This window comes from Xanthomonas sp. DAR 34887, assembly GCF_041245805.1.
In the GTDB taxonomy this organism is placed as follows: Bacteria; Pseudomonadota; Gammaproteobacteria; order Xanthomonadales; family Xanthomonadaceae; genus Xanthomonas_A; species Xanthomonas_A tesorieronis.
Genome location: NZ_CP162490.1, coordinates 650,344 through 708,014 on the forward strand (window position 1 = coordinate 650,344; position 57,671 = coordinate 708,014).

Annotated in this window: 43 protein-coding genes, 2 tRNA genes and 1 pseudogene (1 of these 46 running past the window's edge); 28 read left to right on the plus strand and 18 right to left on the minus strand. The window is 68.2% G+C overall.

Going from position 1 to position 57,671, the window contains the following annotated elements:
- The 3 genes from AB3X08_RS02910 to sppA all read left to right on the plus strand — a co-directional run.
- Positions 1-1,277, plus strand: the 3' portion of a protein-coding gene (locus AB3X08_RS02910; RefSeq protein ID WP_369936115.1) for a hypothetical protein. The gene continues 163 nt to the left of window position 1, outside the view; only the last 1,277 of its 1,440 coding nucleotides appear in the window; the start codon falls outside the window, past its left edge; it ends in the stop codon at positions 1,275-1,277.
- Positions 1,278-1,438: 161 nt separating this feature from the next.
- Positions 1,439-2,806, plus strand: coding sequence for an MATE family efflux transporter (locus tag AB3X08_RS02915; RefSeq protein ID WP_369936116.1), 1,368 nt, complete (start codon positions 1,439-1,441; stop codon positions 2,804-2,806).
- Positions 2,807-2,889: 83 nt separating this feature from the next.
- The gene (sppA, locus tag AB3X08_RS02920) at positions 2,890-4,788 is read left to right on the plus strand and encodes a signal peptide peptidase SppA (RefSeq protein WP_369936117.1); all 1,899 of its coding nucleotides are present in this window, start codon (positions 2,890-2,892) and stop codon (positions 4,786-4,788) included.
- A gap of 79 nt (positions 4,789-4,867) precedes the next feature.
- Here the strand turns inward: sppA and AB3X08_RS02925 are convergent, their stop codons facing one another.
- Complete coding sequence (locus AB3X08_RS02925; RefSeq protein WP_369936118.1) at positions 4,868-5,095, minus strand: hypothetical protein; 228 nt, start codon at positions 5,093-5,095, stop codon at positions 4,868-4,870.
- A gap of 63 nt (positions 5,096-5,158) precedes the next feature.
- Here AB3X08_RS02925 and AB3X08_RS02930 point away from each other — a divergent pair, with 63 nt between their 5' ends.
- Positions 5,159-5,932 (plus strand): SDR family oxidoreductase, encoded by a 774-nt coding sequence (locus AB3X08_RS02930; protein ID WP_184412717.1) that lies wholly within the window; start codon positions 5,159-5,161, stop codon positions 5,930-5,932.
- Between the two features lie 105 nt (positions 5,933-6,037).
- Here AB3X08_RS02930 and AB3X08_RS02935 read toward each other — a convergent pair whose 3' ends face one another.
- The 9 genes from AB3X08_RS02935 to AB3X08_RS02975 all read right to left on the minus strand — a co-directional run bounded on the left by AB3X08_RS02935 (position 6,038) and on the right by AB3X08_RS02975 (position 15,725).
- The gene (locus AB3X08_RS02935) at positions 6,038-6,691 is read right to left on the minus strand and encodes a DUF4124 domain-containing protein (RefSeq protein WP_369936119.1); all 654 of its coding nucleotides are present in this window, start codon (positions 6,689-6,691) and stop codon (positions 6,038-6,040) included.
- Position 6,692: 1 nt separating this feature from the next.
- Complete coding sequence (locus AB3X08_RS02940) at positions 6,693-7,406, minus strand: DUF4124 domain-containing protein (RefSeq protein ID WP_369936121.1); 714 nt, start codon at positions 7,404-7,406, stop codon at positions 6,693-6,695.
- 64 nt (positions 7,407-7,470) lie between these two features.
- Positions 7,471-8,031, minus strand: coding sequence for a Sua5/YciO/YrdC/YwlC family protein (locus AB3X08_RS02945; RefSeq protein WP_369936122.1), 561 nt, complete (start codon positions 8,029-8,031; stop codon positions 7,471-7,473).
- Between the two features lie 317 nt (positions 8,032-8,348).
- Positions 8,349-10,859 carry a DNA topoisomerase I gene (locus AB3X08_RS02950; protein ID WP_369936123.1) on the minus strand — a complete coding sequence of 837 codons (2,511 nt, stop codon included), beginning with the start codon at positions 10,857-10,859 and terminating at the stop codon, positions 8,349-8,351.
- Positions 10,860-11,112: 253 nt separating this feature from the next.
- Positions 11,113-12,048 carry an RDD family protein gene (locus AB3X08_RS02955; protein WP_369936124.1) on the minus strand — a complete coding sequence of 312 codons (936 nt, stop codon included), beginning with the start codon at positions 12,046-12,048 and terminating at the stop codon, positions 11,113-11,115.
- Positions 12,049-12,089: 41 nt separating this feature from the next.
- A complete protein-coding gene (locus AB3X08_RS02960) occupies positions 12,090-12,809 on the minus strand; it encodes a GYF domain-containing protein (protein WP_369936125.1) in 720 nt (239 codons plus the stop codon).
- A gap of 22 nt (positions 12,810-12,831) precedes the next feature.
- Positions 12,832-13,305: a DUF494 family protein gene (locus tag AB3X08_RS02965; protein WP_184412297.1), complete on the minus strand. Its 474-nt coding sequence runs from the start codon at positions 13,303-13,305 to the stop codon at positions 12,832-12,834.
- 43 nt (positions 13,306-13,348) lie between these two features.
- Positions 13,349-14,506 carry a DNA-processing protein DprA gene (dprA, locus tag AB3X08_RS02970; RefSeq protein ID WP_369936126.1) on the minus strand — a complete coding sequence of 386 codons (1,158 nt, stop codon included), beginning with the start codon at positions 14,504-14,506 and terminating at the stop codon, positions 13,349-13,351.
- A gap of 82 nt (positions 14,507-14,588) precedes the next feature.
- Positions 14,589-15,725, minus strand: a complete 1,137-nt coding sequence (locus tag AB3X08_RS02975) for a LysM peptidoglycan-binding domain-containing protein (protein WP_369936127.1) — start codon at positions 15,723-15,725, stop codon at positions 14,589-14,591.
- Positions 15,726-15,862: 137 nt separating this feature from the next.
- On the opposite strand from AB3X08_RS02975, the gene def reads away from it, so the two are divergent.
- From def to AB3X08_RS03015, 8 genes are all read left to right on the plus strand, one after another.
- The gene (def, locus tag AB3X08_RS02980; RefSeq protein WP_369936128.1) at positions 15,863-16,375 is read left to right on the plus strand and encodes a peptide deformylase; all 513 of its coding nucleotides are present in this window, start codon (positions 15,863-15,865) and stop codon (positions 16,373-16,375) included.
- Between the two features lie 114 nt (positions 16,376-16,489).
- Complete coding sequence (gene fmt / locus AB3X08_RS02985; RefSeq protein WP_369936129.1) at positions 16,490-17,413, plus strand: methionyl-tRNA formyltransferase; 924 nt, start codon at positions 16,490-16,492, stop codon at positions 17,411-17,413.
- Positions 17,414-17,429: 16 nt separating this feature from the next.
- On the plus strand, positions 17,430-18,749 hold the full coding sequence (rsmB, locus tag AB3X08_RS02990) for a 16S rRNA (cytosine(967)-C(5))-methyltransferase RsmB (RefSeq protein ID WP_369936130.1): 1,320 nt from the start codon (positions 17,430-17,432) through the stop codon (positions 18,747-18,749).
- A gap of 25 nt (positions 18,750-18,774) precedes the next feature.
- The gene (locus tag AB3X08_RS02995) at positions 18,775-20,490 is read left to right on the plus strand and encodes an ArnT family glycosyltransferase (RefSeq protein WP_369936132.1); all 1,716 of its coding nucleotides are present in this window, start codon (positions 18,775-18,777) and stop codon (positions 20,488-20,490) included.
- Positions 20,491-20,548: 58 nt separating this feature from the next.
- Positions 20,549-21,586 (plus strand): glycosyltransferase, encoded by a 1,038-nt coding sequence (locus AB3X08_RS03000; RefSeq protein WP_369936133.1) that lies wholly within the window; start codon positions 20,549-20,551, stop codon positions 21,584-21,586.
- A gap of 54 nt (positions 21,587-21,640) precedes the next feature.
- Complete coding sequence (locus AB3X08_RS03005) at positions 21,641-22,945, plus strand: O-antigen ligase family protein (RefSeq protein WP_369936135.1); 1,305 nt, start codon at positions 21,641-21,643, stop codon at positions 22,943-22,945.
- An 83-nt stretch (positions 22,946-23,028) separates the two neighbouring features.
- Positions 23,029-23,862 (plus strand): glycosyltransferase family 2 protein, encoded by an 834-nt coding sequence (locus AB3X08_RS03010; RefSeq protein ID WP_369936136.1) that lies wholly within the window; start codon positions 23,029-23,031, stop codon positions 23,860-23,862.
- On the plus strand, positions 23,862-24,896 hold the full coding sequence (locus AB3X08_RS03015) for a CDP-glycerol glycerophosphotransferase family protein (RefSeq protein ID WP_369936138.1): 1,035 nt from the start codon (positions 23,862-23,864) through the stop codon (positions 24,894-24,896). The genes AB3X08_RS03010 and AB3X08_RS03015 overlap by 1 nt, the downstream gene beginning before the upstream one ends.
- A 34-nt stretch (positions 24,897-24,930) precedes the next feature.
- Here the strand turns inward: AB3X08_RS03015 and AB3X08_RS03020 are convergent, their stop codons facing one another.
- The 3 genes from AB3X08_RS03020 to ribA all read right to left on the minus strand — a co-directional run bounded on the left by AB3X08_RS03020 (position 24,931) and on the right by ribA (position 28,272).
- A complete protein-coding gene (locus AB3X08_RS03020) occupies positions 24,931-26,445 on the minus strand; it encodes a PH domain-containing protein (protein WP_369936140.1) in 1,515 nt (504 codons plus the stop codon).
- Positions 26,442-26,990 (minus strand): PH domain-containing protein, encoded by a 549-nt coding sequence (locus AB3X08_RS03025; RefSeq protein WP_369936141.1) that lies wholly within the window; start codon positions 26,988-26,990, stop codon positions 26,442-26,444. The genes AB3X08_RS03020 and AB3X08_RS03025 overlap by 4 nt, the downstream gene beginning before the upstream one ends.
- Positions 26,991-27,147: 157 nt before the next feature.
- Positions 27,148-28,272, minus strand: coding sequence for a GTP cyclohydrolase II RibA (gene ribA / locus AB3X08_RS03030; protein WP_369936143.1), 1,125 nt, complete (start codon positions 28,270-28,272; stop codon positions 27,148-27,150).
- Positions 28,273-28,584: 312 nt separating this feature from the next.
- Here ribA and AB3X08_RS03035 point away from each other — a divergent pair, with 312 nt between their 5' ends.
- Positions 28,585-29,106: a GNAT family N-acetyltransferase gene (locus tag AB3X08_RS03035; RefSeq protein ID WP_369936145.1), complete on the plus strand. Its 522-nt coding sequence runs from the start codon at positions 28,585-28,587 to the stop codon at positions 29,104-29,106.
- Between the two features lie 26 nt (positions 29,107-29,132).
- Here AB3X08_RS03035 and AB3X08_RS03040 read toward each other — a convergent pair whose 3' ends face one another.
- Positions 29,133-30,047, minus strand: a complete 915-nt coding sequence (locus AB3X08_RS03040; RefSeq protein WP_369936147.1) for a lauroyl acyltransferase — start codon at positions 30,045-30,047, stop codon at positions 29,133-29,135.
- A gap of 203 nt (positions 30,048-30,250) precedes the next feature.
- Between AB3X08_RS03040 and dtd the strand changes: the two genes are divergently transcribed.
- Positions 30,251-30,691, plus strand: coding sequence for a D-aminoacyl-tRNA deacylase (gene dtd, locus AB3X08_RS03045; protein WP_369936148.1), 441 nt, complete (start codon positions 30,251-30,253; stop codon positions 30,689-30,691).
- Positions 30,692-30,802: 111 nt separating this feature from the next.
- Positions 30,803-32,662 (plus strand): RNA polymerase sigma factor RpoD, encoded by a 1,860-nt coding sequence (gene rpoD / locus AB3X08_RS03050; protein WP_184412280.1) that lies wholly within the window; start codon positions 30,803-30,805, stop codon positions 32,660-32,662.
- Between the two features lie 211 nt (positions 32,663-32,873).
- Here the strand turns inward: rpoD and AB3X08_RS03055 are convergent, their stop codons facing one another.
- From AB3X08_RS03055 to AB3X08_RS03065, 3 genes are all read right to left on the minus strand, one after another.
- Positions 32,874-34,160 (minus strand): AGE family epimerase/isomerase, encoded by a 1,287-nt coding sequence (locus tag AB3X08_RS03055; RefSeq protein ID WP_369936150.1) that lies wholly within the window; start codon positions 34,158-34,160, stop codon positions 32,874-32,876.
- A 91-nt stretch (positions 34,161-34,251) separates the two neighbouring features.
- Positions 34,252-35,556, minus strand: coding sequence for a sugar MFS transporter (locus AB3X08_RS03060; RefSeq protein WP_369936152.1), 1,305 nt, complete (start codon positions 35,554-35,556; stop codon positions 34,252-34,254).
- Complete coding sequence (locus AB3X08_RS03065) at positions 35,553-36,602, minus strand: LacI family DNA-binding transcriptional regulator (protein ID WP_369936154.1); 1,050 nt, start codon at positions 36,600-36,602, stop codon at positions 35,553-35,555. The genes AB3X08_RS03060 and AB3X08_RS03065 overlap by 4 nt, the downstream gene beginning before the upstream one ends.
- A gap of 132 nt (positions 36,603-36,734) precedes the next feature.
- On the opposite strand from AB3X08_RS03065, the gene AB3X08_RS03070 reads away from it, so the two are divergent.
- The 7 genes from AB3X08_RS03070 (at position 36,735) to AB3X08_RS03100 (ending at position 51,738) form a co-directional block, all read left to right on the plus strand.
- Positions 36,735-39,092, plus strand: a complete 2,358-nt coding sequence (locus tag AB3X08_RS03070) for a GH92 family glycosyl hydrolase (RefSeq protein ID WP_369936156.1) — start codon at positions 36,735-36,737, stop codon at positions 39,090-39,092.
- Between the two features lie 511 nt (positions 39,093-39,603).
- Positions 39,604-42,738, plus strand: a complete 3,135-nt coding sequence (locus AB3X08_RS03075; protein ID WP_369936157.1) for a maltotransferase domain-containing protein — start codon at positions 39,604-39,606, stop codon at positions 42,736-42,738.
- A complete protein-coding gene (gene treS / locus AB3X08_RS03080; RefSeq protein WP_369936159.1) occupies positions 42,735-46,094 on the plus strand; it encodes a maltose alpha-D-glucosyltransferase in 3,360 nt (1,119 codons plus the stop codon). Before AB3X08_RS03075 ends, treS begins: the two co-directional genes overlap by 4 nt.
- Positions 46,091-48,277 (plus strand): 1,4-alpha-glucan branching protein GlgB, encoded by a 2,187-nt coding sequence (gene glgB / locus AB3X08_RS03085; protein WP_369936161.1) that lies wholly within the window; start codon positions 46,091-46,093, stop codon positions 48,275-48,277. The genes treS and glgB overlap by 4 nt, the downstream gene beginning before the upstream one ends.
- Before the next feature lie 359 nt (positions 48,278-48,636).
- Positions 48,637-48,712, plus strand: a tRNA-Ile gene (locus tag AB3X08_RS03090).
- 1,045 nt (positions 48,713-49,757) lie between these two features.
- On the plus strand, positions 49,758-50,576 hold the full coding sequence (locus AB3X08_RS03095; RefSeq protein WP_369936162.1) for a hypothetical protein: 819 nt from the start codon (positions 49,758-49,760) through the stop codon (positions 50,574-50,576).
- Positions 50,577-51,662: 1,086 nt separating this feature from the next.
- Positions 51,663-51,738 (plus strand) — tRNA-Ile (locus tag AB3X08_RS03100).
- Between the two features lie 98 nt (positions 51,739-51,836).
- Here the strand turns inward: AB3X08_RS03100 and AB3X08_RS03105 are convergent.
- On the minus strand, positions 51,837-52,682 hold the full coding sequence (locus AB3X08_RS03105; protein ID WP_369936163.1) for a DUF3883 domain-containing protein: 846 nt from the start codon (positions 52,680-52,682) through the stop codon (positions 51,837-51,839).
- A gap of 304 nt (positions 52,683-52,986) precedes the next feature.
- Here AB3X08_RS03105 and AB3X08_RS03110 point away from each other — a divergent pair, with 304 nt between their 5' ends.
- From AB3X08_RS03110 to AB3X08_RS03135, 6 genes and pseudogenes are all read left to right on the plus strand, one after another.
- Positions 52,987-53,241, plus strand: a complete 255-nt coding sequence (locus tag AB3X08_RS03110; protein WP_369936165.1) for a type II toxin-antitoxin system Phd/YefM family antitoxin — start codon at positions 52,987-52,989, stop codon at positions 53,239-53,241.
- Positions 53,241-53,666 carry a type II toxin-antitoxin system VapC family toxin gene (locus AB3X08_RS03115; RefSeq protein ID WP_369936166.1) on the plus strand — a complete coding sequence of 142 codons (426 nt, stop codon included), beginning with the start codon at positions 53,241-53,243 and terminating at the stop codon, positions 53,664-53,666. Before AB3X08_RS03110 ends, AB3X08_RS03115 begins: the two co-directional genes overlap by 1 nt.
- 129 nt (positions 53,667-53,795) lie before the next feature.
- Entirely contained in the window at positions 53,796-55,541 is a 1,746-nt protein-coding gene (locus AB3X08_RS03120; protein WP_369936168.1) for an ATP-dependent nuclease, read from the plus strand.
- Between the two features lie 435 nt (positions 55,542-55,976).
- Positions 55,977-56,108, plus strand: a pseudogene (locus AB3X08_RS03125) (hypothetical protein); the annotation flags it as partial.
- A 158-nt stretch (positions 56,109-56,266) separates the two neighbouring features.
- Positions 56,267-56,809, plus strand: coding sequence for a hypothetical protein (locus AB3X08_RS03130; RefSeq protein WP_369938642.1), 543 nt, complete (start codon positions 56,267-56,269; stop codon positions 56,807-56,809).
- A gap of 219 nt (positions 56,810-57,028) precedes the next feature.
- Positions 57,029-57,463, plus strand: coding sequence for a SymE family type I addiction module toxin (locus tag AB3X08_RS03135; protein WP_369936169.1), 435 nt, complete (start codon positions 57,029-57,031; stop codon positions 57,461-57,463).
- The last annotated feature ends 208 nt before the right edge of the window (positions 57,464-57,671 follow it).

Sequence of the window (57,671 nt, forward strand, 5' to 3'; positions counted from 1 at the left end):
ACGCCGCGACCCTGCCGATGGCCGACTGGCCGCTGCGCTTCTGGAAGCTGCTCGCCGCGGTGCCGTCGCTGCGCCAGGTCGCCACCGCCGCCGGCAGCGGCTGGCCCGCGCCACTGGCGCACCTGGGCGAGCTGGGCGCCGCCGATCGCCTGGCGTTGCTGCTGCGGATCGTGGCCGGGCTGGACGAGCCGACCGCCGCGCAGGTCCTGAACCAATCCACGGAGGAGTACCAGCTGGCGCTGGCGCGGGCCTGCCCGCGCGATGCCAGCGGGCGACCGGACGCCGCCGGCTGGCGCGCGCTGGCCGACGCCGCCCAGCAGCATCTGCGCGACCTGCCGCCGCAGCGGCTGCAGGCGCTGGCGCAACTGCGTGATGCGGCCATCGCCGGTGCGGCGCCTGCGTCCGCGGCCACGCCGTCCGCGCCAGCCGCGGCCGGTCCGCGCCGTGCTGGCGGTCGCGGGCGCGGCGGGCTGACCCGGCCACGGCTGGCGGCCGCGGTGGTCGTGCTGGTGGCCCTGGCCCTGCTGGGGACGCTGTGGTGGGGGCGGGCGCCGTCGCGGCCTGCGACGAAGGATCCCGACGCGAGCCTGGCGCTGGGCGACACCGGCCCGGTGCAGGTGGAGGAACTGCCGGCCGAGTCGGATGCGGCCACCGCGCCGCCATTGCCGGCCGCAGCGCCGGCGCCGCTGCCGGAACCGGCGGTCTACGACCTGGACTTCTTCGCGTGGTACGCGGCCGGCGCGCCGCCGGCACGCATCGAGCGCAGCGCGCCCAGCGCGGAGGAGCTCGCCGAAGCCGTCGCCCAGTCCGCTGCCGGCAACGCCGCTCCGGCTACGCCAGCCGCCACCGACCCGCCGCCGGCGCTGACCCCGGCGCAGTTGCGCGAGCGCCAGGCCGCCTGGGACGCGCTGGAGGCCCCGGTACAGGCACGGCTGCGCCAGGTGGCCAGCGCCTTCGCCGGCCTGCCGGTGGAGCAGCAGCACACGCTGCGCGCGCAATTCGCCACACTGGATGCGTTGGAGCGGCACGGCTGGCTGTTGGGGCCGGAACTGGGCAGCGAGTACTGGGCGTTGCAGCCGCTGTTCGGCTATGTGCCCGACGCGCAGCGCACGGCGCTGCTGGGCCTGCTGCGCACGCTGCCGGCCGAGCAGCGCGAGCACCTGGCGCTGTTGTCGCAGCGCACCCCGCCGCAGGAGCGCGCCACGCTGCGCCGCGAGTTGCTGGCGCAGGGCGCGGACACGCGCGCGGCGTGGCTGCGCCAGCGCGCTGCGCGCTAAGCGCAGTCCGCCGGTCTCCGGTTTCCGAATCCCGAATCCCGAATCCCGAATCCCCGACGCCTGCGCCAAACGGTCGGCCAAGGTAAACTGCCGCCCCTCCGCCACCCGGTGCCGGCGCTTTCCTGCGCGGCCGCAGTCGGCGGGATCGCCAGAGTCTTGCAATGTCTTCGTCCTCCACCCCGGCGTCGGTCCGGGGCCGCGAACTGCGCACCACCGCGCAGCTCGCCTTGCCGCTGGTCCTGGGGCATATCTCCGCCGGCCTGATCAGCTTCGTCGACAACGTGATCGCCGGGCACCACGGCACCCGCACGCTGGCCTCGGTGACGGTCGGCACCGCGCTGCTGTGGCTGCCGATGATGATTCCGATCGGCACCCTGATCGCGTTGACCGCGTCGGTGTCGCAGCTCGACGGCGGCAAGCGCCACGCGCAGATCGGGCCGATGTTCCGCCAGGCGCTGTGGCTGTCGCTGGGCCTGGGCGTGCTGATGTTCGCGTTCCTCAGCGTGATGCCGATGGCGCTGCCGCAACTGGGCATCGCTGCGGAAATCGTGCCCGGCGCGCGCGATTTCCTGCACGCGATCCGCTGGGGCGTGCCGGCGATGGTGCTGTACTTCTGCATGCGCTATCTCAGCGAAGGCATGCACTGGACGCTGCCGACGATGCTGCTCGGCTTCGGCGGGCTGCTGGTGCTGGCGCCGCTGGGCTATGTGCTGACCTTCGGCCTGTTCGGGCTGCGCGAGCGCGGCGCCGGCGGGCTGGGCATGGCCTCGGCGATCATGATGTGGCTGCAGGCGCTGTGTTTCGCCATCTATCTGGCGCGCTCTAGGCGCTTCGCGCCGCTGCGCCTGTTCGCGACCTTCGAGGCGCCGGACCTGCGCGCGATCGGCGGCTTGCTGAAGACCGGGCTGCCGATCGGCATCACCATCCTGATGGAAGGCGGACTGTTCATCGTCACCGCGCTGCTGATCGCGCGGCTGGGCGAAGTGCCGGCGGCCGCGCACCAGATCGCGATCAACGTGGCGCAGTTGTGCTTCATGGTGCCGATGGGCGTGGCCGAGGCGACCACGGTGCGGGTCGGGCGCGCGGCGGGCGCCGGCGATGCGGTCGGCGTGCGCGGCGCGGCCTGGGCCGGCTATACGATCGTGCTCGGCACCCAGGCGCTGTCGGCGCTGGTGCTGCTGTTCGGCCACGACGCCATCGTCGGCGTCTACACCCGCGACATCGCGGTGGCCGGGCTGGCGTCCACGCTGTTGCTGTACGCGGCCGCGTTCCAGTTCCCCGACGGGGTGCAGGTGCTGTCGGCCGGCGCGCTGCGCGGGCTCAAGGACACCCGCGTGCCGATGCTGCTGGCGCTGTGTTCCTACTGGGGCCTGGGCATGCCGCTGGGCGCCGGGCTCGGCCTGTGGCTGGGCTGGGGGCCGCAGGGCATGTGGATCGGGCTGATTCTGGGCCTGACCGCGGCGGCGGTGATGATGGCGGCGCGCTTCCGGCTCAGCAGCGGGCGTCTGCTCGCCGCCGCGGCGTCGTGACCCCCTGACTTCAGGCGCATGTGCGGCGCCGGCACAGCCGGTATGCTGCACGCGCGCAAGACGCCTTCCTTCCGGAGTTTTCCATGAACCAACCCGTGCGTCGCAGCCCCATCGCCAGCTTCTTCGTTGGCCTATGGGATGTGATGAACTTTACCCGCCGGCTGATCCTGAACCTGGTGTTCTTCGGCTTCCTGCTGGTGGTCCTGCTGGCGATCGTGTTCGCGATGGCGCGTGGCGATGGCGCCAAGACCCTGCGCGACCGCACCACGCTGCTGATCGCGCCCGAAGGCACTCTGGTCGAGCAGTTCAGCGCCGATCCGGTCAGCCGCGCGCTGGCCAAGGCGATGGGCGACAAGGGCGCCGAGGAGATCCAGCTGCGCGATCTGATCCGCGCGCTGGAAGCGGCCAAGACCGATCCGAAGATCGAGCGCGTGGCGCTGCGCCTGGACAAGTTGCAGCCCAGCGGCTTCGCCTCGATGCGCGAAGTGTCCGCGGCGCTGCAGGACCTGCGCGCCTCCGGCAAGCAGGTGGTGGCCTACAGCGACAGCCTGAGCCAGGCGCAGTACCTGCTGGCCGCGCAGGCCAACGAGGTCTACCTGGACCCGATGGGTTCGGTGGTGCTGGAAGGCCTGGGCCGCTACCGCCAGTACTTCCGCGAAGGCCTGCAGGACAAGCTCGGCGTGGACGTGCACCTGTTCAAGGTCGGCGAGTTCAAGTCCGCGGCCGAGCCGTACGTGCTCGACGCGGCGTCGCCGGCATCGAAGGAAGCCGATCTGTTCTGGATGAACGACGTGTGGCAGCGCTACGTGGCCGACATCGCCAAGGCGCGCAAGCTGGCGCCCGAGCAGATCTCCGCCGGCATCGACACGATGCCCGAAGGCATCGCCGCGGCCGGCGGCGACATGGCCAAGTTCGCGCTGCAGCAGAAGCTGGTGGACGGCCTGAAGACCCGCGAGGAGGTCGAGGAGCTGCTGACCAAGCGCGGCGTCGCCGACGACGATGCCGACACGGGCTTCCGCAACGTCAACCTGGATGCCTACCTGCAGCAGCTGGACCTGCGCCGTTCGCCGGTGGATTCGCGGCCGCAGGTGGCGGTGGTGGTCGCCGCGGGCGAGATCAGCGGCGGCGAGCAGCCGGCCGGACGCATCGGCGGCGAGTCGACGGCGGCGCTGCTGCGCGACGCGCGCGACGACGATGCGGTCAAGGCGGTGGTGCTGCGCGTGGATTCGCCGGGCGGCGAAGTGTTCGCCTCCGAGCAGATCCGCCGCGAGGTGGTGGCGCTGAAGGCGGCCGGCAAGCCGGTGGTGGTGTCGATGGGCGATCTGGCCGCGTCCGGCGGTTACTGGATCAGCATGAACGCCGACCGCATCTACGCCGATCCGTCGACGATCACCGGCTCGATCGGCATCTTCGGCATGATCCCGAACCTGACCCGCAGCCTGGACAAGATCGGCGTGCATACCGACGGCGTCGGCACCACCCGTTTCGCCGGTGCGTTCGACGTCACCCGGCCGATGGATCCGGTGGTCGGGCAGGTGATCCAGTCGGTGATCAACAAGGGCTATGCCGATTTCACCGGCAAGGTCGCGCAGGCGCGCAACAAGCCGGTCGAGGCGGTCGACCAGGTCGCGCGCGGCCGCGTGTGGAGCGGTGCGCAGGCCAAGGAGCGCGGCCTGGTGGACGCGTTCGGCGGCTTCAAGGATGCGGTGGCCGATGCCGCCGCGCGCGCCAAGCTGGGCGATCGCGACAAGTACCGCGTGCGCTACATCGAAAAGCCGGCCACGCCGTTCGCGCAGTTCGTCAGCGGGTTCGCCGGCAGCCGCATTGGCGCGTGGATGCTGGGCGACTCGGCGCTGGCGCACGCGCTGCTGGCGCGCAGCATGCCGGAGCTGGATACCCAGCTGCGCTTCGTGCAGGACGCGACCGACAAGCGCGACGGGACCCCGGTCAAGGCGCTGGCCTACTGCTTCTGCGGTTTCTGACGCGGGCCTGATGCAGGCGCGTCCGCCACGGGCGGGCGCGCTGCAGGCAACGACGAACGCCGGCCGATGCCGGCGTTTTTCATTGCCCGGTGGCGGCGTCGATCGCGGCGTTCTGCGCGGTTGCGGCCTGTTCGGTACCGGCGGCCGCCTGCTTGGCGCGATCCAGCGGCTGGGCGATCGCCGCGCGCAGCGCGCCGGCCTTCGGTTCGGGCGGTTTGTCCGGCGGTTTCGGCGGCGCCGGCTTGCACGCGGCGAGCGCGACCAGCAGCGAGAGTGCCAACGTCATCAAGCGCAGTGAACCCGTCATGGCAGCGACCTCGTGGAGCGTGGGCGTTATCCTACGCCCACCCCGATGCAGACAGGCAAGGCGATGCAGCAACGTTGGCGGCTGGACGGACAGACCGCATTGATCACCGGCGCCAGCGCCGGCATCGGCCTGGCTATCGCGCGCGAGTTGCTCGGCTTCGGCGCCGAGCTGATGCTGGTGGCGCGCGACATCGATGCGCTGGAAGCGGCGCGCGACGAACTGGCCGATGCCTTTCCGGAGCGGCGCATCCTGGCGCTGGCTGCGGACGTGGCCGACGACGAGGACCGGCGCGAGATCCTGGACTGGGTCGAGGACCACGCCGACGGCCTGCACCTGCTGATCAACAATGCCGGCGGCAACGTCAGCAAGGCCGCGGTGGACTACACCGAGGACGAGTGGCGCGGCATCTTCGAGACCAACCTGTTTTCGGCATTCGAACTGTCGCGCTATGCGCATCCGTTGCTGGCGCAGCATGCGTCCGCGGCGATCGTCAACGTCGGCAGCGTGTCCGGGCTGACCCACGTGCGCAGCGGCGCGCCCTACGGCATGACCAAGGCCGCGCTGCACCAGCTGACCCGGAACCTGGCCGCCGAATGGGCCGAGGATGGGATCCGGGTCAATGCGGTGGCGCCGTGGTACATCCGCACCCGCCGCACCTCCGGGCCGTTGTCGGATCCGGACTACTACGAGCAGGTGATCGAGCGCACGCCGATGCGCCGGATCGGCGAGCCGGAGGAAGTGGCCGCCGCGGTGGGCTTCCTGTGCCTGCCGGCGGCCAGCTACATCACCGGCGAATGCATCGCGGTGGACGGCGGGTTTCTGCGGTACGGGTTCTAGGGCGTCTTTTCCCAATGCCGGCAGACGAGCGCCGGCCAAGCCTTTGTAGGAGCGGCTTCAGCCGCGACGCTTTGCTGACAGTGCCTGTCGCGGCTGAAGCCGCTCCTACAGGGGCATTGTCGGCGCGGGCACGCCCTGGTCCGGCGCGTTGCAGCTGCTCGCCTGCAGCAGTTGCTGGCGGCGCAGGAATTCCTGCCGCAGTTGCTCGGCATGGTCGGGTGTGGCGAAACGCCAATGCGTTTCGGCTTCGGCCACGTAGGTTTCCCAGGTGTCGCAGGCGCCGGCCTCGGGCAGCGCCTCGCAGCGGTCGCGCAGCACTTCGCAGGCGCTGCCGCCGGTCCGGTCGGGGCTGCCGTCCAGGCCCGTGGTGCGCAACGGCACGCAGCGCGGGGGCGGCTCGGCGGTCTCGCCGACGTAGCGTTGCTGCTCGTAGGTGGTGCAGGCATACAGCGTGGGCGGCGGCAGGCGCGGCGCAGTTTCTGCCGGCGCTGGCGGCGCTGGATCGGGCGGGGCGGCGACCGCGGCCGCTGCGGGGGCGGGCGGTAGCGGCGCGGGCGGCGCGGGCGACGCGGCCGCCGGTACCTGCGCACGGCCGACGCCCTGCATGAGTTTCTTTTCCTGGCGCATGCCCTTCGGACATGGCTGGTTCTGCACGGTCAGGTTGTCGTGCGCATCGGTGCAGCGATAGAACACCACTTGTTCGGCCTGCGCGGCGCCGGCGCAGGCCAGCAGCGCGGCAAGGCAGACGCCGCGCCGCATCTCAGCTGCTGCCGCAGTCGCGGTCGAGCCGCGCATCGATGCCGCGCTGCTCGGTTTCCAGCGCGCGGCGCTCGCTCTGCAGCGCGCTGTTGTAGCGGCGGATCAGTTCCCAGCGGCGGTCGGTCAGGCGTGCGCACACTTCCTGCGGCGGCAATGCGTTGCAGGTGTCGCGGATCAGGGTGCTGCCGGCCGGCACCACCACGCCGGCGCCGGGATACACCGGCTGCGGGTGGCCGCCGCCATTGCCGCCACCGCCACCATGATGGTGGCCGTCGCCATAGCCGCGGGCATAACCGATGGTCCACAGCGGCACCCAGCGCGGGTTGCCTTCGTTGTCGTCGCTGGTATAGCGCTGGCCCTCGCTGGTCACGCATTCGTACATCGGCTGCGGCGGTTGCACGGTGACGATGCGGATCTCGCGCTGCGGCAGCGGTGCCGGCGCTGCGGCGTCGCGCGCCGGATCGGTGCTGAGCGTGGTGGTCGGGCGCGGTGGCGGATCGCGCGGGCGCTGCATGTCCAGGACCTGCTGCTGGCGCGCGTTCTCGCAAGGGGCGTTCTGCAGGCTGACCGCGCCGGTGCTGCCGATGCAGCGATAGATGCGCACCGACCCCTGCGCGCCATCGCTGCTGATGGTTCGCGTGCTTTGCGCCCAGGCGGCGCCGGCCAACGGCAACAGCGCGGTCAGGAGCAGGGCAGGGCGGACGAGGCTGGGCATGCGCGCATCTTGCGCGCCTTCGCCGGCCAGGGAAAGTGAAGGCGGGCGGGGCTGCACGACGCGCTCAGGCGCGCAGGATCTCGCCGCTGACGGCATCGCGGATCGGGGTGGGCTGGGCCAGGCCGCCGGTCTCGCCGCCGACCACGCCGTCGAGCGCCGCCAGCAGCTGCGGATCCAGTTCGGCGCGTTGCCGCGCCGGCGGCTCGCCGCCACGGTTGGCGCTGGTCGAGACCAGCGCACCGCCCCAGGCGCGGCACAGTGCGGCCACCTGCGGATGCGCGCTGATCCGCACCGCGATGCTGCGGTGCGCGCCGGTAACCCAGGGCGGCGCCTGCGCTGCGGCCGGGAGCACCCAGGTATGCGCGCCGGGCCAGCTGGCCAGCACTGCGGCCAGCCGCTCCGGCGCCAGCGCGGTCAGGTCCAGCAGCGGGCGCAGCGGTTCCAGTTCGGCGGCGACCACGATCAGGCCTTTCTCCACCGGGCGCTGCTTGATCTGCAGCAGGCGCGTCACCGCCGCCTGGTCGTACGGATCGCAACCCAGGCCCCAGACCGCCTCGGTCGGGTAGGCGATGACACCGCCCTGATGCAGGACGGCAACGGCTTGGCTGAGCGACAGATCGGTCATGCGCGCATGATGCGGCAGGCTGTCGCTGTGGGGCAACGGCTTGGGGCTGGGAGTCGGGATTGGGGATTCGGGATTGGCAAGAGCCGTGCGCTTGCTGCCGGTTTCCGGTTGATTCCCGGCTGCCGCGAGCGGTGCGCGGCGATGGCTGGTGCGCAGATGCGGCGCCTGCGGGTGTTCAGCCGCTGTGGTGCGGTTGCCGCAGGGCCGGTAGGTTGGATTGCGGCAGCGCGATCGGATCGCTGGCGCGATGGATGGCGCAACTGCGGCCGTCCGGCACCGCTCCTGCGGATGGCGCATCCGCGGGAGCGGGTGGTGGATCAGGCGGGCTTGGCCGCGGCCTTCTTGACCACCTTCTTTACCGCCTTCTTGGCCGCTTTCTTCGCGGTCTTCTTCGCGGTCTTCTTCGCGGCTTTCTTGACCGCCTTCTTCGCCGCGGGCTTGGCCGGGGCGTCGGCCGCGGCCTTCTTGGCTGCGCTCTTCTTCGGCGCCGCTTCCTTCTTCGCCGCGGCCTTCTTCGCGCCGAAGCCGCGCCGTGCCGGCTTGCCGGTTTCTTCCAGCAGCTTCTGCACTTCTTCCAGGGTCAGCGTGGCCGGCTCGCGGTCCTTGGGGATCTTGCCGTTGAGCTTGCCGTCGCTGATGTACGGGCCGAAGCGGCCGTTGAGTACCTGGATGTCGCTGCCTTCGTATTCCTTGATGATGCGGTTGCGCGCGATCTCTTCCTTCTCTTCGATCAGGAACACCGCGCGCGCCAGGTCGATGGTGTACGGATCATCTTCCTTCTTCAGCGAGGCGTAGACGCTGCCGCGCTTGGCGAACGGCCCGAAACGGCCGATGCCGACGCTGACGTCCTCGCCCTTGTCCTCGCCCAGGGCGCGCGGCATCAGGAACAGCTCCAGCGCGTCTTCCAGGGTGATGGTGTGCATGCTCTGGCCCGGCCGCAGCGAGGCGAACTTGGGCTTGTCCTCGGCATCCTCGGCGGTGCTGCCGATCGCCGCGTACGGCCCGAACCGGCCCAGGCGCACGCTGACCGGCTTGCCGGTCTTGGGGTCGGTGCCGAGTTCGCGCGCGCCGGTGGCCTCGGAGCGGTCCACCGATTCCTTCTTCTCCTCGACCAGTTCCTTGAACGGGCCCCAGAACTTCTCCATCAACGGCCGCCATTCCTCCTCGCCGCGCGACACCGCATCCAGCTCGTCCTCGAGCTTGGCGGTGAAGTCGTAATCGACGTAGCGGGTGAAGTGGCCGGACAGGAATTTGCTGACCGCGCGGCCCACGTCAGAGGGACGGAAGCGGCGCGCGTCCAGTTCCACGTACTTGCGGAACAGCAGGGTCTGGATGATGGAGGCATAGGTCGACGGACGGCCGATGCCGTATTCCTCCAGCGTCTTGACCAGCGAGGCTTCCGAGTAGCGCGGCGGCGGCTCGGTGAAATGCTGGTCGGCATGGATGCGGTCGAGCGGGATGCGGTCGCCGGGCTTCATCGGCGGCAGCTTGCGGCCCTCGTCCTCGTCCTCGGCGGCCTTCTGGTCCTTGCCTTCCTCGTACACGGCCAGAAAGCCCGGATCGATCACCGTGGTGCCGCTGGCGCGGAAGCTGTGTTCGTTGCCGGCGGCCAGTTCCACGGTGACGGTGTTCATCGTCGCCGGCACCATCTGGCACGCCACCGCGCGCTTCCAGATCAGTTCGTACAGGCGGCGGCCATCGTCGTCCAGATACTTGGCCATCTGCGCCGGGGTGCGCAGCGCGCTGGTCGGGCGGATCGCCTCGTGCGCTTCCTGCGCGTTCTTGGACTTGGTCTGGTACATGTTCGGCTTGTCCGGCAGCGCGCCGGTGCCGAAGTCGCGCGCGATCACGTCGCGGATCTCGGCCAGCGCGTCCTGCGACAGGTTCACCGAGTCGGTACGCATGTAGCTGATCAGGCCGACCGTGCCTTCGTCGCCCAGGGTCACGCCTTCGTACAGCTTCTGCGCCACGCGCATGGTGCGGCTGGTGGTGAAGCCGAGCTTGCGCGAGGCCTCCTGCTGCAGCGTGGAGGTGGTGAACGGTGGCGCCGGGCGGCGCTTGCGCTCCTTGCTGGCCACGTCGGTGACGTGCAGCGCGCCCTGCGCAGCCTTCTGCAGGCGCATCCGCGCGTCTTCGGCGGTGGCGCCGTCGGTGATGGTGAACTGCTCGAACTTCTGCCCGTCGAGCTTGACCAGCTTGGCCGCGAACGGCTGCGAGGGGTGGGCGCACTCGGCGCCGATGCTCCAGTATTCGCGGGCGACGAAGGCTTCGATCTCCTCCTCGCGCTCCACGATCATGCGCAGCGCCGGCGACTGCACGCGGCCGGCGGACAGGCCGCGCTGCACCTTGCGCCACAGTACCGGCGACAAGTTGAAGCCGACCAGGTAGTCCAGCGCGCGCCGCGCCTGCTGCGCATCGACCAGGTCCACGGCGATCTGGCGCGGGTTGGCCATCGCTTCCTTGATCGCGCGCGGGGTGATCTCGGTGAACACCACCCGGTGCAGCGGTTTGTCCTTGAGCAGCCCGCGCTCCTTCAGGATCTCGGCGATGTGCCAGCTGATCGCCTCGCCCTCGCGGTCCGGGTCGGTCGCCAGATAGATATCGTCGGCGGCCTTGGCGGCCTTGGCGATGGCTTCGACGTGTTTCTCGTTCTTGTCGATCAGCGCGTAGCGCATCGCGAAGCCGTCGTCCGGGTCCACCGCGCCCTCTTTCGGGATCAGGTCGCGCACGTGCCCATACGAGGCCAGGACGTGGAAGTCCTTGCCGAGGTATTTGTTGATCGTCTTGGCCTTGGCGGGCGATTCGACGATGAGCAGGTGCTTGGACATGATGAGGTGGGCTTCGAATGGGCGGGGCGGGCGCCCTGGGGGCGGTAGGGTGGCGCAATTGCTCCGGTTAGTGAAGCGTTGCGGCGTTCAGAGAGGCCGACGCCCGAGGCGGGTACCCCGGGCGTTCAGCTGCGTCTCTTTTTATTAGTGGACATGTCCGGCGGCGGCTGTCAAGCGCCGGCGCCCGGCCAAACCTCCGGCGTGGGACTCGCTGCCTTCCTTTCCTCGGGTCCCCGGTCCCGCGTTCCGGCCGTCAGTGCCAGTTGCCGCTGGCCGCCACGCCGATCACCAGGATGACCAGCAGCAGGATCCCGACCATCAGCACGCCGAACAGCGACAGGATCACGATGGTGACCGTGCCCAGCTTGCGCTGCTGCCACTCCGGGTGGTCGGTGTAGGCCCATTTGTCCACCACCAGGGTGTCGCAGATCATGTCGTGCAGGGCCTGCTTGCGCTCGGTGAAGGCGGCCATCAGGAAGCCGATGAAGATGGTCAGGCTGCTCAGCAGGAAGCCGAAATAGCGGCCGATGCCGCGGCCGACGCTGATCCGGCTGCCGTCGGTGCGCACCACCTTGATGCCGACCGCCATCTTGCCCAGCGTGGCCTGCTTGGCCGAGGCGTGGAACAAGCCGAAGTACAGCGCCGACATTCCCAGCGGCACCAGGTACACCATCACCAGCATGACGATGCCGCCGGGCGTGCTGAAGTCGGGGCTGCCGCCCAGGCTGCTGAAGCCGAAGAAGCTCAGCATGATCACGAACTGGATCACCTGCGCGACCATGCCGACCAGCATGCCGTCGATCAGATAGGCGGCGGTGCGTTTCCAGAAGCCGGCCTGCACCACTTCGCCACCGGCGACGAAGCGTGGCTCCTCGCTGAGCGAGGCGGCAGGGGCGGCGTAGGGCGAATGCGCCGTGGTGTCGGATGCCGGTGCGGCCCAGGCGGCCGGCAATGCCTGCGCAGGCGCCGGGGCGGGCTCGGCGGCATCGCTCGGCGCGGACGCGGCCGGCGCCTGGGTCAGGCCCAGTTCGTCGACGAAGTCGGCCAGCGGATGCCATTCGCTGAGGCCGTCGCGCCACACCAGCGTGGTCAGGCCGACATCACCGCGCTGGAAGCGCTGCTGCAGTTCGTCGGCCGGCATCGGTCCATGACGCTGCTGCGCGGCGTCGGCGTAGTACCACTCACTCATTCCTGTTCCCCGGGGGTTGCGATCGAAAAATCCGTTTCCGCTCAACCGCCGCGGCAATGCGCGGGCAGGTAGCGGTCGTCCAGCTCGGAACTGCATTTCCAGACCGAAGCCCGCTCATCGTAGTCCAGCCACAGCGCCTTGCCATCCAACTGGCGCTTCCCGGGCGCGTGCAGGGTGGCTTCCAGGCCGCAATGGCCGTTGTCGAAGCGGCCGATGCGGACCTGGCGGACGAACACGCTGGTGTATTGCTGCGCGGGCTCGAAGCCGGGATCGCCGTTCACCGGGCAACGCCCCTGTTGCGCGGCGAACGCGGCGATGTCGCTCTTCAGCTGGTCCATGCCGTCGATCGCCGCGTTGGCATGCTTGCGCAGCGTGTAGTCGCGATACGCCGGCACGGCGATGGCGGCGAGGATGCCGAGCATCGCCACCAGCACCAGGCCCAGCACGATCGCGACGATCGCGCCGATGCCGCAGCCGGACAGGCCGGCGCGTGGCGCGGCGACGGGAGCGGCGGCCGCGCCGGGAGATGATGGCGCAGGCGGCGGCAACGGCGGCGGCATGGCCGCCGCTGGCAGGCCCAGTGCGTCGGCGAGCGCATGCAGCGGCTGCCATTCCGGCATGCCGTCGCGCCACAGCAGGGTGCTGCGCTCCAGCTGGCCGTCGCGCACCATGTCGCGCAACGCCTGCGTGCTCAACGGCCCGTGCCGTTGCCTGGCTGCGTCGGCGTAGTACCACGCGCTCTGGGTCGGGTCCTCGTGCATCCGTGCGTGGTCCGTCAGCGGCTCAGTGCACCGGCTCCGGCTCGTCGACGAACATCTGCGTTTCCATCCACGCGTAGGCCGCCTCGGCGCCGGGCTGGTTGAACAGCACCATCAGCACCACCCATTTCAGGTCGTCCAGGTCCAGTTCGTCCTGGTCCAGCGCCATCGCCCGGTCCAGCACCAGCTCGCGCTGGTCGCTGTCGAGGATGCCATGCTGTTCCAGGAACAGCAGGAAGCCACGGCATTCCACGTCGAGCTTGTCCAGCTCCGGGCCGTGGTAGACGCGGATCGGGCCGTCGATGCGCGGCTGCGGCACGGCCGGCCGCTGGTCGGCCAGGGCATCGAGCCAGTCGAACGCTTTGCTGATTTCGGTGGGGCTGAAGCCAGCCTGGATCAGGCCATTCTGGAGGGAGTCGCGATCGCGGACCGGGTCCGCATCCTCGCTGAAATAATGTTCGAACAGGTACAGCAGGACATCCAGAATGCTCTCTTTCATTGCCCCTCGGCCTGCGTCGCTAGACGCTGTGGAGGTGAAGAAACTAGGGTTTGCGGGTGTAACGACCTCGTTCGACCGCCACGTAGCCATCCAGTTCCATGGCCAGCAGCATGGAGGAGGCCGCCGCGGCCGTCAATCCGGTGCGTGCGATCACTGAATCCATACAGATTGGGTCGTGGCCTAGCGCGTGCCACAAGCGCTGGTAGTTGGGATCGGGGAAGGACGGCATGGCGCCGGAGTCGTCGGCGATTCTCTCAGTGGGGGCGCGCAGGCGCCCGCGCAAGGCGTCGGCCAGTTCCGCGGCCAGCGGTGCGACCCCGGCCAGCACTTCCTCGGCGCTCTCGACCAACCCGGCGCCGTCGCGGATCAGACGATGGCAGCCGCGCGCCAGCGGGTTGTGGATCGAGCCGGGCAGCGCGAACACCTCGCGCCCGGCCTCGGCGGCCAGGCGCGCGGTGATCAGCGCGCCGGAGCGGGTGGCGGCCTCGATCACCAGGGTGGCCAGGCTCAGTCCGGCAATGATCCGGTTGCGGGCCGGGAAGTGGCTGGGCCGTGCCGGGGTGCCGGGCGGATGCTCGCTGACCACGGCGCCGCGCGCGGCGATGCGCTCGCGCAGGGCAGCGTGCTGGCGGGGGTAGGCCAGGTCGGCGCCGGTGCCGACCACCGCCACGGTCAGCCCATCCTGGCGCGACAGCGCCGCCGCGTGCGCGGCGGCATCGACCCCGGCGGCCATGCCGCTGGTCACCGCCAGCCCGGACGTGGCCAGCGCCAGGGCGAAGCGGGACGCATTGTCGCGGCCACCGGCGCTGGGCGCGCGGCTGCCGACCACCGCCACCGCCGGATGCCACAGCGCCGCCGGATCGCCTTCCAGGTACAGCGCCAGCGGCGGGTTGGGGCTGCGCAGCAGCAGCGCCGGGTAGTCGGGATCGTGGCAGCCGAGCAGATGCCGGCGCGGCCCCGCCAGCCAGGCCAGTGCGGCGTCCATGACGGCGCGGTCGGGCTGCCGCAATGCCGCGCTCTGCGCCGGATCCAGCCCCGCCGCCTGCCAGGCGGCGGGACCGGCGGCCAGGGCGGCGGCAGGACTGCCGTGCCGCTCGAGCAGGCGCCTGCGCGGGGCGCTGGCGCCGCCGGCCAGCGACAGCGCCAGCAAGGCGGGGTCGGCGCAGGGGGAGGGTGCGTGGGCGGTGGGCAGGGCGGACATGGGCCCCAGGCTAGGCCGCAAACGCAGACGGCGCCCTCGGGCGCCGTCTGTCGCGGATGTAGGACTTGCCCGCGTGCGCGGGTCAGCGCGCGTCCGGGTGCTTCACGTCGTAGCCGATCCGGGTCGGCTTGACGCCGTCCATCACCAGCGCGTAGCTGACCTTGTCGAAGGTGCGGAACACCATCGCGTGCGCGGCGTACTCGTCGGGCAAGGCCACCGAGCCGCGGCCGCCGGTGAAGCCGTCGTCGGCGCGCGAGGTGTTCGGGCGATGCACGCGGTCGTTGACCCGGGTGCCATGACGCCACAGCGACACCACGGTGCCGTTGTCGATGCCCTCGCGGCTGCCGCCGGAGATGGCGATCACGTCGCGCGGACCGGCGGCGCTGAACGCGTCGGCCACCGCCAGCACCCGCAGCCCGGCCTCGAGCGCCTGCGCCGCGGGCGGGTGCGGCACGAACTGCAGGTCGTAGGGCTGCGCCTGGACCGCGATCAGGCGGTCGCCGGCGCGCACTTCGCGGGCGCTGTCCTGCAGCAGCAGGGTGGTGGCCTGGCTGCCGTCGGCGGAAACGCGGGTGACGGTGCCGATATTGACCTGGGCCAGTTCGTAGCCCAGCGTTTCGCGGCGCTTGTTGTCCGGCGCCACGAAGGTCTGCCACAGGTTGCCGGTGCCCGGGGTGCTGCGGCCTTCCCTGTCCAGGTCGTCGCTGAGCCTGGGCAGTTCGTAGCGCACGGTCGGCCGCACCACTGCGTAGCGCTGCCCGACCTGCGCTTCGTCGAGCCCGGTCGCGTAGGCCACCTGGCCGACGGTGGCGCGCAGCCGGTTGTCCTCGAAGCCCACCACATAGGGCAGCCCGTCGATGCTGTCGGCCACGCGCAGGTTCTTCAGGAACGGCTCGACGTCGGACAGCGGGATCGCGTCGATCGGCGCGTCTTGGCGCGGGCCCGGCTTGACCGTGGCGCGCGCCACGCGGTCCAGGTAGGCCAGGCTGAGCACGTCGCCGGGGTAGATCAGATGCGGGTTCTGCACCTGGGGGTTGGCCTGCCAGATTTCCGGCCACAGCCACGGCTTGCCGAGAAAACGTCCGGCGATGTCCCACAGCGTGTCGCCCTTGCGCACCACGTAGGTGTCAGGGTGTTCGGCAGCCATGCTCGCGGAAGCGGCATAGGTCGCCACGGTGAGCATCGCCACGGCGACGACCGTACGGAGTCGATTGAACATGAGTGCGAAGCCTGATTCCCCAACAGGTCCGCGCACTATAGTCCAGAACCCTGGGCGCGGCGCAAGCGTTGCCGCCAGAACGGGGTAGAATCGTCAGGTCTTGCCGAATTATCCGGCGCCCCCAACTGGGTACCGCTATGGCCCTGCTTCCCATCCTCGAATTCCCCGATCCCCGCCTGCGCACCAAGGCGGTGCCGGTCGACCCTGCCGAAGTCTCCATGCCGGCGTTCCAGCGCCTGCTCGACGACATGTTCGAGACCATGTACGAGGCCCCCGGCATCGGCCTGGCCGCGAGCCAGGTGGACGTGCACAAGCGCTTCATGGTCATCGACGTCAGCGAGGAGAAGAACGCCCCGCAGGTGTTCATCAATCCGCAGATCGTGCAGCGCGACGGCGAGCAGGTGTACCAGGAAGGCTGTCTGTCGGTGCCCGGCATCTATGCCGACGTGACCCGCGCCGACACCATCACCGTGCGCTACCTGGACCGCCACGGCCAGCCGCAGGAACTGTCCAGCGGCGGTGTGCTGGCGGTGTGCGTGCAGCACGAGATGGACCATCTGGACGGCAAGCTGTTCGTCGACTACCTCTCGCCGCTCAAGCGCGAGATGGTGCGCAAGAAGCTGGCCAAGGCGCGCAAGCACGTGGCCTGACGGCCGGGATTCGGGATTCGGGAGTGGGGATTCGTAAGCGCGAGCCGGATTCCCTTCCGGTCGCCGAGTCCTGCCGTTGCGAATCCCTAATCCCCAATCCCGAATCCCCGCCCAATGAAAATCGTCTTCGCCGGTACGCCGGACTTCGCCGTGCCGTCGTTGCGCGCGGCTGCGCAGCGCCATGAAGTGGTCGCGGTCTATACCCAGCCGGACCGGCCGGCCGGGCGCGGCCGTGGGCTGACCCCGTCGCCGGTGAAGCTGGAGGCGGTCGCGCGCGGCATTCCGGTGCTGCAGCCGGAGACCCTGCGTTCGCCGGAAGCGCTGCAGACCCTGCGCGCGCTGCAGCCGGACCTGATGGTGGTGGTGGCCTACGGCCTGATCCTGCCCAAGGCGGTGCTGGCGATCCCGACCCATGGCTGCTGGAACGTGCACGCCTCGTTGCTGCCGCGCTGGCGCGGCGCCGCGCCGATCCAGCGCGCGATCGAGGCCGGCGACAGCGAAACCGGGGTGTGTCTGATGCAGATGGAAGCGGGCCTGGACACCGGCCCGGTGCTGATGTCGCAGCGCACTCCGATCGGCGACAGCGAGACCGGCGGGCAGTTGCACGACCGGCTGGCCGCGCTTGGCGCGCAGGTGCTGGCCGACGGCCTGGGCCTGCTGCGCGCCGGCATCCGCCCGGTGCCGCAGCCGCAGCCCGAGGCCGGCGTCACCTATGCGCACAAGCTGGACAAGGCGCAGGCGCGGCTGGACTGGCAGCAGCCGGCGGCGCAGCTGGCGCTGCGGGTACGCGCGTTCAATCCGTGGCCGATCACCGAAGCGGTGCTGGCCGGCGAGCGCGTGCGCGTGCATGGCGCGGTAGCGCTGGAGCTGGCGCATGCGCAGCCGCCGGGCACGGTGCTGGCCGCCTCCAAGCAAGGCATCGACATCGCCTGCGGCCAGGGCGCGTTGCGCCTGCGCGTGCTGCAGCGCGAAGGCGGCAAGGCGATCACCGCCGCCGACTACCTCAACGCCCGGCGCGATCTGCCGGTGCTGGCCTGAGCCGGCGCGACCGCCCATGACCCAGCCGCCTGCCGCCGCGTTGTCGCCGGGCGTCGCGCCGCGCGTCGCCGCCGCCCGCGTGCTGAGCGCGGTGATCGACCGCGGCCGTTCGCTGAAGGCCGAGTTGGCCGCCGCGCTGCCGGCGCTGCCCGATCCGCGCGACCGCGCCCTGGTCGAGGCGATCTGCTTCGCGGTGCTGCGCCGGCGTCCGGCCTACGAGGCGGCGCTGCGGCTGTGGCTGCAGAAGCAGCTGCCGCAACGCGACGCCGAACTGCGCACGCTGCTGATGGCCGGCTTCGCCCAGCTCGACGTGCTCGGCCTGGCGCCGCACGCCGCGCTGTCGGCGACGGTGGAGGCGGCGCGTGCGCTGGACCGGCCGCGCCAGGCGGGCATGGTCAATGCCCTGTTGCGCCGCGCGCTGCGCGATGGCTTGCCGGCGGTGGCCGCCGATGCCGGTTGGCCGCTGTGGTTGCGCGATGCGCTGCATGCCGACTGGCCGGAACAGGCCGAGGCGATCTTCGCCGCCAGCCAGCAGGCGGCGCCGTTGTGGCTGCGGGTAAACCGCCAGCGCAGCACGCGCGACGCCTATCTGCAGTTGCTGGCCGACGCCGGCATCGCCGCGCAGGCGGCGCCGGACCTGGCCGATGCGATCCGCCTGGCCGAGTCGGTGGCGATGAGCGCCTTGCCCGGCTTCGCCGATGGCTGGGTTTCGGTGCAGGACGGCTCGGCGCAGCAGGTCGCCGACGTGCTGGCGCCGGCGCCGGGCGCACGCGTGCTCGATGCGTGCGCCGCGCCCGGCGGCAAGTCCGCGCACCTGCTCGAGCGCGACCCGACGCTGCGCCTGACCGCGCTGGACGTGGACGCGCGGCGCCTGGCGCGGGTGCGCGAGACCTTCGAGCGCACCGGCGCCGGCGCGCAGGCGCTGCTGCAGGCGGCCGATGCGGCGCAGCCGGACAGCTGGTGGGACGGCGAGGCGTTCGATGCGGTGCTGCTCGACGCGCCGTGCTCGGCCACCGGCATCGTGCGCCGCCAGCCGGACGTGCTGCTGCACCGGCGGCGCGAGGACGTGGTCGCGCTGCAGGCGCTGCAGGCGCGGCTGCTGGATGCCGGCTGGCAGGTGCTGCGCCCGGGCGGGGTGCTGGTCTATGCCACCTGTTCGCTGCTGCAGGACGAGAACGCGCGCCAGCTGCAGGCGTTTCTGGCGCGGACCAGCGATGCCGTCGCCGAAGACCCCGGTGCTGCCTGCGGTCATGCGTCCGGCGGCGGCCGCCAGCGCCTGCCCGGTGAGCAGGAGCGCGACGGATTCTTCTATGCGCGGCTGCGCAAGACGGCGTGAAGCCGCCCCGGTATCATCCCGTCCCATGCTGAAGACCCGCGCGTCCCGAGAATTCTGGTTGCTGGCCCTGCTTGCGCTGCTGGTGCTGGGCGCCGGCCTGGGCCTGCGCGATCCGCACCCGGCCGACGAGCCGCGCTTCGCGCTGGTCGCCAAGCAGATGGTGGACAGCGGCAACTGGCTGTTCCCGCACCGCGGCACCGAGCTGTACTCGGACAAGCCGCCGATGCTGATGTGGCTGCAGGCCTCGTTCTATACCGTGTTCGGCAACTGGCGGGTGGCGTTCCTGCTGCCGTCGCTGCTGGCCGGGCTGGGCACGCTGGCCTGCGTCTACGACCTGGGCCGGCGCCTGTGGACGCGCCGGGTCGGCATGTATGCGGCGTATGCGCTGCTGTTCGCGTTCCACTTCACCTACCAGGCGAAGAAGGCGCAGATCGATCCGCTGGTGGTGTTCTACATCACCCTGGCCAACTACGGCCTGTTGCGCCACGTGCTGCGCGGACCCGACTGGCGGATGTGGGCGCTGGGCTGGTTCGCCGCCGGTCTGGGCACGATCACCAAGGGCGTGGGCGCGCTGGCGCTGCTGATGCTGCTGCCGGCCGCGGCGGCCTCGCTGGCGCAGTGGCGCGGGGTCAGGATCGGCGTGCGCAATCCGCGCTTCTGGCTGGGGCCGCTGGCGTTCCTGGCGGCGGTGTCGATCTGGCTGGTGCCGATGGTGACCACGGCGCTGTCGGCGCACGAGCCCGAGTACCGCGCCTACCTCAACGACATCCTGTTCCGGCAGACCGCCGGGCGCTACGCCAGGTCCTGGGACCATCCGCACGGCCCGCTGTATTTCTTCGGGGTGATGCCGAGCATGTGGCTGCCGCTGCTGCTGGGCTTGCCGTGGGCGATCCCGGCCTGGGCGCGGCGCCTGCGCCGACGCGATCCGCGCTACCTGCTGCTGCTGGCGTGGTGGGCGTTGATCCTGCTGTTCTTCTCCATTCCCACCGGCAAGCGCGACGTGTACATCCTGCCGGCGCTGCCGATGCTGTGCCTGGCGATGGCCCCGCTGATGCCGGGGTTGTTGCGCAAGGCGGGGGTCAAGCGGCTGCTGCTGGCGTTCGCCGTGGTGCTGACCGTGGCGCTGGGCGGTGTCGGCGCGGCGATCCTGGCCGGGCATGGGTTCCGCGTGCGGATGATGGAAGAGCGCGGGGTCGATCTGCAGACCATTCAGACCCTGGCCTGGATCCTGCTGGCGATCGGCCTGTGGGGCGTGGCCAGCCTGGCCGTGTTCGCGCGGCGACGGCCGGAACTCGCCTTGGCATCGACGCTGACCATGCTGTGGGTACTGACCGGGCTGCTGGTGTATCCGCTGATCAACATGTCCAGTTCCGCGCGCGGCGTGATGGAAGCGGTCGGACGCCGCATCGGGCCGGATGCGGAACTGGGCCTGGTGGCGTGGAAGGAACAGAACCTGTTGATGGCCGACCGCGCCGCGACCACCTTCGGTTTCGTGGTGCCGTGGGACGAGCAGCTGCGCCGTGGCGTGGCCTGGCAGGCGCAGGCGCCGCAGCGGCGCTGGCTGCTGGTGCAGGAGGCGGCGATGTTGGGTTGCATCGATCGCCGCGCCAGCACCCTGGCCGGGGTATCCAACCGCCGCAACTGGTGGCTGGTGCCGGCCGCCGCCGTGCACGGCCAGTGCGTGGTCACCGCGCACGACCGCGATCAGCTGCGCGAGCAGGACAAGGACCGCTTCGAGTGAACCGCGGCCGCGCCTGTTCCGGTCTCGTCCTCGGTGCCGTGCGGGCGGGAGATGCGGCATGCCGATGCGTTTGATCCGGGTGATCAGCCGCGACAATGGCGGCGGCCTGAGCCGCGACCTGCAGGTGGTCGCCGAGGCGCTGCGCAACAGCGGCCGCTATCGGGTGGAGGTGCTCGGCTTCGGCACCGTGCGCTTGGCCAATCACCTGCGCGAACTGCGCCTGGCCCTGCGCAGCCTGGTGCGCGGCCGCGCCGACCTGCAGATTTTCCTGGAGCGGGTCTATCCGCGCTGCCTCGGTGCCGGCAGGCGCAACGCCCTGGTGCCGAATCCGGAATGGTTTCGCCGCAAGTGGCTGCGTTGGTTGCCGCGGTTCCAGCGGGTGCTGTGCAAGACCTGGCAGGCCGAACAGCGCTTCGCCGCGCTGGGTCCGGCCACCTCATTCATCGGCTTCTGCAGCGACGACTGCTACCGCCCGGAGGTGCCGCGCGAGCGCGCCTGCCTGCACGTGGCCGGGCGCAGCTCGGCGAAGGGTACCGCGGTGCTGCTGCAGACCTGGGCGCGGCACCCGGAATGGCCGCGGCTGACGGTGGTGCAGAGCGCGAAGAAATCGCGCCCGATCAAGGCCGAGAACATCGACTACCTGACCGGCTACCTGGACCAGCATGAGCTGCGCCGGCTGCAGAACGCGCACCGCTTCCACCTGTGCCCGTCCGAGGTCGAGGGCTTCGGCCACTACATCATGGAAGCGTTGAGCGTCGGCGCAGTGGTGATCACCACCAACGGCGCGCCGATGAACGAGCTGGTCACCGCCGAGCGCGGCGTGCTGATCGAGCCAGTCGGGGAGCGCGAGGACAACTTCGGCGTGCGCTACCGGATCGACGCGGCCGGCATCGAGCGGGCCATGGCCCAGGCGCTGGCCCTGGCGCCGATGCAATGCGATGCGCTGGGCACTGCCGCGCGCAGCTTCTTCGAATCGCGCCAGCATGAGTTCGGCGAGCGCCTGCAGGCGGTGGTCGCCGAGCTGCTGGGCGATGCGCCGCCGCCGGCGGTGCCTGCGCTCGCAGGCAATGGCCGCGAGCAGGTCAGGTCGGGTTAGGGGTCGTACTTGGATCATCGGCCCCCCACCGTTTTCTCCCCCGTGCCCTTCTAGATGACCGAAGAAGCTTCGCCGCCCCGCGCCGCCCCGCCGCTGGCCGCGTTTCCGTCCAATCGCCACACGCTGGCCGAGTGGGGCGCCGCGCTGGGCGTGCTGTGCCTGCCGGCGCTGGTGGTCAGCATGCCGGGAGGCCTGTTGCCGTTCGGTCTGCTGCTGCTGGCGAGCAGCCTGCTGGCGCTGGACCGCATGCGCCGTGCGGCGTCCGGGCTGCAGCCGTCGCTGCGCTTGCTGTGGATGCTGGCGCTGCTGGTGATCGGGCTGTCGCTGTTCTCGTTGCTGTACTTCGGCCAGGCGCTGAAGGACATCGACAACCGCACCCGGTTCCTGGTGCTGCCCTGGGCCGCGCTGTGGGCCTACACGCTGCGCCCGCCGCGCCAACTGCTGTGGTGGGGCGCGCTGCTGGGGATCTTCGTCACCCTGGTGCTGGCGATCGTGCAGGTGCTGCAGGGCCAGCCGCGTGCCGAGGGCTGGACCAACGCGATCGTGCTCGCCGACGTGGTGCTGGTGCTGATGGTGGTGGCGGTGTTCTGCCGCCCGCCCGGGCGCTGGCCGTGGACGCTGGTTGCGCTCGCCGCCGGGTGCGCCACCATCCTGCTCAGCGGTAGCCGCGGCGTTTGGCTGGGCATGGTGCTGCTGCTGGTCGCCACCGCGCTGTGCGCGCGCTGGCGCAGCGGCGCCGAGCGCCTGGCGATCCTGGGCGTGCTCACGGTGCTGGCGGCGGCCCTGGTGCTGAGCGTGCCGGCGCTGACCCGGCAGACCCGCCTGGCCGAACTGCATCACGACGTGCAGCGCTACGAGCGCGGCGACAGCGATTCCTCGGCCGGCGCGCGCATCGAGCGGCTGCAGGTGGCGGCGGCGACCTTCGTCGAGCATCCGCTGGTCGGGGTCGGCGTGGGTCGCTTCGACAATGCGATGCTGCGCCTGCCCGATTGCCGCAGCAAGACCTGGGTGGAGCGTTGCCACCTGGGCCACGCGCACAACGATTTCGCCGAATGGAGCGCGACCCAGGGCCTGCCCGGTACCGTGCTGATCGTGCTGGTCTACGGCGTGCCGATGTGGCTGCTGCTGCGCCTGTACCGGCGCCGTCCACACCCCGAATTCCATGGCCCGGCCGCGACCGGGATCATGGTGGTGGCCGGCTACATCCTATGCGGCATGACCCAGTCGATGTTCGCGCATCAGGTCACCACCGGCTTCTACGTGTCCCTGGTCGGCGTGCTGATCGGGTTGGCGGCCTGCGATGCGCAGGCGCCGCGGGTGCGTGCCGACGCCGCTGAAGGCGCTGCCGGAAGCCGGTAGACTGCCGATCCCGCACCGCCGAGCGGCGCCGCGCCGACCGCGCCGCGCCCGCAGGTGCACCGCTGCCCCGGATACCGAGCGCCATGGCCGACGCCGCCGCGACCACCTTGCCGCTCAGCCTGGTGGTGATGACCTACAACGAAGCCGCCAACATCGCGCGCTGCCTGGACAGCGTGCCGTTCGCCGCCGACAAGCTGGTGGTGGACTGCGGCAGCACCGACGACACCGCGGCGATCGCCCGCGCGCACGGTGCGCGCGTGGTCGAGCAGGCCTGGCTGGGCTTCGGCGCGCAGCGCAACTTCGCCTCCACCCAGGCCGCGCACGACTGGATCCTGGTGCTGGACGCGGACGAATTCCTGTCCGACGCGCTGCGCGCCGAATGCCTGGCGCGGCTGCCGCAGATCCTGGCCGAGGACCGGCTGGATGCGGTGTGGCTGCGCCGCAGCACCTGGTACATGGGCGCGCCGATGCGCTGGTACCGGCCGATGGTCGGCGAGCGCCTGGCGCGGCTGTACCACCGCGGCCGCGCGCGCTGGAGCGATGCGCGGGTGCACGAATCGCTGCGCTTCGACGGCGCCAGCGCCGAGTTCGCGCCGCCGTTCAATCACCTGCACAACCCGACCCTGGTGCACAAGCAGCTCAAGGTGCTGCGCTACGCCGAACTGAAGGCGCTCGGCTGGCGCGACAAGCGCAAGCCGGTGAGAATGTGGCAGAGCCCGTTCGTGTTCGCCGGCGCCTTCCTCAAGGACTACCTGCTGCGCCTGGCGGTGCTCGATGGCTGGCGCGGCTTCGTGGTGGCGCAGACCGCGGCCAGCTACGCGCTGTACAAGCGCATGCGCTACTACGAGATGCAGGTCAACCCGGCCTCGGTGGAACAGGCGCGGGCGCAGCTGCAACGGCACGATCTGGAGCACTGATGAGCAAGCACTATCTGCTGTACGGGTCCGAACGCTATGCGCTGGCGATCCTGCGCCCGCTGCAGGCGGCGATCCGCGCGCGCGGCGACGAGGCGGCTTGGTTCTTCGACGGCCCCGGCGCCTCGGATCTGACGGCCGACGAGCGCCACCTGGCCACGGTCGAAGACGTGCTGGCGTGGAATCCGTACGCGGTGATCACCTCGAGCAACGCGGTGCCGCATTTCTTTCCCGGGGTGAAGGTCGAGACCTTCCACGGCTTCGATGCCGGCAAGCCGCGGCACATCTACGTGCGCGGCTTCTTCGACCTGTACTGCACCACCGGCCCGCGCGACACCGCCGCGTTCGGCGCGCTGGCGCGTAAGCTCGGCCACTTCGCGGTCAAGGAAACCGGCTTCCCCAAGATCGACCCGTTCATGCGCGAAATCGGCGCCGAGCTGGCGCCGGTGCGGCAGCCGCCGGTGATCCTGTACCACTCCACGTTCTCGCCGTCGTGGAGCGCGGCCGGCATCCTCTACGACGAGGTCAAGCGGCTGTCGCGCAGCGGCGAATGGCGCTGGGTCGTGACCTTCCATCCGAAGATGGATCCGGAGATGGTGGCGCGCTACCGCGCGCTCGAGAACGAGTACCTGCGTTTCGCCGACAACGACAACATCCTGGAGCTGTTCCCGCAGGTGGACCTGATGTGCTCGGACACCTCGTCCGCGCTCAACGAGTTCCTGCTCACCTACAAGCCGGTGGTGACGTTCAAGAACCGGCGCCCGGGCCCGCAGCTGATCGACATCGACGACCCGGCGCAGTTCGAGCCGGCGATCCGCCGCGCGCTGGCGCGGCCGCCGGAGCTGATGGCGGCGATCCGCGACTTCGCCGACGGCCTGCATCCCTACCGCGATGGGCAGTCCAGCGAGCGCGTGCTGCGCGCGATCGACGATTTCGTCGCCGAGGGCGGCCGCAATCCGCGGCGCAAGCCATGGAATTTCTGGCGCAAGCTGAAGATCCGCCGGCGCATCGGCTACTGGGGTCGCGGCGCGGGTTGATCCGGCGCGTGGCCGGGTGCGGCGCGCGCCGCCGCTACCAGCGCAGCCGGCGCCGCGCCAGCGCGCGGCTCAGTTGCAGATAGACGGCCTGCGCCTCGGCTTCCGGCAGCAGCCGCACCCGCAACGGCGGCTCGCCGTGACGCGCGCCTGCGGTATCCAGCCACAGCGTCGCGGTGCCGCAAGCGCGGTCCAGCGGCGAACGGGTCAGCTGCAGCGCCTGCAGCTTGTCGATCTCGGCCAGTCGCCACCAGCGCGTCCACCAGCCGCCGCGCACCGCCACGTAGCGCGCGTCCACGGCGTAGCCCATGCGGTGCGCCTGGCGCCAGGCCTTGAACGCCGACCACGGCAGCCACAGCAGCGACAGCGCGGCCCAGGCGCCCAACGGCCGCCACAGGCCGGCGCACAGCAGCGGCACCAGGCATAGCGCCGGCAGGCATAACCGCCACCAGCAGCGCGTGACGATCCCCTGCCAGTGCGCTGGCGGCCAGGCGATCTGCGGCAGCAGTCGATGCAGCAGCGCATCGACCGCAGCCGGCGTCGCCAGCGGCGCCAATTCCTTCAGCGCGCGGCCCTGCTCGCCGTGCCCATCCATCACGGCCGTATCGATGTGCAGGCTGCGTCGCCGCAGCAGGCGTTGCAGCACGCTCTCGTGCAGCGTCCAGGCCTGGATCCGGCGCCGCGCCACGCTGCTGCGCAGCCGGGTCAGCAGGCCGCGTTCCACGGTCAGCCGGCGCTCGCTCTCGCTGAGCCGGAAACCGTGGTACTGCAGCAGCGCAAGCGCCATCGACAGGACGCGCATGATCATCAGCAGCGTGACCAGCATCAGCGTCACGGTGACGGCGCCGGCCACCCACCCCAGGTGCAGCGTGCTGGCGTAACCGAACAGCTGCTGCCCGTAGCGTTCGATCGCGTTGGCGACCATGCGCTCGGGGAACAGGTGGTAGGTGGCACCGAACGCGGTGACCACCACCACCATGCCGCGGTTGGAAATCAGGCCCTGGCGCAGCACTTCCGAGGTGGGCAGCGCCAACAGCACGTCGCTGGCCGGCGCTGCGTCCGCCGCCGCGGGCGCGGTCTCGGTGGCGTGCGCGCGATGGCGGATCTGCCGCTCCAGCGCCAACGCCTGGTCCAGCCGCAGCACCCGCATCTGCGCTTCCGGCTTGGTGCCGCCGGCCGATTCCAGCCGCACCTCGGCCACCCCGAACAATCGGTGCAACAGCGACTGGTGCACGACCACGTTGTGGATGCGCGCGAACGGGATCTCGCGCAGGCTGCGTTCCAGCCAGCCGCTGCGGATGCTCAGGCTGTCGCGGCCGATCCGGTACTGGTAGGTGAGGTAGCGCAGCAGCGACACCGCGATCAGCGCACTGCCCACCAGCAACATGATCACCTGGTCGACATGGTCGTTATGGCCGTCGCGGCTTCCGAACAACAGCAGCGCCAGCAGCGGCAGCACGAAATGCCGCAGGTGCTGCAGCAGCACGAACAGCCACGACCACGGATGCAGGCGCCGGACCGCGGTGTCCTCGGCGTCCAGGGCAGCGCTCACAGCGCGTCGTCGTCGTGGTCGAGCTGGTGCGCCAGGCGTTCGCGCAGGCGCTCGGCGTCGGCCTGGTCCAGCCCGGGCACGGCGACCGCGGTGTGCCGGGTGCCGGCGGTGTGCACCACCAGGGTGGCCAGGCGCGCGGCGCGCTCCAGCGGGCCGCGGCGCAGGTCCAGGTGCTGCACGCGCGACATCGGAACATGCACCTCGCTCTGCCACAGCCGCCCGCGGCGCAGGTCCAGGCCTTGCGCGTTCAGCCGCCAACGGATCCGGCGATGGCGCACGAAGCCGACGCAGGCGCCGAACAGCGCGCCGAGCGCGGCGGCGCCGGCACCGATGAACAACGCCTGGTGGCTATGCAGCGAGAAACCGAAGATGGCCGCGCCGATCAGCACGCCCAGACCCAGCATGCAGCCGCCGCTGAGCGCGGCCAACCAGGCGCCGCGCAGCGGCAGCGGCAGCCAGTCGTCCCCAGGCGCGAACGCGATGGCGGCCGGTGGGGCGGCGCCAAGCGGGACGGCGGAGGGGTCCAGGGACGGCGGTGCGGTCACGGCGGGCTCTCGAAGCGATGGGCGGGCGCTGCGCACGCGCGCCGCGCAGGTCCCCGATCGTAACGCGGGCGGCACCCAGCGCGCTCGCATGCGGGCGCGAGGCGTCTGTAGACCCTGTCCGCAGCACGCCCTGTCGTTCGGCGTGCGCCGGCGCGGCTCAGCGCGCAGCGTGGATCAGCGCGTCCACATCCAGCGCATGGCCGGCACGGGCGGCCTTGGTGCGCAGATAGCCCTCGTTCTCGGCGGTGATCGCGCCGGTGATCGGGATGCGTTCGACCACGTCGATGCCGGCCGCGCGCAGGCGCTCGGCCTTGGAGGGGTTGTTGGTCAGCAGGCGCACGCGGCCGATGCCGAGCCCGCGCAACATCGCCACCGCGCCGCCGTAGCGGCGCTCGTCGGCGCCGAACCCCAGCTGCGCATCGGCGTCGATGGTGTCCAGCCCGTCGTGCTGGTAGCCATAGGCGCGCATCTTGGTGGCGATGCCGGTGCCGCGGCCTTCCTGGTCCAGGTACAGCAGCACGCCGCCGCCGAGGTCCTTGAGCTTGGCCAGGCCATGCCGCAGCTGGTCGCCGCAGTCGCACTTCAGCGAGCCGAACAGGTCGCCGGTGAGGCAGGAAGAGTGCACCCGCACCGGCACCGGTGCCGACAGGTCGGGCTGGCCGATCACGATCGCCACCTGGTCGCGCTGCGCCACGCCGCCGCGGAACACCACGAATTCGCTGCTGCCCAGATCGCGCAGCGGCACCTGGGTGCGGGTCACCAGTTCGTAGCTGCCGGCGGTGGTGGTCGCGCAGCCGTGTTCCAGGTCGTCCAGCTGCAACGACTGGCAGCCCTGGAAGGCGCTGCTGTCCGCGCCCAGGTCCACCGCGATCATCGCCGGCAGCAGCAGGCCCAGGCGCGCGATTTCGACCGCGCCGGCATCCAGTGCATCGCCCGGTTGCCACTGCGCCGGCAGCGTGCCGTCGCGCAGATAGGCCAGCGCCGCCAGCGCGTCGTAGGACTGCCCGGCCAGGGCGATGCGCGCGCCCTGCGGCGCGACCAGGCCCAGCACCTGCGCGCGGGTCGGGGTGAGGAACAGGTAATGCCGCTGCGCCGCCGCCTGGGCGAAGCTCAGGTAGGACTGCGCGGTGCTGCTGTCCAGCGCCAGCACCGCGCGCACCTGACCGTGGGGGCCTTCGATGACCACCGGGCGGCCGGCACGCAACTCCGAGGCCGCGCGCTCGCTGCGGATCGCGGCGGGATCGCCGAAGGCGTGCACGGAGGTGGGGGCGGGGCTGGTCATGCACGACTCCAAATGGGGATCTCCGGCGCCGCTTCAAGGCGTGTCGGCGCCGCCGCGCCCGGCTTGCGCCGCTCGTGGCGGGCGCAGCGGCGGTCCGGTGCGCCATTGTCGCGTGGTTTGGCCGCGTCGCCAGCATCTGCAGGATGGAACGCACTGTGCGCCGCGCCGGCAGGCAGCGCATGCAACCGCTGGCCGGTATGCGGCCACTCACCGGATCGTGGGCGCGATCGCATGGCGGGCGCGGGCGGGCATGTTCAAGCGCGGTCGATTGATTTCTACTACGCCGGACCCGTTTTCCAGGACCGCCTGCACATGCACCTCGTCGACTGCACCGAACAGCGCCATGCCGGCGCGATCCTGGAGATCTTCAACGAGGCCATCGTCCATTCCACCGCCCTGTACGACTACCGGCCGCGCCCGCCGGAGAGCATGGCCGGCTGGTTCGCGGTCAAGCGTGCCGGGAACTTCCCGGTGATCGGGATCGAGGACGCGGCCGGCACCCTGCTCGGCTTCGCCAGCTACGGCACGTTCCGCGCCTGGCCGGCGTTCAAGTACAGCGTCGAGCATTCGGTCTACGTGCACCGCGACCATCGCGGCAAGCGCCTGGGGCGGCGCCTGCTGCTGGCGCTGATCGAGGCGGCGCAGGCGCGCGGGGTGCACGTGCTGGTCGGCGGCATCGACGCCAGCAACAGCGGCAGCATCGCGCTGCACGAGCAACTGGGCTTCGTGCATGCTGGCACCGTGCGCGAGGCCGGTTTCAAGTTCGGGCGTTGGCTGGATCTGGCCTTCTACCAGCGCATCCTCGCCACGCCGGCGGACCCGCACGACGACTAGCCGCCGCACGGGGATGGGCGACGCCGCTAGTGCGGGTGCCTGGCCGTGGCGTAGGGATTGGCCTCGGCCGGATCCGGGCGCAGCGTGTAGCGCTTGTAGGTCCACTGGTACTGCGCCGGGTCGCGGCGCGCCACCCGCTCCACGCCTTCGTTCAGCGCGGTCGCGGCGCGCAGCGGGTCCGGGTCGGCGATCGCCTCCGGCGCCGGCTGCACGTGCAGCGCGAATTCCAGGTCGTTGCCGGCCCGTTCGCACCAGGCGAACAGCACGATCGCGCCGGTGCGCTCGGCCAACCGGTTGACCAGGGTCATGGTCAGCGCCGGCACGCCGAAGAACGGCGCGAACACGCCGTCGCCGGCCTTGGGTTGCTGGTCCGGAAGAATGCCGACTGCCCCGCCGTCCTTGAGCACCTTGAACAGCTGCCGCACCGCCGGGCCTTCGGCGCGCACCTGGCGCACGTTGTCGCCGCTGCGCACCAGTTGCAGGAAGGCATCGCCGACGTCGGAGGCGGGCGCGCGGTAGACGATGGCGATGTCGCCGCGCGAGGCCAGCCACTGGTTCAGCAGTTCCCAGTTGCCGAAGTGCGGCGCGGCCACGATCACCCCGCGGCCCGACGCCAGCGCGGCGTCGTACAGCTCCTGGCCGTAGCGCTGGCGCAGCCGTGCGAGGTTGTGCGCCGGCGGCCGGGTCCACAGCACCAGGGTCTCGAACGCCTGCCGCGCGGTGGAGCGCAGCACGTCGCGGTGCAGCGCGACGCGTTCGCTCGGCAGCAGCTCCGGATAGGCCAGCTCCAGGTTGCGGCGGGTGACCCGGCTCTCGCGCGCGTCCAGGCGCAGCCACAGCCAGGCCAGGCTGTCGGCCAGGCGCCGCAGCCACGGCCAGGGCAGGCGCGCCACGGCGGCGGCGCAGCGATACAGAACGGTTGCGAGCGTTGCGGGTTTCATCGCGCCAGTTTATCCGCTGCGCCGGCCGTGCCAGGCCGGGCGCGGCCCGGGGGAGGGCGGATCGGCGTCACGGATTGGCCGATCGCCGGGCCGACCCGGCTTCCCGCATCGGCGCGTGGTCGGCGATGATGCGGGCGGGATGACAGTGCTGCGCCGAACCCGGATGCTTCCGAGTCCCGAGTCCCGAGTCCCGAGTCCCGCCCATGCTTTCCCTGATCCAGCGCGTCAGCCAGGCCGAGGTCCGCGTCGACGACGCGGTGGTCGGCCGCATCGGCCCCGGCCTGCTGGCGCTGGTGGCGGTGGAGCCGGGCGATACCGAGGCCAAGTTCCAGCGCATGGCCGAGCGCCTGCTCGGCTACCGCGTGTTCGCCGACGCCAGCGGGCGCATGAACCGCTCGCTGCGCGACACCGCAGGCGGCCTGCTGCTGGTCAGCCAGTTCACCCTCGCGGCCGATACCGATTCGGGCATGCGCCCCAGCTTCACCACCGCGGCGCCGCCGCCCGAGGCTGAACGCGGCTTCAACCGATTGCTGGAAATCTGCCGGGAGCGGCACGCGCCGGGGGTGGAAAGCGGGCGCTTCGGTGCCCATATGATCGTCAGCCTGGTCAACGACGGCCCGGTCACTTTCCTGCTTCGGCCCTAGGCCGGGGCGCTCCTGGCGGAGCGATTCAGCTCCTTGTCCGGCAAGCGGCGGTCCGGGCTGTTATAATGCTAGGTTCACTCATTCATCTACCTGCCGGTGGCGCGAGCACTCATGGCCAACGAACGTCCTGCCCAGCAATCCGACATCAAGCTACTGATCAGCAAGGGCCTGGAACAGGGCTATCTGACCTACGCCGAAGTCAATGACCATCTGCCCGACGACCTGGTCGATCCGGAGCAGATCGAAGACATCATCAGCATGATCAACGGCATGGGCATCGATGTCCATGAAGTCGCCCCCGACGCCGAGACCCTGCTGCTCAACGACGGCAACACCGGCAACCGCGAAGTCGACGACACCGCGGCCGAAGAAGCCGCCGCGGCGCTGACCGCGCTCGACACCGAAGGTGGCCGTACCACCGACCCGGTGCGCATGTACATGCGCGAGATGGGCACGGTCGAGCTGCTGACCCGCGAAGGCGAAATCGCCATCGCCAAGCGCATCGAGGAAGGCCTCAGCCAGGTCCAGGCCGCGCTGGGCGCGTTCCCGCTGGCCGTGGAAACCCTGCTCGAAGACTACGAACAGCACAAGGAAGGCAAGAAGCGCCTGGCCGAGATCGTGGTCGGCTTCAACGACCTGATCGAGGAAGAGCCGGCGCCGGTCGTGGTCGCCAGCGACGACGATAGCGCCGCCGATGCCGACAGCGACGACGACGACGAGGAAGTCGAAGCCGCCGAGGAAGAAGCCGGCCCGACCGGTCCGGATCCGGCCGAGGTCGCGCGGCGCATGGAAGTGCTGGCCACCGAATACGCCAAGTTCAAGAAGGCGCACGCCAAGAACGGCGCCGAGCACAAGCTGGTCACCAAGCTGCGCACCGACATCGCCGAGGTGTTCGTCACCCTGAAGCTGCCGCTGCCGCTGACCGACGTGCTGGTGCGCAAGCTGCGCGACACCATGGCCCAGGTCAAGGACCACGAGCGTCGCGTGCTGCACCTGGCCACGCACGTGGCGCGCATGCCGCGCAAGGACTTCATCCGTTCCTGGGAAGGCAACCAGACCAACGTGGCCTGGGTCGACGACGCACTGAAGCGCAAGCAGAAGTGGTCCTCGGCGCTGCGCGACGTCAAGGACCAGATCGTCGCCGAGCAGGAAGCCACCGTGGCGGTGGAGCAGGCGACCTACCTGAGCCTGACCGAGCTGAAGGAAATCAGCCGCGCGATGGCCTATGGCGAAGCCAAGGCGCGCAAGGCCAAGAAGGAAATGGTCGAGGCCAACCTGCGCCTGGTGATCTCGATCGCCAAGAAGTACACCAACCGCGGCCTGCAGTTCCTCGACCTGATCCAGGAAGGCAACATCGGCCTGATGAAGGCGGTGGACAAGTTCGAATACCGCCGCGGCTACAAGTTCTCCACGTATGCGACCTGGTGGATCCGCCAGGCCATCACCCGTTCGATCGCCGATCAGGCGCGCACCATCCGTATTCCGGTGCACATGATCGAGACGATCAACAAGTTGAACCGCATTTCCCGGCAGATGCTCCAGCAGTACGGTCGCGAGGCCACGCCGGAGGAGCTGGCCAAGGAAATGGACATGCCGGAGGACAAGATCCGCAAGGTGATGAAGATCGCCAAGGAGCCGATCTCGATGGAAACCCCGATCGGCGACGACGAGGATTCGCATCTGGGCGACTTCATCGAGGACACCAACGTGGAGTCCCCGATCGAGAACACCACCAACATCAACCTGTCCGAGACCGTGCGCGACGTGCTGGCCGGCCTCACCCCGAGGGAAGCCAAGGTGCTGCGCATGCGCTTCGGCATCGACATGAACACTGACCACACCCTCGAGGAAGTCGGCAAGCAGTTCGACGTCACCCGCGAGCGCATCCGCCAGATAGAGGCCAAGGCGCTGCGCAAGCTGCGTCATCCGAGCCGCTCCGAACAGCTGCGCAGCTTCCTCGATATCGACTGATCGAGCGCGGTTCGCGGCAAAGAAAAAGCCCCGCCATGTGCGGGGCTTTTTTGTGTATGCAGCGTCCCTGTAGGAGCGGCTTCAGCCGCGACAGGATGTTACCGGTGAGACCCGGTCGCGGCTGAAGCCGCTCCTACAGGAAGCGGATGCCCCGTGCGCATGAAACAGAGGCGCCGGATCGCCGGTGTCTCTGTTTCATGCCGCCTCCGCGTTACACGAACGCGCGGCTGCTGCGCATCACCGCCAGCACGTCGTGGCAGGCGCCCATGGTGTGGTAATCGGTCTTGCCGGCCGGGCTCTTCTCGTCGCTGTAGCTGCGGTTGTCGCGGCTGAGGATGCGGAACCAGGCGCCGTAGCGATGGTCGACCAGATGCTCCCACGAATACGCCCACAGCCTGTCGTAGGCGGCGCGATACGTGGCATCGCCGCTGGCGGCCAGCAGCCGCGCGGCGGCGGCGATCGATTCGGCCTGCACCCAGAAATACTTGTCGTCGTCGCAGAAATAGGTCGGATGCTGCGCCACGTCGGGCACGCCGACCACCGGCTCAGCCTCGCTGCCGGAGGCGAACCCGTAGACGATGCCGCCGTGCTGCGCGTCCCAGCCGTGCGCCAGCGCGGTGTCGAACAGGTGGCGGGCGGTCGGCAGCAGCCAGTCCGGCGCGCTGCCCCCGGCGGCCTGCAAGTGCCCGTGCAGCAGCACCAGCAGCTTCGACCATTCGACCTGGTGGCCGGGCTGGAAACCCCATGGCCGGAACAGGTGCTTGGGATTGTCGCGGTTGTAGTCCCAGTCCACCTGCCAGTTCGCGTCGTAGTGTTCCCATACCAGGCCGCCGGCCAGCGCCGCCTGGCGGCGGGTGATGTGGTCGGCGAGCAGCAGCGCGCGCTGCAGGTAACGCGGCTGCGCGCTGGCCTCGTAGGCGGCGATCAACGCCTCGCACAGGTGCATGTTGGCGTTCTGCCCGCGGTAGCTGGAGAACTGCCAGTCCGGCGTGGCTTCGTCGCGGTACAGGCCGGCGGCGGCGTCCCAGTAGCGGGTTTCCAGCAACTGCCAGGTTTCGTCCATCCACGCGTCGGTGTCCAGGCCGGCCTTCTTCGCGGTGGAATAGGCCAGCAGCACGAAGGCGGCGCCGTAGGCGTGCTGGGTGCGGTCCTCGGCGACGCCGTCGCGCAGGGTCCACACGTAGCCGCCGCTGGCGGTGTCGCGGTGCACCTCGCGCAGGTAGCGCAGGCCGTGGCGCGCGGCGTCCAGGTACTCGGCGGCCAGCGGCGAATCGGCGAACTCGATGGCCGCCATCGCGTAGTTGAAGACGAAGCGGGTGCTGCTGACCAGGTGGCGGTGGCCGGCGTCGTACACGCTGCCGTCGTCGCGGAAATAGTGGAAGAAGCCGCCGGCCGGATCGATCGCGCGCGGATGGTAGAAGGCCATGGTGTCGGCGATATGCGCGCGCAACACGGCGGCATCGGCGAAGTCGGGCAGGGGCGTGGCAGGCAGGTTCATGCGGTCGCTGGGAGCCATGTGAGTGGGGAAGGAGGGAGCAGCAGCCAGATGCGGGCACGGCGGCGGCGCGCCGCCGTACCCGCCTCGCGCATCAATGCATCGCGCGCGCCACCGGCTTGGCGCCGGGCGCCTCGGCCGGCAGGTTGGCCGACAGCCGCGAGCCGCGCAGGCCGTACCAGAGGATGTAGGCGTAGCACAGCAGCGGGATCACGAAGGCGTGCTGGATGCCGACCGAATCGGCCAGCGCGCCCTGCACCAGCGGCACGATGGCGCCGCCGACGATGCCCATGATCAGCAGGCTCGAGGCCTTGCTGGTCAGCGGGCCGAGGCGCTCGATGGCCACGGTGAAGATGGTCGGGAACATGATCGAGTTGAACAAGCCGATCGCGATCACGCTCCACATCGCCACGTGGCCGGTACTGATCATGGTCACGATCAGCAGCAGCGAGGCGACGCCGGCGAAGGCGGCCAGCAGCTTGCGCGCCGGGATCACCTGCAGCAGCGCGGCACCGGCGAAGCGGCCGACCATCGCGCCGCCCCAGTAGAACGCCAGGTAGCGGCTGGCGGTGGCTTCGGTCAGGCCGCCGGTGGTCGGGCCGGAGATGTAGTTGATCAGGAAGCTGCCGATCGACACTTCCGCGCCGACATACATGAAGATCGCCACCACGCCCCACAGCAGGTGCGATTGGCGCAGCGCGTCGCCGAAGCTGTGATGCGACTCGGTGTTGCCGGCGTCGTCCTCGCGCAGCGAGGGAATCCGCATCACCAGCACGAACACCGCCAGCAGCAACAGGCCGCCGGCCAGAAGCAGATACGGCACCTGCACCGATTGCGCCTGCGCGCTGCGGTAGGCGGCTTGTTCGAGCGTGCTCATCGCCGCGATCTTGTCGGCCGACAGCACCGCGGTGGCCAGGATCAGCGGGCCGATCAGCAGCGGAAACACGGTGGTGCCCAGCGAGTTCAGCGCCTGCGCGAAGTTCAACCGGCTCGGCGCCTTCTCCGGCGCGCCGATCAGGCTGATGTACGGGTTGGCCGCCACCTGCAGCAAGGTGATGCCGCTGGCCAGCACGAACAGCGCGGTCAGGAACAGCGGGTAGGAGGGCAAGCGCGCCGCCGGGTAGAACATCGCCGCGCCGATCGCCGCGACCACCAGACCGATCACGATGCTGGCCTTGTAGCCGACGCGCGATACCACCGCGCCGGCCGGCAGCGACATCAGGAAGTACGCGCCGAAGAAGGTGAACTGGATCAGCATCGACTGCGCGTAGTTCATCTGGAACACGGCTTTCAGATGCGGGATCAGCACATCGTTGAGGCTGGTCAGGCCGCCCCAGGTGAAGAAGATCATGCTGACCACCGCGATGGCGGCAGTGTTGGACAGCGGACGACGGCTCATGCAGCGACTCCGGGGACGGGCGATAGGGCGACCTGGCTGCTGGCGCGCAGGCACAGCCGGGAAGGGGCGATGGTAAGCGCAGGCAGCGGCCGTTGCTGGCGCAGCGCGTCCAGCACCAACTGCGCGGCCTGCATGCCGCGTTCGCGCGGGGCGACCGCGACGGTGGACAGCGGCGGGGTGGCGACCGCGGCCTCGGCGATATCGTCGAAGCCGATCAGCGCGTAGTCGCGGCCGGCGTGGCGGCCGCGTTCGGCCAGGCCGCTGGCCAGGCCCAGCGCGACCACGTCGTTGTAGCAGACCAGCGCGGTCGGCAGCGGGTCGCGCGCGCACAGCGCGCCGGCCTGGCGCGCGGCTTCCAGCCGGGTCGGCGCGCATTCGATCAGCCACGCCGGGTCGGCGGCGATGCCGGCGGCGGCCAGCGCGTCGCGGTAGCCGGCGCGGCGTTCGGCGCAGGAGCTGGACTGGCGGTGGCCGCCGAAGAAGGCGATCGCGCGATGGCCCAGCGCCAGCAGGTGCTCGGTGGCCAGGCGTGCGCCGCGGCGGTTGTCCAGTGCCAGCAGCGGCCAGTCGCCGTCCAGCGCGCGGTTGAACAGCAGCACCGGCAGCCGCGTGCCGAGCAACTGGCGCAGCCGCGCCGCGTCGGTGTTCTCGGTCGGCGACAGGATCAGCGCCGCCGGCTGGTGTTCGATCAGCGAAGCCAGCACGCTGTGCTGGCGCTCCGGCGATTCGCCGGTGCTGCCGATCAGCATCACGTAGCCGGCCTCGGCCAAGACGGCGTCCACGCCGCCGGCGAACTCGGCGAAGAACGGATTGGACAGATCGTTGACCACCAGCGCCACCGCATTGGAGGCGCGCCCGCGCAGGCTGGCCGCGCCGCGGTGGTAGACATAGCCCTGACGGGCGATTTCCGCCGCCACCCGGGCGCGCGTATCCGCGTGCACCAGCGGGCTGTTGCGCAGCACCAGCGACACGGTCGCCCGCGACACGCCGCAGGCAGCGGCGATGTCGGACACGGTGACGCGTTTGTCGGCGGGGGACGACGGCACGGCGATTAGACCGGTTCAAAAGGCCGCCCATCCTGCGCCGTCGTGACGTGCCGCGCATTTTGCAGTGCAGCAAAATGCGCGGCGGCTTTGTGGTATCCGTTTATTGGACCGATTCGACCGGGGAACGACACCATGCACAGCATCTGGATCAAGCGCGCGGCCGCCGCGCTGCTGTTGGCCGCCGCCTGGCCGGCGGCGCACGCCGCCCCCGATTCCGCCGCCGCCAGCCCCGGCGAGCGCGCCGTCGCCGCGGTGGACCCGTTCATCGGCACAGGCGGCGAAGGCCATACCTACCCCGGCGCCACGGTGCCGTTCGGCATGGTCCAGCTGAGCCCGGACACGCGCATCCAGCCGCGCAAGGACGCCTACGGCTGGGCCGCCGGCTACCGCTACGACGACCGCAGCCTGGTCGGCTTCTCGCACACGCACTTCTCCGGCACCGGCCATTCCGACCTGGGCGACGTGCTGCTGATGCCGATCAGCGGCGCGGTACGCCTGGAACGCGGCGACCCGGACAAGCCCGGCAGCGGCTACGGCTCGCGCTTCCGCCACGACGATGAACGCGCCGAGCCCGGCTACTACGCGGTGACCCTGGACGACTACAAGGTGCGCGCCGAGTTGACCGCCAGCGCGCGCGCCGGCGTGCACCGCTACACCTTCCCCAGGGGCCAGCCGGCGCACGTGCTGCTGGACCTGCGCACCAGCATGTACGACTACCCCGGCAAGATCAGCTGGTCGCGGCTGCGCGTGCGCGCCGACGGCACCGTCACCGGCTTCCGCGAAACCCGCGGCTGGGCGCCGGGCCGGCAGCTGTACTTCGCGCTGCGCTTCTCGCAGCCGCTGCGCGGCCACGCCCTGCACAACACCGAGCAGGACATTCCCTACAAGGGCTTCCCGCCGCCGGGCGACAACGACCCCGCCCAGCGCGCGCAGATCGAAGGCCGCCAGCTGGTGGCCAGCTTCGACTTCGGCCAGGCCACGCGCGAACCGCTGCTGGTGAAGGTGTCGATCTCGCCGGTCAGCGAGGACAGCGCCATCGCCAACCTCGATGCCGAGGTGCCGGGCTGGGACTTCGACGGCGTGCGCCGCGCCGCTCGCGCGCAGTGGGCGCAGGCGCTCGGCGCGGTGGAGGTGGACGCAGCGCCGCAGCAGCGCACCCAGTTCTATACCGCGCTGTACCACAGCCTGCTCGGCCCCACGCTGTTCATGGACAGCGACGGCCGCTACCGCGGGCCGGACAACGCGGTGCACCAGGCGCAGGGCTACACCAACTATTCGACGTTCTCGCTGTGGGACACCTACCGCGCGCTGCATCCGCTGTTGACCCTGGTGCAACCGCCGCAACGCACCAACGACATCGTCAACTCGCTGCTCGCGCACCGCAAGAACAGCCCGTACGGCGTGCTGCCGGTGTGGTCGTTCCAGGGCCTGGAGACCTGGTGCATGATCGGCTACCACGCCGTGCCGGTGATCGCCGATGCCTACATGAAAGGCATCCGCGGCTACGACACCAACGCGGCGCTGGAGGCGATGGTGGCCAGCGCCAACTACGGCCCGTACGACGGCATCGCCCAGTACCGCGAACTGGGCTACGTGCCGATCGACGAGGAAGGCGAGGCCGCATCCAAGACCCTGGAATACGCGTTCGACGACTGGACCATCGCGCGTATGGCGCAGGCGATGGGCCGCAGCGAGGTGGCCAGCGCATTCGAAAAGCGCGCCGGCAACTGGCGTCATGCCTTCGATGCGAAGACGGGCTTCATGCGCGCGCGCAAGCGCGACGGCAGCTTCCGTACCCCCTTCGATCCGGACGCCAGCGGCTACGGCACCGACTACACCGAGGGCAACGCCTGGCAATACTCCTGGTACGTGCCGCAGGACGTGGCCGGCCTGGCCCGCGCGCACGGCGGCGAGGACAAGCTGCTGGCGCGGCTGGACCAGGTGTTCGACGCCAAGGTCGATCCCAAGGTGTTTGAACACATGGAAGACATCACCGGGCTGATCGGCTGGTACGCGCACGGCAACGAACCCAGCCACCACGTCGCCTATCTGTACGCCTACGCCGGCCAGCCCTGGCGCACCCAGGCGCGGCTGCAGCAGATCATGCGCAGCCAGTACGCGGCGCGTCCCGACGGCCTGGCCGGCAACGACGATCTGGGGCAGATGTCGGCCTGGTATGTGTTCACCGCGCTCGGCTTCTATCCGGTGGCGCCGGCCAGCAACCAATACATCATCGGCCGCCCGTTCCTGCCGCACGCCACCCTGGCGCTGCCCAACGGCAAGCGCTTCAGCGTCGTCGCCGACGGCCTGGACGACGCGCATCCCTACATCGGCAGCGTCACCCTCAACGGCCGCCCGCTGGATCGCGCCTTCCTGCGGCATGAGGAAATCATGGCCGGCGGCGAATTGCGTTTCACCCTGCAGGCCGAGCCGAACACCGCCTGGGCCGCGGGCAAGGGCGCGGAGCGCGCGTATTCGATGAGCGAGTGAGTGGCGTGGGCGTCGCGATGTCGGCGCCCGGGAGCCGCAAGGTTGTGTCACGCTGTCGTCGTCTGCTGCCGAAGGCGACGCCGCGCGTGTTTTATCGTCCCCCAAGCGCTCCCTCCAGGTGTGGCCGTCGTCAGCGCGTGAAAGCGTGACCGTGCGATGACGTTAAGGCGTTCGCGACCCAATACGCCTAGCCCGAAACCAACGCGGATCGCCGTGTAGCAAGACTCTCCGTATGTAAGCCGGGCGCCGTTGCGCAGAGCGCAGGGCTGGCCGCGTATGCGCGCATTTAATGCCATGAACACATTTCATTGGCATCCGCTGTGGTCTCGTTGCACCTGGCCTCGCATCGTCTCGAGCGGCGTCGGTGCCCCGCATCGAATCCGACTGCAGGATGCGGCGCATTGTGCAGATGCCCTTCCGCTTCCGTCTTGTGCGACGGCCGATCCGGCTGCCGATGGCAAGCGACGTTGTCCGGATCGTGCACTCCCCATCACGCGAACGGGATCTTCGAATGCATGTCTGCCTGCTGTCCCCCTTGACCCATCACGATACGGCCGCAGTGGAGGCCGTGATGGCGGCCGCGCGCGCCAACGGTTGCGACCATGTGGTGTTGCCCACGCCATTCGCGCAGGACCCGCAGGGGCGATTGGCGGATCCGGCGGCCGACGATGCCGCCGGCGACGCGCAGCTGCAGCAGTGGCTGTCGCTGGCGCAGACACACGGCCTGAAGCTGCTGGTGGACCTGCGCATCGACGAGATCGGCGGCGGCAGCCGGCTGCTGCAGGACCATCCGCACTGGTTCCGCGCGCGCAGCTCCGCGCTGCCGGATCCACGCGCACAGCGCGGCACGCCCGACATCGCCCAGGGCCGTTTCGCCTACGCCGAGGAAGGCGCGGGTCTGGCGCAGTGGTGGGCGGGGCGGCTGCGCGACTGGCTGCGCGGCGGCCTGACCGGTTTCCGCGTGCTGCAGCCGCAACGCGTGCCGGCCACCTTGTGGCGCAACCTGATCGCCGACGTGCAGGCGGACATGCCCGATGCGCGCTTCCTGGCCTGGACTCCCGGCCTGGGCTTGGAGTCCTTGCGCGAGTTGCGTGGCGCCGGCTTCGATGCGGCGTTCTCCTCGCTGGCCTGGTGGGACGGACGCGGCAGCTGGTTCTTCGACGAGGACGTGGCGCTGCGCAGCCTGGCGCGCAGCGTCATCGCCACGATCGACCCCGATGCGCCGTCGGATGCGCAGCCGCCGTTGCAGCGCGCGCAACGCGTCCGCTTGGCGTCGGCGTTCGGCGATGCCTGGGCGATCGCCGAACCCACCGCATTGCCGACACCGGCCAATACCGACTCCGACGACGCACCGGCCATCGCAGTCGATGCCACGCGCGATCTGCGCCTGCGCCCGCTGCTGCGCGATGGTGCGCTGACCGCGGTCGCCGTGGAGCCGCTGGGCGCCGCGCCGTGGCTGGTGCTGCTCAACAGCGACCGCGACCACCTGCTGCCGGTGCCGGGGTCGGCGCTGCTGCGCCTGCTCGGCGACAGCGAAGCGCTGCTCAGCGACCAGGGCGAGCCGATCCAGGGCGACCAGGGCGGCACCCTGGAAGCGGGCGAAGTGCGCGTCTATCGCAGCGTGCCGGCGCGTCCGGTGCTGGCCGCCGCGCGTGCGCGCACGCCGGCCGATGTCGCCGCCGCTGCGCCGCGGATCTGCATCGAGACGGTGACGCCGTCGGTGGACGATGGCCGTTTCCCGGTCAAGCGCACAATCGGCGACCGCATCTGCGTGGAAGCCGACGCGTTCTGCGACGGCCACGACCGCATCGCCGTTGCCTTGCTGTGGCGAGCCGCCGACGCACGCACCTGGTCCACCGCGCCGATGCGCGCGCTGGGCAACGACCGCTGGCGCGGTGAATTTCCGCTGGAACGGCTGGGCCGCTACGAATTCCGCATCGAGGCCTGGCGCGACGTCTTCGCCACCACCCATGCCGACCTGGAAAAGAAGCGCGCCGCCGGCACGCTGCTGCCGGTGGACGTGCAGGAAGCGCTGGCCCAGGTCGAGGCGGCGCGCGCGCGCAGCCGCGGCGCATTGGCGGCGCGGCTGAAGGCGATCGTCGCCCGCATCACGCGCAGCGACGATCCTGCGGCACGCGCCGAAATCCTGCTGGAACCCGGCACCGCCGAGGCCATGGCGCGCGCCGACGACAAGCCGTTCCGCACCGAATACCCGATGACCTTCCGCGTCGAGGCCGAGCGCCGCGGCGCGCATTTCTCCAGCTGGTACGAACTGTTCCCGCGTTCGCAGAGCGGCGACCCCGCGCGCCATGGCACCTTCGACGACGTCATCGCGCGGCTGCCGCACATCCGTGCGATGGGCTTCGACGTGCTGTACATGCCGCCGATCCATCCGATCGGCGAAAAGAACCGCAAGGGCCGCAACAACGCGGTGACCGCGCAGCCCGGCGAGCCCGGCAGCCCGTACGCGATCGGCTCGGCCGAAGGCGGGCACACCGAGGTGCATTCCGAACTTGGCGGGCTCGAAGGCTTCCGCCGGCTGCGTGCCGCCGCGGCGGCGCAGGGCCTGGAACTGGCGCTGGATTTCGCGATCCAGTGCGCGCCGGACCATCCCTGGCTGCGCGAGCATCCGGATTGGTTCACCTGGCGCGCCGACGGCTCGATCCCGTACGCGGAGAACCCGCCGAAGAAGTACCAGGACATCGTCAACGTCGATTTCTACGCCAGCGGCGCGGTGCCCGAGCTATGGAACGCGTTGCGCGACGCGGTGCTGTTCTGGGTCAACGAAGGCGTGCACCTGTTCCGCGTCGACAACCCGCACACCAAGCCGTTCCCGTTCTGGGAATGGCTGATCGCCGAGGTGCGCGGGCGCCATCCGCAGGTGGTGTTCCTGTCCGAAGCCTTCACCCGGCCCAAGCCGATGTACCGGCTGGCCAAGGTCGGTTTCTCGCAGTCCTACACCTACTTCACCTGGCGCCAGCACAAGGCCGAGCTGCGGGCCTACATCGAAGAACTCAACAGCGGCACGCCGCGCGAATGCTTCCGCCCGCACTTCTTCGTCAACACGCCGGACATCAACCCGGTGTTCCTGCAACAGAGCGGCCGCGGCGGCCACCTGATCCGCGCCGCGCTGGCCACCACGCTGTCCGGCCTGTGGGGCATGTACCAGGGCTTCGAACTGTGCGAAGCCACGCCGCTGGCGCCGGGCAAGGAGGAATACCTGGACTCGGAGAAATACCAGCTGCGCGCCTGGCCCGAGCGCGCGCCCGGCGACATCGTCGACGAGATCACCCGCCTCAACCTGCTGCGCCGCCAGCATCCGGAACTGCAGTCGCACCTTGGCACGCGCTTCTACGTGGCGCACAACGACCAGGTGCTGTACTTCGGCAAGTTCCTCGATGAGGCACACCTGGCGCGCAGCCGCAGCCTGGTGCTGGTGGCGGTCAGCCTGGATCCGCATGCCGCGCAGGACGCGCAGATCGAAGTGCCGCTGTGGGAGCTGGGCCTGCCCGACCACGCCAGCGTCGCGGTGCAGGACCTGTGGGACGGCCATGAATTCGCCTGGCACGGCAAGCAGCAGACCATTCGCCTCGATCCTTCGCGGCCGTTTTCCCTATGGCGCATCCGCGTCGGAGCAAGTGCATGAACCTCGAAGTCGCAGTGTCCGCCGACAGCCAGGCGCGCCCGCTCGTGCGCGACGCGCTCTGGTACAAGGACGCGATCATCTACCAAGTGCACGTCAAGTCGTTCTTCGACTCCAACGACGACGGCATCGGCGATTTCCCCGGCCTGATCTCCAAGCTCGACTACATCGCCGACCTCGGCGTGGACACCATCTGGCTGTTGCCGTTCTATCCCAGTCCGCGCCGCGACGACGGCTACGACATCGCCGAGTACATGGCGGTGCATCCGGACTACGGCAGCATCGCCGACTTCGAACGTTTCGTGGCGCAAGCGCACGCGCGCGGCATCCGCATCGTCACCGAGCTGGTCATCAACCACACCTCCGACCAGCACCCCTGGTTCCAGCGCGCACGCAACGCGCCGGCCGGCTCGCCGGAGCGCGACTTCTACGTGTGGTCCGACAGCGACCAGGACTACGCCGGCACCCGCATCATCTTCTGCGACACCGAGAACTCCAACTGGACCTGGGACCCGGTCGCCGGCCAATACTTCTGGCACCGTTTCTATTCGCACCAGCCGGACCTGAACTTCGACAACCCGGCAGTGTTGGAAGCGGTGCTGGAAGTGATGCGCTTCTGGCTCGACCTGGGCGTGGACGGCCTGCGCCTGGATGCGGTGCCGTACCTGATCGAACGCGACGGCACCTCCAACGAGAACCTGCCCGAGACCCACGCCATCCTGCGCCGCATCCGCGCCACGCTGGATGCCGAATACCCCGACCGCATGCTGTTGGCCGAAGCCAACATGTGGCCGGAAGACACCCAGCAGTATTTCGGCGAGAACGCCGACGAATGCCACATGGCGTTCCACTTCCCGCTGATGCCGCGCATGTACATGGCCATCGCGCGCGAAGACCGTTTCCCGATCACCGACATCATGCGCCAGACCCCGGAAATCCCGGAGAGCTGCCAGTGGGCGATCTTCCTGCGCAACCACGACGAACTGACCCTGGAGATGGTCACCGATTCGGAGCGCGACTACCTGTGGCAGACCTACGCCGCCGACCGCCGCGCGCGCATCAACCTCGGCATCCGCCGGCGCCTGGCGCCGCTGCTGGAGCGCGACCGCCGCCGCATCGAGCTGATGACCTCGCTGCTGCTGACCATGCCCGGCACGCCGGTGCTGTACTACGGCGACGAGATCGGCATGGGCGACAACATCCACCTCGGCGACCGCGACGGCGTGCGTACGCCGATGCAGTGGTCGATCGATCGCAATGGCGGCTTCTCGCGCGCCGACCCGGCCGCGCTGGTGCTGCCGCCGATCATGGATCCGCTGTACGGCTTCCAGGCGGTCAACGTCGAGGCGCAGCAGCGCGACCAGCATTCGCTGCTGACCTGGACCCGGCGCATCCTCTCCGTGCGCAAGCGCTACCGCGCCTTCGGCCGCGGCCAGCTGCGCTTCCTGTATCCGGGCAACCGCCGCCTGCTCGCCTACCTGCGCTGCCACGAGGACGAGACCGTGCTGTGCGTGGCCAACCTGTCGCACACGCTGCAGGCGGTGGAACTGGACCTGTCCGAATTCGAAGGCCGCGTGCCGGTGGACATCATCGGCGGCGGCAGCTTCCCGCCGATCGGGCGCCTGACCTACCTGCTCACCGTGCCGGCGTTCGGCTTCTACGCCTTCCAGTTGGTCGGCAACGCCACGCTGCCGGACTGGCACGTGCCCGCGCCGATGCCGCTGCCGGATTACCAGACCCTGGTGCTGCGCGGCACGGTCGATGCCGACGCGCTGCTGCCGCACCTGGGCACGCTGGAGCGCGACGTGCTGCCGACCTGGCTGTCCACGCGGCGCTGGTTCGCGGCCAAGGACCGCGCGCTGCGCAGCGTGCGCATCGCGCGGCGCACGCCGCTGCCGGGCGCCGACGCATTGACCATGCTGGAGATCGAGGCAGAACTGGAGCATGGCGAATACGAGCGCTACATGCTGCCGCTGGGCATCGTCTGGGATCGTGAGCAACCCAGCGTGCTCGCCGAGCAGTTGGCGCTGGCGCGGGTGCGGCACGGCCGCGAAGTGGGGTATCTCACCGACGGCTTCGCGCTCAAGTCGCTGACCCACACCACGCTGGCCGCCCTGCGCGCCGGCGCGGTGCTGTCGGTCGATGGCGAAACCCACGCCGGGGCCGATGCCGCGCCCGAACAGATCCGCTTCTGCCCCACGCCGGCGCTGGCCGCGGTCGACATCGCCGACGATGCTGAGATCCGCTGGCTGTCGGCCGAACAAAGCAACAGCTCGCTGATCGTCGGCGACAAGGCGGTGTTCAAACTGCTGCGCCGCGTCTCCGCCGGCGCCAACCCCGAGATCGAACTCGGCGAGCGCTTGACCGCGATTGGCTACGCCAACGCCGCGCCCCTGTTCGGCCACGTCACCCGCGTCGATGCGCACGGCGTGGAGACCACGCTGGCATTGCTGCAGGGCTTCGTGCGCAACCAGGGCGACGCCTGGCGCTGGACCCTGGACCACCTGGCGCGCGGCGCCGAGGAATATGCCGCCGCGCAGGACGACACCGCACGCGAGGAGAGCGTCGCCGGCTACGACGCCTTCGCCGCCGTGGTCGGCAAGCGCCTGGCCGAACTGCACGACGTGCTGGCCCAACCCACCGACGCCGCCGCGTTCGCGCCGCAGCCGGTGGATGCCGCGGCCGCGCGGCAGGTGGTCGCCGGCGTGGAGCACGAGGTGCAGGCGATGTGGGAGACCCTGTCCGCGCATCGCGACAGCAGCGAGGACGGCGCCGAGCGCGCCGCGGTGGACGCCTTGTTCGCGCAACGCCCGCGTCTGGACGCCTGGCTGCAACAGGCGCCGGCCCTGCTCGACGGCGCGCTGCTGACCCGCGTGCACGGCGATTTCCACCTCGGCCAGATTCTCGTCGCGTTCGACGACGTGGTGCTGATCGACTTCGAAGGCGAGCCGGCCAAGTCGCTGGACGAACGCCGCGCCAAGGCCAGCCCGCTGCACGACGTGGCCGGTTTCCTGCGCTCGCTCGACTACGCCAGCGAAGTCTCCGCACGCGGCGAAGAGGGCACCGCCGCGCGCGTCGGGGTCGGCCTGGACAGCGCGCTGGATGCGTTCCTGTCCGCGTTCCGCAGCCGCGCCAGCGCCACCTTCCTGTCCGCCTACCGCGCGGTCCTGGACGCCAGCCCGCACCCGTGGGTGGCGCCGGCCGCGTTCGAGGCCACCACGTTGTTGTTCCTGATCGAAAAGGCCAGCTATGAAATTCGCTACGAAGCCGCCAACCGCCCGGCCTGGATCATGGTGCCCATACAGGGACTGTTGCGCATACTCGAGCGCTTTCCCGCGCCGCAGGAGGCGATTCGATGAGTGATGCCGGCCACGCCTGGGACGAAGCGACACTGCGCGCCTTCGCCAACGCCCGCCATGGCGACCCGTTCGCCGTGCTCGGCGCGCACCGCATCGGCGAGGCGCGCGTATTGCGCAGCTACCAGCCCGGCGCCGACGCGGTGAGCGCGGTGCTCGACGACGGCCGCGAGGTGCCGCTGCAGGAAGGCCCCAGCCCGGGCTTCTTCGCCGCCACGCTGCCCGACGACGGCCGTTACCGCCTGCGCATCCGCTGGCCCGGCGGCGAGCAAGAGACCGAGGACGCCTACGCCTTCGGCCCGCAGCTCAGCGACTTCGACCTGCACCTGATCGCCGAAGGCCACCACCTGCAACTGGCCGACGCGCTGGGCGCCAACGTGGTCGAGGTGGACGGCGTGCGCGGCACCCGCTTCGCCGTGTGGGCGCCCAACGCCACCCGCGTGGCGGTGATCGGCGACTTCAACACCTGGGACGCGCGCCGCCACCCGATGCGCCTGCGCCACCAGGCCGGCGTGTGGGAACTGTTCGTGCCCGGCGTCGCTGCCGGCGCGCACTACAAATACGCCCTGCGCGGCCCGCGCGGCGAAGACCTGCCGGCCAAGGCCGACCCGGTCGCGCGCCGCGCCGAACTGGCGCCCGGCACCGCCTCCATCGTGCCCGATCCCGCCCCGTTCCAATGGCGCGACGACGCCTGGATGGCGTCGCGCGCGCGCCGCCACAGCCCGAACGCGCCGCTGAGCGTGTACGAGATCCACGCCGGCTCGTGGATGCACGGCGACGACGGCAGCATGCTCGACTGGGACGCCCTGGCCGACCGCCTGATTCCCTACGTCGCCGACATGGGCTTCACCCATATCGAACTGATGCCGGTCACCGAACATCCGTTCGGCGGCTCCTGGGGCTACCAGCCGCTGGGCCTGTTCGCGCCCACCGCGCGCTTCGGCAGCCCGGAAGGCTTCGCCCGCTTCGTTGACCGCTGCCACCGCGAGGACATCGGCGTCATCGTCGACTGGGTGCCGGCGCATTTCCCCACCGACGCGCACGGCCTGGCGCATTTCGATGGCACCTCGCTGTACGAACACGCCGACCCGCGCGAAGGCTTCCACCGCGACTGGAACACCCTCATCTACAACCACGGCCGGCGCGAAGTCTCCGGCTTCCTGATCGCCAGCGCCCTGGAATTCCTGCAGCGCTATCACGTCGACGGCTTGCGCGTGGACGCGGTCGCCTCCATGCTTTACCGCGACTACAGCCGCAACGCCGGCGAGTGGGTGCCCAACATCCATGGCGGCCGCGAGAACTACGAAACCATCGCCTTCCTGCGCCGGCTCAACCAGGTCGTGGCCGAACACGCCCCGGGCGCCATCACCATCGCCGAGGAATCCACCGCCTGGCCGGGCGTCACCGCCGACCTGGCGCACGGCGGCCTGGGCTTCGACTACAAGTGGAATATGGGCTGGATGCACGACAGCCTGCACTACATCGAACTGGACCCCATCTACCGCCGCTACCACCACGGCGAACTGACCTTCAGCATGGTCTACGCGTATTCCGAGCGCTTCATGCTGCCCATCTCCCACGACGAAGTGGTGCACGGCAAGCGCTCCCTGCTCGGGCGCATGCCCGGCGACGACTGGCAGCGCTTCGCCAACCTGCGCGCCTACCTCGGCTACATGTACACCCACCCCGGGCGCAAGTTGCTGTTCATGGGCTGCGAAATCGCCCAGCCCACCGAGTGGAACCACGACGCCGCGCTGCCCTGGCACCTGCTCGACGACCCGCGCCACCGCGGCATCCAGCGCCTGGTCCGCGACCTCAACCGCCTGTACGCCGAACACCCCGCGCTGCACGCCCTCGACGACGACCCCGACGGCTTCGCCTGGGTCATCGGCGACGACGCCAACAACAGCCTGTTCGCCTACCTGCGCAAGCCCAAGGGCAACGACGCCCCGCTGCTGGTGGTGACCAACCTCACCCCGCTGGTGCACCACGGCTACCGCATCGGCGTGCCCCGCGGCGGCCGCTGGCGCGAACTGCTGAACTCCGACGCCGAGATCTACGGCGGCAGCAACACCGGCAACGGCGGCAGCGTGCGCACCGAGAACGTCGGCGCGCATGGGCATGCGGCGTCGCTGTCGCTGACCATCCCGCCGCTGGGGGTGCTGGTGTTGGGGTTGGAGGATTGAGGGGAGGGCGGTTGAGCGGATAGCGGCGCCGCATCGGCCACCGATGCGGCGCTGTTGCGGCAAAGCAGGCTGTTGTGGGAGGGACTTCAGTCCCGACGGGCTTTCCCAGCCCACTATCAGAGCTGACGCTCTTCCATCGCGGATTGCCGGTGGCGTCCCAATCAGGCGCAGTCCTGCCTTTTGCCCTGGGTAGCCAACACGCATGCGAGTCAGCGGCTGCACGCGCATCGGACAGCCCAGGAAGACACGACACCACCGCGGACGCTAAACTCACGCCCGCCTCGGCGCCTTCCTCTGCATGCACGCCAGAGGCGCCAAGCCGGCGGCCACGCATCGGCCCGCCCGCTCCGGACGCGTCCGGGCCTATAGCTCAACGGTTAGAGCAGAGGACTCATAATCCTTTGGTTCCAGGTTCGAATCCTGGTGGGCCCACCATCAGCATGCAAAGGCAATAGCATGTGGGCTGCCGTTGGATGGGGCGACAGATGAAACTCCAACCGATCCCGTTCTCACCTGTCGGCTTAAGATGATACGGACGCTCGCAGGCTAGAACTGGGCGCGCAGCGGCGGCGACGCATGAGGGTCATCGGAACACAGTTTAACTGAGGGGTAGCCCTAGAAGATCGCTGCAACTTCCGTGGTAGCAGCTAAAGGCTCGACGACAAAGGCCACGAGCGCAATTTGATGCAAGCTCAACGTTTTTCAGATAAATTCCAAGCAGACGGTCGAAGCCGTCGGGGAGCTTGACCATTACGTCTGTTCGCTGCATCGCCGCGAGCACGCCGTTATTCCAACTGGAAGGAACCATGCAATGAAGAGAGGGAACGTTCTCGGCCTAGTCATAGGCACCATCCTAGTGACCGGAACCACTGCGGCGACATTGGCTTACGCAGGTGGGTGGTGTACGCCCACCAATTGCTATGTCTGGGAGTCCGTCCCGCCCGGCTGGGGAAGCGGAGGAAGCGGCTCCGGCAGCTACGACAATACCCAGACGTATGGGCAACCGGATCCCCAAGCGGTATGTGAAGACCTCACCGCCAACCCAGAACCGAACTGCAATGTGAATAATCCGCCGCCGCTGATCCAGAACGGATGTGGATCGGCCTCTGTGGACGTACCAGACTTTCTCGTTTCCTTTACGATCCCGTGGCCGCGGCATCGTATGGCGGAATCTTTACAGCGGCTTGCAACAAACACGATGTTTGCTATGGAACCTCGTGGCAGACAAAAGCCTGGTGCGATGCTGATCTTAAGAATGACATGATCGCCGGCGCTAAGGCCGCCATTCCAGCAAGTGTTTACCCAATCTTCCAGGCTGATGTTGAGGGGCAGGCGAATGCATACTCAGCTGGACTTCAGTGGGGAGCCATTGAAACATTCGTCGCAATACCTGTCTGGATGGATGCGCAAGTTGACGCTCGTTGCCGGACGTGGTCGTATGCCATGAAGTACTACTGTCACTAAGAAAAAGGACTTCATCATGAAACATAAGGCAGTTGTACTTGGTGTCTTGGCTCTCGTGCTAATCGCTGGAGTAGCGGCATATAGCTATAAGCACGTCGCTCCTGAATCCTCGGGAGGTCACGTAGACGGTGCACCAAGGCAATTGGGAGAGTACACCGCTGCAGAGAAAGAACTCCGGCAAGCGGCCACCAAGAAGCAGTCATTCGCGCCAAGGAAAGTTGCGGTCGGCGACATTCTTGCGGGGGACACCAGGGTGGTGGCCCTGTCGGAGGACGAACGGGCTTGGTTGGAAAACCACCACTTCTTAACCAGAGCGGAAATAGAGGCAGCGAAGTCTATTCCGGATGAAACGCTAAAAAAGTCTCGCACAGACGCACTTTCGCAAACTCTGTGGGGACTGCGGCTGCTGGATAGAGGCGACACGACTTCCGCTGCCTCAGTTCTAGAAAATGCAGCTTCGCACGGCTCTATCTATGCGTATGAAGAAGCAGCTGTCGCGCAGCTCAAGCAGCAGATTCAAAACAACAGGGGCGATGTGGATCAAAGTACGCAGAATGCGTTTCGCGCTCGTATGGAGGTGGCGAAGATTATGGGGGATCACAGAGCGGATGCACTGTTCTCCGAGTATTTCCCAAGTTATGATAGCCAAGCTAATGCACAAGCTGTACAGACTCAGACGACGGAGTTTTTGCGCCAGCTGGGGGCCAATACGCAGGCCCAGGGAACAACATCCGCAGGTCCCGATCCGCGACCTAATGCCGATCTCTGGGCGAACCTGCAAAAGCTGCAAGCTACAGGGGGATCGGCAGACCTGATCTCCGTATATGGACCATGATTCTAGACAGGAAAATTCCACAGTTCTCAGCAAGCGCCGGATGGATTCAGTCAGCATTCGCTGACCTTGGCGATCTTGTCTGTGAGCAACAATATCCCTCGCTCAATGGCGCGGCGCCCGGATGGGTCGCCGCGCTTTTGATGCACGGTAGTACGGAAGGTCTGCCAAACTACTTGGAGAATCACGCGAAGCTAATGGAGAAGTTTGAAAGCTTCGGAATTTTGAAGCGAGGCTTATGGTCATTACGCAGTGCGGGAACGCTGGAAACATGTATATTTAGGGCGAGCCCGTTAACAGCGTATAAGGCGAAAATTCGCACAACGGCAAATCGAGTTCTAACGCCTAACGCATATAGCCGAGATTACTTGCCCCCCAATCCTGTATCGGCTCGTGAAGCATGCCGACAGATTTTTCGAATCCGAGCTGCGTGGATTGCGAAAGCGGATCGAAACAATGCGCTCGCTCTTTCAACTTACATAACACTGCTAACAGTTCATCCATTAGAGGATGGTAATGGCCGAACGTGTAGAATGTTACTGGCAGCGGATACAATGGGTGGCGACAGATGCGATCCCGTTGGTGCGCTAGCCGGCTTGCTTCTTAAGAGCCAGCAATCTATGCCATTTCATCTCTCTGCGCGGTGCGCGAGGGCGGGTGACTTCCACATGCTTGCAGAATGTCACCGTTCCGCCATGGCCTTTGCCAGCGTCAACTTGACTCCAATTCTTCTCGCTTTGGATAAAGTGCCTAGCGATGATTGTGAAAAACAGATTTTCTGGGCAGAGCAGCTATTCATGGGTATATCCAAAGCGCTCCATCAAGGAAACTCGGGCCTGGGTGCTATTTCATTGTGAGGCATTGCGGGGTGTTAGGGGCGCTGTGGTAGCGCTTGGAGTTCATGCGCCTCGATTACTCTCGATGGATGCGTACTCGCCGCAGCGCCTGATAAGCCGCTGCGCATGGACAACCCAGGGAAGATCCATCGCGGACGTTAAACTCATGCGCGCCTCGGCTCCTTCCTCTGCATGCACGCCAGAGGCGCCAAGCCGGCGGCTGACGCATCGCCCGCCCGCTCCGGACGCGTCCGGGCCTATAGCTCAACGGTTAGAACAGAGGGCTCATAATCCTTTGGTTCCAGGTTCGAATCCTGGTGGGCCCACCACAAAATGTGCAAAGGCGATTTCATTCTGTCTGCTCCTCAAGATGAGCGGACGTTGGAAGTGAGACTGACTCCGTTCTTGTGTTGGTGAGGCCATTGTCTTAGAGGCGCGCCATGTACATGGTTGCCTCAAGATGGCAATGAGAAGCTATGGCGCCGGGGAGATCGAATAGGCGTGGTTTTGCGCGGAAGTCGAAGAGACGATAGAGGCGGTATTTGTCAGCATCGGCTTCCGAGCGCGCCAGTTCGTTGCGGCTGACATGGAATGGAGTCAGGATGCCGAACGCGGTGGTCTTTACCTCGATGAGTCGTTCTCGGCCATCGATCTCGTAGGAGAGTACGTCGTAGCCTAGGCCGTCGCCTTGAGAAGCGGCTATGTGTTCGACGCGATTGGCCAGGCGTTTTTGGCCGGCTGCATGAAGGCGGCGGGTTTCCAGCTCTATTACGAACAACTCGCCGGCCCGGCCCAACGATTGATTCCGCGCTTCTTGTGCCAGGTAGTCGCGTTGGACAGGCGAGAATCGGTGCAGGTAGATAGGTGGTGTCTCTCTTACCCGTGCCGCTGTCGGTGCTGGAACCCATACGGCATCCGTATCCTCTGGGGCGATCATGACGGCAGGCCGTAGCACCGCGGATTGAGCGGCGGCGTGTAGTGCATCGTTCGACTGCGCCTGCCCTCCCACCACGTCGACCAACAGCGTCTGATAGTTGCCACGCGGCTTGTAGCCATCAATGTAGGGGTAGCCGAGTGCGAGAAGGACTGTGCTGATGTTGCAGTGCTTGAACTCGATGGCGGCCCGGTTTCGCCCGTCAAGCCGCTCGGCCAGCGCACGTGCATGGACGGTCTTGCTATACCGCTGGCCGTTCAGTTCGAGCGTGAGCATGTGCAAGTAGTCGGCGACGCAGGCCTCCACTTCTTCATGCGACCAATCTGTGCCTCGTGCCATATAGCTCCTCTCGCGTGTCACAAGGTTAACTGGCAGAGGTGTAGGGAGCCAGTCCTGGCAGCGATAGCTGCATTTGCGATGTGATGCGGGTGGTAGCGATTGCTGGTGGGCTACCAGCAGCATGCAACGGCGATTGCATGTTGTCCGCTCTTGAAAATAAGCGGATGTTAGGAATGAACCTGGCCCGTTCTCGACAGGAAGGGCTGCCTGGCTGAAGGCACTCGTCGCCGTGTTGATTGGTCATTTGCCCCTCGATCGTCATTGTAGTAACGTAACTACATAGAGCTGATCTAGGAGGTGCCTTATGACCATCACAACCCTATCAAGTCGAGAACTGAATCAGGACGTGACTCGGGCAAAGAAGGCCACCAAGAGCGGCCCGGTGTTCATCACGGACCGCGGCAAGCCTGCGCACGTGCTGTTGAGCTTCGAGGACTACCAACGGCTGACCAGGCAGCGGCGCAACATTGCCGACGCGCTGGCGATGCCGGGCGTTGCAGACATCGAGTTCGAGCCGCCGCGCGTGACGATTGGAGCCCGGTCGGCTGATCTTTCGTGATGTACGTGCTCGACACCAACGTGCTGTCTGAGTTGCGCAAGGTGCGGCTCGGCAAAGCGGATGCGAATGTGGCGGCGTGGGCGGAAAGCGTCGATGCCGCCGATCTCTTCATCTCGGCCATCACCGTCATGGAACTGGAGCTTGGCGTTCTGTCGATCGAACGCAAGGACGCTACCCAGGGCGCCATGCTGCGCTCGTGGCTAGAGCAGCACGTACTGCCCGAGTTCTCCGGGCGCACATTGCCGATCGACACCGCTGTAGCGCAACGCTGCGCCCGGTTGCATGTACCCGACAAGCGTGGCGAGCGCGATGCACTCATCGCGGCGACGGCGCTGGTGCATGGTATGGCGGTGGTTACGCGCAACGTCCCTGATTTCCAGCCCACGGGAGTTCCCATCGTCAATCCATGGGGGGCGTTGCCATGATCGCGTACGAGCTTATGCGCAAAGTTATTGAAGTTGTCTGCTATGGAAAGAAGTGAGGATTAGAAGTTAGCCTAACCTCGTTCATTTGATCAAGCTACGCGGGTCTCGAACAAACTTGCAGGGAATGCTATGCCCATCACCGGCGTTAAAATAAAAGGTCTAAGCTGCTTCACGGATGAATATTGCGGTTTTGATGAATTCAAGTTGATCAATGTGATTATAGGTCGGAACAATACCGGCAAGTCGCAGCTGTTGAAAGTCGTTCAGAGTCTTTGCTCGCCGGATCGAGCAAAGTCACGCCTTCCTGCTTCGTATCAGTTCAGTGGGACGTTTGATAAGACGACTCTGCAAGGGATCTTTTCCGGCGCACAGCGATCCAGCGTTCTTGGCGTCCCGCACCAGGAGACAAATTGGTCATTCCACGGAGAGCGGTTTGTCGACACTCCGGTGAGCTGGATCGAGAACGCTCACGTGCTTGTCGAAGAGCTCGCGCATCACGCCAGAGAGAATGATGCTCGTGGCCACGTTATTCGCCATGAAGTTAACGAGGCAGTGGAAATGGAGCTAAATAAGGCGGCTAGCCGGCTCAGAGCTCCGTTTGTAGACAAAGTCTTCCGTCACATTCTGGCCGATCGCGACATCAGGAACGAGCCAGCAGGCACAAAGCTTGAGCTTCGATCAGATGGGCAAGGAGCGACCAACATCATCCGCGACCATCTCATCCGAGCCGACAACATAATGGTGACACGTCAGATCATACAAGCTGATTTGCGGGGCGCACTCAACCACATATTTGGCCCCGACGGTTCATTCTCTTCAATCTCGGTGCAGCAGCATGGCGATGGTGAGTGGGAAATATTCTTAGAAGAATCTTCCAAAGGACTTATTCCGCTGAGCAACTCGGGGAGCGGCTTGAAGACTGTCATCCTCGTGCTGCTCAGTCTCTTGGTACTTCCTACGCTTGAGAGGAAAAGCGCAGACGAGTATGTATTTGCTTTCGAAGAATTAGAAAACAACCTCCACCCCGCATTGCTGCGCCGTCTGTTAAAGTTTATCGATACGTTCGCAGTTGCGAATCAATGCCCGATCTTTCTGACAACCCATTCAAGCGCAGCGCTAGACCAGTTCAGTCGCTCGGACCACGCACAGTTTGTTCGGGTATCTCATGATGGAATAGCCGCAATGACACAGACGATCTCGGCACATTTTGATCACTCGCAGGTGGTCGGTGACTTGGGTGCACGCGCGTCGGACATCTTGCAAGCGAACGGTATCATCTGGGTTGAAGGGCCGTCAGATGCCATCTATGTCAACCATTGGATCCAACTGGTCTCCGAAGGCACGCTGCTGGAAGGCCGAGACTATGCTTGTGCCTTCTATGGTGGCTCACTCTTAGCTCGGACAACCTTCGGCGACCCAACAGGACCTAATCCCGAGAAACTCATTCAGCTGATTCGGCTCAATCGTAATGCTGTGTTGATATGTGATAGCGATAAATCATCAAAGGGTAGCGCGCTCAAGCCGCGCGTGCTGAAAGCTCAAGAAGAAGTGGCAAAGCTCCGAGATGGATACATGTGGGTAACGGCTGGCAAAGAGATCGAGACCTACCTTCCTGGCTCAGTCATTGGATCAGCGCTCCGGCTGAGTGCTGATCCTGACGATCCCGCGCAGTTTGAGATCTTTTTCCCCAGCGCATCAAAGTCAAAAAAGGGCACTTCCTACGTAGAAGCCAAGCTCAATCGAACCAACATCGATAAGGTTGAGCTTGCCCTCGCCTCTCGCGAGCACACCACGACAGCCATCATGCGTGGGCGCTTTGATTGGATCGTACGCATGCAAGAGCTCACCGACACCGTTCGAAAATGGAACGACTAGTCCTGGTCGGTTGTCGTGTCAAATGCTAAAACATCCGCGCTGGGCTGACTTAGTCCGCACCGGCAGGGTTTCGCAGGTGCCTACGTATGCCGACCGGCCAGGACCAGGACCGCGACGGACCTCAAGCCAGGTGCGATTCCGTCATGACTTCTGCTGAGACTACACATGACCTTCGCCAGGCCTGAGTACACACGAGGAGAAGTCCAGAGGGCTGGGGCGCTACTCGCCCGAACCCCAGACGAGGAGCAGGCGCCCGTCGAGCGAACACAGGCTCTGGCGGTGGTGAACAACTGGCGGGCCGCGCATGCTTACCCGCTGAATACCTTCCAGGCAACACTCCGCGACAAATTGCGACGATTGGGTGTTGATGCTGTCGTGGGCGAGCGGTTGAAACGACTTCCCTCGATCCTGAGTAAACTGCAGCGCCAGCCGAATATGAACCTGCAGCAGATGCAAGACATCGCAGGTCTGCGGGCAGTCGTACATGACGCGCGCGCTATCGCCACCATTCGCGAGAACTACGAAAGCTCGCGATTTCAGCATGAGCTTCGCGGGGTCGATGACTACATCGCTGATCCGAAAATTGACGGCTATAGAAGCCTTCACCTAAATATAGATACCGGTCGTCGAACGCATCTGCCTACAACGGCCTCCACGTCGAGCTGCAGATCCGGACGAAGCTCCAGCACGTCTGGGCCACTGCGGTCGAAACGGTGGATACATTCATGCAACAGGCGATCAAGGCTGGCCGGCCGCAGGCAGGCTGGGGGGAGTTCTTTGCACTCGCCAGTGCATATTTCGCGCATGAGGAAGGTCACGCGTCGCCCAGCGTATACTTGGGGGTCAGTCGCCGCGCGATTATGGAGGCTTTGTACGACGCGGAGCGGGCACTGGGTGTTCGTGCTCGGCTTCGTGGATACACGGTCGCGGCAGACCAGATCCATACTACCGGACGCGCGGCCGCAGCTTGGCACGTTGTGGTGCTGAATACCGCCGAGCGAAGGCTCAATACCTATTCGTTTTCTGACTCCGAGCAGAGCCGGGTAAATGCGCTATATGCATACTACGAGACACGAGCTACAGCGGGAGAGCCGCTCGATACGGTCGTTGTTCGCGGCGGTGACGTACGGTCACTCAGAACTGCCTATCCAAACTACTTTCTAGACGCGACAGCTTTTCGAGTGAAGCTTGATCGCCTCTGCATTGAGGTTGGACGCTGGCGGACCCGGGTGCGACTTCGCCAAGCGTTAGGTAGCGATGATGATTGAATCCACAGTGCGAGAGGAGATTGGCTGAGTGCATCGATAGCGGTGTCAGATTGACTTTCTCCGCTCCCGCAGGATGTCCCGCAAATGTCTACGGGTGTCCTGCTTTAAGCGTTGACAGCCTCTTTTGGTCGAGCAACTATCTGTCTGCTGCGGCAAATTCCGCAACCGGGTTTGGTCTCCCGAAATCACTTGGCGACTCCCACTCAAATGGAGGACGTCATGTCCGGTAGCGCTTCCGCTCGTTCAAAGACCAAATCTCCTCGCCGCGCCGCCAAGGTGCCGCCCTGCTGGCTCAAGCTCGAATCGCCCGACCCCTTGGATGCGATTGCCGCCGAACCGCTGCCCGGTGCAACGTCGGCACTGCCGGTGTGCCCCGAGGCCGACGAGGTCGCCGCGCCCAGGCGCTCGGTCCCGCGCCGACCCACACAATGCACCATCGGCTATCGCTACTACGATGTGGACCGCAATGGCATGCGGGTCGGGCGGCAGGTGCCCAGTCTGCGCTTGCATGGCCTGTGGCTGGAAGGCCTCGGCTTCGCGGTGGGCGGCAAGGTGCGCATCACGATGGCCAATGGCGCCCTGCTGATCACGGTCGCGCCGGTGGCGCCGCCGCCGGCGACGAAGACGCGACGCAGGTTCAAGTTGGCGCCTTAGCCGCTCGGTTTTGGCGGTGGTGTTGCTGGGGCGGCTGGGAGCCGAGTCGCTCGAGCGGTGGAGGCGGCGCGGCGCTGGCCGCGTCGTCACCACGGGCCGGCCCTTGGACGAAGTCGCCTCCGTACGACGGTAGATCGCCGTCCCCTGCGGGCAATACGGATGTTATGCGGCGATTGGCCGCCCCAATCACCGCAGAAGGTGCGGCGAT

Coding starts and splice junctions, on each gene's coding strand:
- AB3X08_RS02915 (WP_369936116.1), top strand. CDS start 1,439: ATGTCTTCGTCCTCCACCCCGGCGTCGGTCCGGGGCCGCGAACTGCGC.
- sppA (WP_369936117.1), top strand. CDS start 2,890: ATGAACCAACCCGTGCGTCGCAGCCCCATCGCCAGCTTCTTCGTTGGC.
- AB3X08_RS02925 (WP_369936118.1), bottom strand. CDS start 5,095: ATGACGGGTTCACTGCGCTTGATGACGTTGGCACTCTCGCTGCTGGTC.
- AB3X08_RS02930 (WP_184412717.1), top strand. CDS start 5,159: ATGCAGCAACGTTGGCGGCTGGACGGACAGACCGCATTGATCACCGGC.
- AB3X08_RS02935 (WP_369936119.1), bottom strand. CDS start 6,691: ATGCGGCGCGGCGTCTGCCTTGCCGCGCTGCTGGCCTGCGCCGGCGCC.
- AB3X08_RS02940 (WP_369936121.1), bottom strand. CDS start 7,406: ATGCCCAGCCTCGTCCGCCCTGCCCTGCTCCTGACCGCGCTGTTGCCG.
- AB3X08_RS02945 (WP_369936122.1), bottom strand. CDS start 8,031: ATGACCGATCTGTCGCTCAGCCAAGCCGTTGCCGTCCTGCATCAGGGC.
- AB3X08_RS02950 (WP_369936123.1), bottom strand. CDS start 10,859: ATGTCCAAGCACCTGCTCATCGTCGAATCGCCCGCCAAGGCCAAGACG.
- AB3X08_RS02955 (WP_369936124.1), bottom strand. CDS start 12,048: ATGAGTGAGTGGTACTACGCCGACGCCGCGCAGCAGCGTCATGGACCG.
- AB3X08_RS02960 (WP_369936125.1), bottom strand. CDS start 12,809: ATGCACGAGGACCCGACCCAGAGCGCGTGGTACTACGCCGACGCAGCC.
- AB3X08_RS02965 (WP_184412297.1), bottom strand. CDS start 13,305: ATGAAAGAGAGCATTCTGGATGTCCTGCTGTACCTGTTCGAACATTAT.
- dprA (WP_369936126.1), bottom strand. CDS start 14,506: ATGTCCGCCCTGCCCACCGCCCACGCACCCTCCCCCTGCGCCGACCCC.
- AB3X08_RS02975 (WP_369936127.1), bottom strand. CDS start 15,725: ATGTTCAATCGACTCCGTACGGTCGTCGCCGTGGCGATGCTCACCGTG.
- def (WP_369936128.1), top strand. CDS start 15,863: ATGGCCCTGCTTCCCATCCTCGAATTCCCCGATCCCCGCCTGCGCACC.
- fmt (WP_369936129.1), top strand. CDS start 16,490: ATGAAAATCGTCTTCGCCGGTACGCCGGACTTCGCCGTGCCGTCGTTG.
- rsmB (WP_369936130.1), top strand. CDS start 17,430: ATGACCCAGCCGCCTGCCGCCGCGTTGTCGCCGGGCGTCGCGCCGCGC.
- AB3X08_RS02995 (WP_369936132.1), top strand. CDS start 18,775: ATGCTGAAGACCCGCGCGTCCCGAGAATTCTGGTTGCTGGCCCTGCTT.
- AB3X08_RS03000 (WP_369936133.1), top strand. CDS start 20,549: ATGCCGATGCGTTTGATCCGGGTGATCAGCCGCGACAATGGCGGCGGC.
- AB3X08_RS03005 (WP_369936135.1), top strand. CDS start 21,641: ATGACCGAAGAAGCTTCGCCGCCCCGCGCCGCCCCGCCGCTGGCCGCG.
- AB3X08_RS03010 (WP_369936136.1), top strand. CDS start 23,029: ATGGCCGACGCCGCCGCGACCACCTTGCCGCTCAGCCTGGTGGTGATG.
- AB3X08_RS03015 (WP_369936138.1), top strand. CDS start 23,862: ATGAGCAAGCACTATCTGCTGTACGGGTCCGAACGCTATGCGCTGGCG.
- ribA (WP_369936143.1), bottom strand. CDS start 28,272: ATGACCAGCCCCGCCCCCACCTCCGTGCACGCCTTCGGCGATCCCGCC.
- AB3X08_RS03035 (WP_369936145.1), top strand. CDS start 28,585: ATGCACCTCGTCGACTGCACCGAACAGCGCCATGCCGGCGCGATCCTG.
- AB3X08_RS03040 (WP_369936147.1), bottom strand. CDS start 30,047: ATGAAACCCGCAACGCTCGCAACCGTTCTGTATCGCTGCGCCGCCGCC.
- dtd (WP_369936148.1), top strand. CDS start 30,251: ATGCTTTCCCTGATCCAGCGCGTCAGCCAGGCCGAGGTCCGCGTCGAC.
- rpoD (WP_184412280.1), top strand. CDS start 30,803: ATGGCCAACGAACGTCCTGCCCAGCAATCCGACATCAAGCTACTGATC.
- AB3X08_RS03055 (WP_369936150.1), bottom strand. CDS start 34,160: ATGAACCTGCCTGCCACGCCCCTGCCCGACTTCGCCGATGCCGCCGTG.
- AB3X08_RS03060 (WP_369936152.1), bottom strand. CDS start 35,556: ATGAGCCGTCGTCCGCTGTCCAACACTGCCGCCATCGCGGTGGTCAGC.
- AB3X08_RS03070 (WP_369936156.1), top strand. CDS start 36,735: ATGCACAGCATCTGGATCAAGCGCGCGGCCGCCGCGCTGCTGTTGGCC.
- AB3X08_RS03075 (WP_369936157.1), top strand. CDS start 39,604: ATGCATGTCTGCCTGCTGTCCCCCTTGACCCATCACGATACGGCCGCA.
- treS (WP_369936159.1), top strand. CDS start 42,735: ATGAACCTCGAAGTCGCAGTGTCCGCCGACAGCCAGGCGCGCCCGCTC.
- glgB (WP_369936161.1), top strand. CDS start 46,091: ATGAGTGATGCCGGCCACGCCTGGGACGAAGCGACACTGCGCGCCTTC.
- AB3X08_RS03095 (WP_369936162.1), top strand. CDS start 49,758: ATGAAACATAAGGCAGTTGTACTTGGTGTCTTGGCTCTCGTGCTAATC.
- AB3X08_RS03105 (WP_369936163.1), bottom strand. CDS start 52,682: ATGGCACGAGGCACAGATTGGTCGCATGAAGAAGTGGAGGCCTGCGTC.
- AB3X08_RS03110 (WP_369936165.1), top strand. CDS start 52,987: ATGACCATCACAACCCTATCAAGTCGAGAACTGAATCAGGACGTGACT.
- AB3X08_RS03115 (WP_369936166.1), top strand. CDS start 53,241: ATGTACGTGCTCGACACCAACGTGCTGTCTGAGTTGCGCAAGGTGCGG.
- AB3X08_RS03120 (WP_369936168.1), top strand. CDS start 53,796: ATGCCCATCACCGGCGTTAAAATAAAAGGTCTAAGCTGCTTCACGGAT.
- AB3X08_RS03130 (WP_369938642.1), top strand. CDS start 56,267: ATGCAACAGGCGATCAAGGCTGGCCGGCCGCAGGCAGGCTGGGGGGAG.
- AB3X08_RS03135 (WP_369936169.1), top strand. CDS start 57,029: ATGTCCGGTAGCGCTTCCGCTCGTTCAAAGACCAAATCTCCTCGCCGC.